Source organism: Pseudomonas sp. 58(2021), assembly GCF_017491585.1.
Taxonomy (GTDB): domain Bacteria; phylum Pseudomonadota; class Gammaproteobacteria; order Pseudomonadales; family Pseudomonadaceae; genus Aquipseudomonas; species Aquipseudomonas fluorescens_BT.
On record NZ_JAFGYZ010000008.1, the window covers coordinates 57,036 to 112,612 of the forward strand.

The 55,577-nt window shown below is 60.3% G+C and carries 58 protein-coding genes (1 of these 58 only partly in view); 23 read left to right on the forward strand and 35 right to left on the reverse strand.

Annotated features, from left to right (window positions below; all coding sequences use genetic code 11):
* Window positions 1-179 carry the 3' end of a crotonase/enoyl-CoA hydratase family protein gene (locus tag J5M72_RS11175; RefSeq protein WP_169431317.1) on the forward strand. It extends 613 nt beyond the left edge of the window, so only the last 179 of its 792 coding nucleotides appear in the window; the start codon falls outside the window, past its left edge; it ends in the stop codon at window positions 177-179.
* 3 nt (window positions 180-182) lie between these two features.
* On the opposite strand, the gene J5M72_RS11180 is transcribed toward J5M72_RS11175, so the two are convergent.
* Window positions 183-938: a spermidine synthase gene (locus tag J5M72_RS11180; protein ID WP_207865477.1), complete on the reverse strand. Its 756-nt coding sequence runs from the start codon at window positions 936-938 to the stop codon at window positions 183-185.
* Window positions 939-1,088: 150 nt separating this feature from the next.
* Here J5M72_RS11180 and J5M72_RS11185 point away from each other — a divergent pair, with 150 nt between their 5' ends.
* Window positions 1,089-2,435 (forward strand): 3-deoxy-7-phosphoheptulonate synthase class II, encoded by a 1,347-nt coding sequence (locus J5M72_RS11185; RefSeq protein ID WP_169431319.1) that lies wholly within the window; start codon window positions 1,089-1,091, stop codon window positions 2,433-2,435.
* Window positions 2,436-2,453: 18 nt separating this feature from the next.
* On the opposite strand, the gene J5M72_RS11190 is transcribed toward J5M72_RS11185, so the two are convergent.
* Window positions 2,454-3,674 carry a winged helix-turn-helix domain-containing protein gene (locus J5M72_RS11190; RefSeq protein ID WP_207865478.1) on the reverse strand — a complete coding sequence of 407 codons (1,221 nt, stop codon included), beginning with the start codon at window positions 3,672-3,674 and terminating at the stop codon, window positions 2,454-2,456.
* A gap of 64 nt (window positions 3,675-3,738) precedes the next feature.
* Window positions 3,739-3,954, reverse strand: a complete 216-nt coding sequence (locus tag J5M72_RS11195) for a DUF1127 domain-containing protein (protein WP_207865479.1) — start codon at window positions 3,952-3,954, stop codon at window positions 3,739-3,741.
* 97 nt (window positions 3,955-4,051) lie between these two features.
* Here J5M72_RS11195 and J5M72_RS11200 point away from each other — a divergent pair, with 97 nt between their 5' ends.
* Window positions 4,052-4,906 (forward strand): LysR substrate-binding domain-containing protein, encoded by an 855-nt coding sequence (locus J5M72_RS11200; RefSeq protein ID WP_007908606.1) that lies wholly within the window; start codon window positions 4,052-4,054, stop codon window positions 4,904-4,906.
* Here the strand turns inward: J5M72_RS11200 and J5M72_RS11205 are convergent.
* Complete coding sequence (locus J5M72_RS11205; protein WP_169431321.1) at window positions 4,896-5,645, reverse strand: sulfite exporter TauE/SafE family protein; 750 nt, start codon at window positions 5,643-5,645, stop codon at window positions 4,896-4,898. The two genes, J5M72_RS11200 and J5M72_RS11205, sit on opposite strands and share 11 nt — an antisense overlap.
* Window positions 5,646-5,757: 112 nt before the next feature.
* On the opposite strand from J5M72_RS11205, the gene J5M72_RS11210 reads away from it, so the two are divergent.
* The 4 genes from J5M72_RS11210 to J5M72_RS11225 all read left to right on the forward strand — a co-directional run bounded on the left by J5M72_RS11210 (window position 5,758) and on the right by J5M72_RS11225 (window position 9,000).
* Entirely contained in the window at window positions 5,758-6,714 is a 957-nt protein-coding gene (locus tag J5M72_RS11210) for a LysR family transcriptional regulator (protein WP_169431322.1), read from the forward strand.
* Window positions 6,715-6,797: 83 nt separating this feature from the next.
* A complete protein-coding gene (locus tag J5M72_RS11215) occupies window positions 6,798-7,262 on the forward strand; it encodes a MarR family transcriptional regulator (protein WP_207865480.1) in 465 nt (154 codons plus the stop codon).
* Window positions 7,263-7,533: 271 nt separating this feature from the next.
* Window positions 7,534-7,953 carry an organic hydroperoxide resistance protein gene (locus J5M72_RS11220; RefSeq protein WP_207865481.1) on the forward strand — a complete coding sequence of 140 codons (420 nt, stop codon included), beginning with the start codon at window positions 7,534-7,536 and terminating at the stop codon, window positions 7,951-7,953.
* 33 nt (window positions 7,954-7,986) lie between these two features.
* The gene (locus J5M72_RS11225; protein WP_207865482.1) at window positions 7,987-9,000 is read left to right on the forward strand and encodes an alpha/beta hydrolase; all 1,014 of its coding nucleotides are present in this window, start codon (window positions 7,987-7,989) and stop codon (window positions 8,998-9,000) included.
* A 65-nt stretch (window positions 9,001-9,065) separates the two neighbouring features.
* On the opposite strand, the gene J5M72_RS11230 is transcribed toward J5M72_RS11225, so the two are convergent.
* Window positions 9,066-9,635 (reverse strand): elongation factor P, encoded by a 570-nt coding sequence (locus tag J5M72_RS11230; protein WP_003226785.1) that lies wholly within the window; start codon window positions 9,633-9,635, stop codon window positions 9,066-9,068.
* Window positions 9,636-9,683: 48 nt separating this feature from the next.
* Window positions 9,684-10,826 (reverse strand): elongation factor P maturation arginine rhamnosyltransferase EarP, encoded by a 1,143-nt coding sequence (gene earP / locus J5M72_RS11235; RefSeq protein ID WP_207865483.1) that lies wholly within the window; start codon window positions 10,824-10,826, stop codon window positions 9,684-9,686.
* A 124-nt stretch (window positions 10,827-10,950) separates the two neighbouring features.
* On the opposite strand from earP, the gene J5M72_RS11240 reads away from it, so the two are divergent.
* A complete protein-coding gene (locus J5M72_RS11240) occupies window positions 10,951-11,358 on the forward strand; it encodes a hypothetical protein (protein WP_207865484.1) in 408 nt (135 codons plus the stop codon).
* A 2-nt stretch (window positions 11,359-11,360) separates the two neighbouring features.
* Window positions 11,361-11,843, forward strand: coding sequence for a GreA/GreB family elongation factor (locus J5M72_RS11245; RefSeq protein ID WP_169431326.1), 483 nt, complete (start codon window positions 11,361-11,363; stop codon window positions 11,841-11,843).
* 8 nt (window positions 11,844-11,851) lie between these two features.
* Here J5M72_RS11245 and cysB read toward each other — a convergent pair whose 3' ends face one another.
* The 5 genes from cysB to J5M72_RS11270 all read right to left on the reverse strand — a co-directional run bounded on the left by cysB (window position 11,852) and on the right by J5M72_RS11270 (window position 15,814).
* Complete coding sequence (cysB, locus tag J5M72_RS11250; protein ID WP_007955684.1) at window positions 11,852-12,826, reverse strand: HTH-type transcriptional regulator CysB; 975 nt, start codon at window positions 12,824-12,826, stop codon at window positions 11,852-11,854.
* A gap of 113 nt (window positions 12,827-12,939) precedes the next feature.
* Window positions 12,940-13,443 carry a universal stress protein gene (locus J5M72_RS11255; protein ID WP_169431327.1) on the reverse strand — a complete coding sequence of 168 codons (504 nt, stop codon included), beginning with the start codon at window positions 13,441-13,443 and terminating at the stop codon, window positions 12,940-12,942.
* Window positions 13,444-13,541: 98 nt separating this feature from the next.
* Entirely contained in the window at window positions 13,542-14,447 is a 906-nt protein-coding gene (locus tag J5M72_RS11260) for a 5'-nucleotidase (protein WP_169431328.1), read from the reverse strand.
* Between the two features lie 24 nt (window positions 14,448-14,471).
* Window positions 14,472-15,428, reverse strand: a complete 957-nt coding sequence (locus tag J5M72_RS11265; protein ID WP_207865485.1) for a putative 2-dehydropantoate 2-reductase — start codon at window positions 15,426-15,428, stop codon at window positions 14,472-14,474.
* Complete coding sequence (locus J5M72_RS11270; protein ID WP_207865486.1) at window positions 15,428-15,814, reverse strand: thioredoxin family protein; 387 nt, start codon at window positions 15,812-15,814, stop codon at window positions 15,428-15,430. Before J5M72_RS11270 ends, J5M72_RS11265 begins: the two co-directional genes overlap by 1 nt.
* On the opposite strand from J5M72_RS11270, the gene J5M72_RS11275 reads away from it, so the two are divergent.
* Window positions 15,813-16,256: a PilZ domain-containing protein gene (locus tag J5M72_RS11275; protein ID WP_169431331.1), complete on the forward strand. Its 444-nt coding sequence runs from the start codon at window positions 15,813-15,815 to the stop codon at window positions 16,254-16,256. The two genes, J5M72_RS11270 and J5M72_RS11275, sit on opposite strands and share 2 nt — an antisense overlap.
* A gap of 129 nt (window positions 16,257-16,385) precedes the next feature.
* Window positions 16,386-17,462, forward strand: coding sequence for a 3-deoxy-7-phosphoheptulonate synthase (locus tag J5M72_RS11280; protein WP_007908583.1), 1,077 nt, complete (start codon window positions 16,386-16,388; stop codon window positions 17,460-17,462).
* A 68-nt stretch (window positions 17,463-17,530) separates the two neighbouring features.
* Here J5M72_RS11280 and J5M72_RS11285 read toward each other — a convergent pair whose 3' ends face one another.
* Window positions 17,531-17,812, reverse strand: a complete 282-nt coding sequence (locus J5M72_RS11285; protein WP_007955658.1) for a GNAT family N-acetyltransferase — start codon at window positions 17,810-17,812, stop codon at window positions 17,531-17,533.
* Between the two features lie 637 nt (window positions 17,813-18,449).
* Here J5M72_RS11285 and oprI point away from each other — a divergent pair.
* Complete coding sequence (oprI, locus tag J5M72_RS11290; protein ID WP_003199355.1) at window positions 18,450-18,701, forward strand: outer membrane lipoprotei OprI; 252 nt, start codon at window positions 18,450-18,452, stop codon at window positions 18,699-18,701.
* A 123-nt stretch (window positions 18,702-18,824) separates the two neighbouring features.
* Here oprI and J5M72_RS11295 read toward each other — a convergent pair whose 3' ends face one another.
* The 3 genes from J5M72_RS11295 to J5M72_RS11305 form a co-directional block, all read right to left on the reverse strand.
* Entirely contained in the window at window positions 18,825-19,796 is a 972-nt protein-coding gene (locus J5M72_RS11295; protein ID WP_169431332.1) for a L,D-transpeptidase family protein, read from the reverse strand.
* A 135-nt stretch (window positions 19,797-19,931) separates the two neighbouring features.
* A complete protein-coding gene (locus tag J5M72_RS11300; protein ID WP_007908575.1) occupies window positions 19,932-20,225 on the reverse strand; it encodes a hypothetical protein in 294 nt (97 codons plus the stop codon).
* A gap of 57 nt (window positions 20,226-20,282) precedes the next feature.
* Window positions 20,283-20,888, reverse strand: a complete 606-nt coding sequence (locus J5M72_RS11305; protein WP_169431333.1) for an arylesterase — start codon at window positions 20,886-20,888, stop codon at window positions 20,283-20,285.
* A 10-nt stretch (window positions 20,889-20,898) separates the two neighbouring features.
* On the opposite strand from J5M72_RS11305, the gene J5M72_RS11310 reads away from it, so the two are divergent.
* The 3 genes from J5M72_RS11310 to greB are packed head-to-tail and all read left to right on the forward strand — an operon-like array spanning window position 20,899 to window position 24,618.
* Window positions 20,899-21,582, forward strand: coding sequence for an ABC transporter ATP-binding protein (locus J5M72_RS11310; protein WP_169431334.1), 684 nt, complete (start codon window positions 20,899-20,901; stop codon window positions 21,580-21,582).
* A complete protein-coding gene (locus tag J5M72_RS11315) occupies window positions 21,582-24,086 on the forward strand; it encodes an ABC transporter permease (RefSeq protein ID WP_207865487.1) in 2,505 nt (834 codons plus the stop codon). The genes J5M72_RS11310 and J5M72_RS11315 overlap by 1 nt, the downstream gene beginning before the upstream one ends.
* Before the next feature lie 34 nt (window positions 24,087-24,120).
* On the forward strand, window positions 24,121-24,618 hold the full coding sequence (gene greB, locus J5M72_RS11320; RefSeq protein WP_003226818.1) for a transcription elongation factor GreB: 498 nt from the start codon (window positions 24,121-24,123) through the stop codon (window positions 24,616-24,618).
* Window positions 24,619-24,621: 3 nt separating this feature from the next.
* Here the strand turns inward: greB and J5M72_RS11325 are convergent, their stop codons facing one another.
* The 3 genes from J5M72_RS11325 to J5M72_RS11335 form a co-directional block, all read right to left on the reverse strand.
* Window positions 24,622-24,930: a class I SAM-dependent methyltransferase gene (locus J5M72_RS11325; RefSeq protein WP_169431336.1), complete on the reverse strand. Its 309-nt coding sequence runs from the start codon at window positions 24,928-24,930 to the stop codon at window positions 24,622-24,624.
* 250 nt (window positions 24,931-25,180) lie between these two features.
* The gene (locus tag J5M72_RS11330; RefSeq protein WP_007950955.1) at window positions 25,181-25,615 is read right to left on the reverse strand and encodes a DoxX family protein; all 435 of its coding nucleotides are present in this window, start codon (window positions 25,613-25,615) and stop codon (window positions 25,181-25,183) included.
* 107 nt (window positions 25,616-25,722) lie between these two features.
* Window positions 25,723-27,144: a transglycosylase SLT domain-containing protein gene (locus J5M72_RS11335; protein ID WP_169431337.1), complete on the reverse strand. Its 1,422-nt coding sequence runs from the start codon at window positions 27,142-27,144 to the stop codon at window positions 25,723-25,725.
* A gap of 236 nt (window positions 27,145-27,380) precedes the next feature.
* Here J5M72_RS11335 and J5M72_RS11340 point away from each other — a divergent pair, with 236 nt between their 5' ends.
* From J5M72_RS11340 to J5M72_RS11350, 3 genes are all read left to right on the forward strand, one after another.
* The gene (locus tag J5M72_RS11340; protein ID WP_207865488.1) at window positions 27,381-28,187 is read left to right on the forward strand and encodes a TatD family hydrolase; all 807 of its coding nucleotides are present in this window, start codon (window positions 27,381-27,383) and stop codon (window positions 28,185-28,187) included.
* A gap of 106 nt (window positions 28,188-28,293) precedes the next feature.
* Entirely contained in the window at window positions 28,294-29,775 is a 1,482-nt protein-coding gene (locus J5M72_RS11345) for a methyl-accepting chemotaxis protein (protein WP_207865489.1), read from the forward strand.
* Window positions 29,776-29,919: 144 nt separating this feature from the next.
* Window positions 29,920-30,285 (forward strand): Mpo1-like protein, encoded by a 366-nt coding sequence (locus tag J5M72_RS11350; protein WP_207865490.1) that lies wholly within the window; start codon window positions 29,920-29,922, stop codon window positions 30,283-30,285.
* A gap of 1 nt (window position 30,286) precedes the next feature.
* Here J5M72_RS11350 and J5M72_RS11355 read toward each other — a convergent pair whose 3' ends face one another.
* The 3 genes from J5M72_RS11355 to J5M72_RS11365 form a co-directional block, all read right to left on the reverse strand.
* Window positions 30,287-31,081 carry a thioesterase family protein gene (locus tag J5M72_RS11355; RefSeq protein WP_207865491.1) on the reverse strand — a complete coding sequence of 265 codons (795 nt, stop codon included), beginning with the start codon at window positions 31,079-31,081 and terminating at the stop codon, window positions 30,287-30,289.
* 171 nt (window positions 31,082-31,252) lie between these two features.
* Window positions 31,253-32,023 (reverse strand): CHAD domain-containing protein, encoded by a 771-nt coding sequence (locus J5M72_RS11360; protein WP_169431342.1) that lies wholly within the window; start codon window positions 32,021-32,023, stop codon window positions 31,253-31,255.
* A 77-nt stretch (window positions 32,024-32,100) separates the two neighbouring features.
* Window positions 32,101-32,379, reverse strand: coding sequence for a hypothetical protein (locus J5M72_RS11365; RefSeq protein WP_041069470.1), 279 nt, complete (start codon window positions 32,377-32,379; stop codon window positions 32,101-32,103).
* A gap of 219 nt (window positions 32,380-32,598) precedes the next feature.
* On the opposite strand from J5M72_RS11365, the gene J5M72_RS11370 reads away from it, so the two are divergent.
* Window positions 32,599-33,636, forward strand: a complete 1,038-nt coding sequence (locus J5M72_RS11370; protein WP_207865492.1) for a patatin-like phospholipase family protein — start codon at window positions 32,599-32,601, stop codon at window positions 33,634-33,636.
* Here the strand turns inward: J5M72_RS11370 and J5M72_RS11375 are convergent.
* The 6 genes from J5M72_RS11375 to kdpF form a co-directional block, all read right to left on the reverse strand.
* Window positions 33,633-34,331 (reverse strand): response regulator, encoded by a 699-nt coding sequence (locus J5M72_RS11375; RefSeq protein WP_207865493.1) that lies wholly within the window; start codon window positions 34,329-34,331, stop codon window positions 33,633-33,635. The two genes, J5M72_RS11370 and J5M72_RS11375, sit on opposite strands and share 4 nt — an antisense overlap.
* A 48-nt stretch (window positions 34,332-34,379) precedes the next feature.
* Entirely contained in the window at window positions 34,380-37,031 is a 2,652-nt protein-coding gene (locus J5M72_RS11380; protein WP_169431345.1) for a sensor histidine kinase KdpD, read from the reverse strand.
* Between the two features lie 28 nt (window positions 37,032-37,059).
* The gene (gene kdpC / locus J5M72_RS11385) at window positions 37,060-37,605 is read right to left on the reverse strand and encodes a potassium-transporting ATPase subunit KdpC (protein ID WP_169431346.1); all 546 of its coding nucleotides are present in this window, start codon (window positions 37,603-37,605) and stop codon (window positions 37,060-37,062) included.
* Window positions 37,606-37,839: 234 nt separating this feature from the next.
* Window positions 37,840-39,897 (reverse strand): potassium-transporting ATPase subunit KdpB, encoded by a 2,058-nt coding sequence (gene kdpB / locus J5M72_RS11390; protein ID WP_207865494.1) that lies wholly within the window; start codon window positions 39,895-39,897, stop codon window positions 37,840-37,842.
* 10 nt (window positions 39,898-39,907) lie between these two features.
* Window positions 39,908-41,602 carry a potassium-transporting ATPase subunit KdpA gene (kdpA, locus tag J5M72_RS11395; RefSeq protein ID WP_169431348.1) on the reverse strand — a complete coding sequence of 565 codons (1,695 nt, stop codon included), beginning with the start codon at window positions 41,600-41,602 and terminating at the stop codon, window positions 39,908-39,910.
* 8 nt (window positions 41,603-41,610) lie between these two features.
* Window positions 41,611-41,700, reverse strand: coding sequence for a K(+)-transporting ATPase subunit F (kdpF, locus tag J5M72_RS11400; RefSeq protein ID WP_007899818.1), 90 nt, complete (start codon window positions 41,698-41,700; stop codon window positions 41,611-41,613).
* A 430-nt stretch (window positions 41,701-42,130) separates the two neighbouring features.
* Here kdpF and eat point away from each other — a divergent pair, with 430 nt between their 5' ends.
* Complete coding sequence (gene eat, locus J5M72_RS11405; RefSeq protein ID WP_085710789.1) at window positions 42,131-43,495, forward strand: ethanolamine permease; 1,365 nt, start codon at window positions 42,131-42,133, stop codon at window positions 43,493-43,495.
* Between the two features lie 118 nt (window positions 43,496-43,613).
* Window positions 43,614-43,781, forward strand: a complete 168-nt coding sequence (locus J5M72_RS11410; protein ID WP_065257130.1) for a DUF2897 family protein — start codon at window positions 43,614-43,616, stop codon at window positions 43,779-43,781.
* Window positions 43,782-43,826: 45 nt separating this feature from the next.
* Here the strand turns inward: J5M72_RS11410 and J5M72_RS11415 are convergent, their stop codons facing one another.
* A complete protein-coding gene (locus tag J5M72_RS11415) occupies window positions 43,827-44,678 on the reverse strand; it encodes a DUF1989 domain-containing protein (RefSeq protein ID WP_207865495.1) in 852 nt (283 codons plus the stop codon).
* A gap of 175 nt (window positions 44,679-44,853) precedes the next feature.
* Here J5M72_RS11415 and J5M72_RS11420 point away from each other — a divergent pair, with 175 nt between their 5' ends.
* Window positions 44,854-45,411 carry a TetR/AcrR family transcriptional regulator gene (locus tag J5M72_RS11420; protein WP_169431351.1) on the forward strand — a complete coding sequence of 186 codons (558 nt, stop codon included), beginning with the start codon at window positions 44,854-44,856 and terminating at the stop codon, window positions 45,409-45,411.
* On the opposite strand, the gene fabF is transcribed toward J5M72_RS11420, so the two are convergent.
* From fabF to J5M72_RS11440, 4 genes are all read right to left on the reverse strand, one after another.
* On the reverse strand, window positions 45,408-46,682 hold the full coding sequence (gene fabF / locus J5M72_RS11425; protein ID WP_207865496.1) for a beta-ketoacyl-ACP synthase II: 1,275 nt from the start codon (window positions 46,680-46,682) through the stop codon (window positions 45,408-45,410). The genes J5M72_RS11420 and fabF overlap by 4 nt on opposite strands.
* Window positions 46,683-46,714: 32 nt before the next feature.
* Window positions 46,715-47,509: an SDR family oxidoreductase gene (locus tag J5M72_RS11430; protein WP_207865497.1), complete on the reverse strand. Its 795-nt coding sequence runs from the start codon at window positions 47,507-47,509 to the stop codon at window positions 46,715-46,717.
* A gap of 217 nt (window positions 47,510-47,726) precedes the next feature.
* Window positions 47,727-48,065 carry a helix-hairpin-helix domain-containing protein gene (locus tag J5M72_RS11435; protein ID WP_169431354.1) on the reverse strand — a complete coding sequence of 113 codons (339 nt, stop codon included), beginning with the start codon at window positions 48,063-48,065 and terminating at the stop codon, window positions 47,727-47,729.
* 112 nt (window positions 48,066-48,177) lie between these two features.
* Window positions 48,178-50,172, reverse strand: coding sequence for a nucleoside-diphosphate sugar epimerase/dehydratase (locus J5M72_RS11440; RefSeq protein ID WP_169431355.1), 1,995 nt, complete (start codon window positions 50,170-50,172; stop codon window positions 48,178-48,180).
* Window positions 50,173-50,565: 393 nt separating this feature from the next.
* Here J5M72_RS11440 and J5M72_RS11445 point away from each other — a divergent pair, with 393 nt between their 5' ends.
* Window positions 50,566-51,330: an SGNH/GDSL hydrolase family protein gene (locus J5M72_RS11445; RefSeq protein ID WP_207865498.1), complete on the forward strand. Its 765-nt coding sequence runs from the start codon at window positions 50,566-50,568 to the stop codon at window positions 51,328-51,330.
* 8 nt (window positions 51,331-51,338) lie between these two features.
* Here the strand turns inward: J5M72_RS11445 and J5M72_RS11450 are convergent, their stop codons facing one another.
* The 3 genes from J5M72_RS11450 to J5M72_RS11460 all read right to left on the reverse strand — a co-directional run bounded on the left by J5M72_RS11450 (window position 51,339) and on the right by J5M72_RS11460 (window position 55,459).
* The gene (locus J5M72_RS11450) at window positions 51,339-53,078 is read right to left on the reverse strand and encodes a glycosyltransferase (protein WP_243433289.1); all 1,740 of its coding nucleotides are present in this window, start codon (window positions 53,076-53,078) and stop codon (window positions 51,339-51,341) included.
* 396 nt (window positions 53,079-53,474) lie between these two features.
* Entirely contained in the window at window positions 53,475-54,491 is a 1,017-nt protein-coding gene (locus J5M72_RS11455) for a glycosyltransferase family 4 protein (RefSeq protein WP_207865499.1), read from the reverse strand.
* Entirely contained in the window at window positions 54,488-55,459 is a 972-nt protein-coding gene (locus J5M72_RS11460) for an SDR family oxidoreductase (RefSeq protein ID WP_207865500.1), read from the reverse strand. The genes J5M72_RS11455 and J5M72_RS11460 overlap by 4 nt, the downstream gene beginning before the upstream one ends.
* Between the last annotated feature and the right edge of the window lie 118 nt (window positions 55,460-55,577).

The window sequence follows — 55,577 nt, forward strand, 5'->3', positions numbered from 1 at the left end:
AGGCGCCGCTAGGCGTGCAGGCGACGCTGATGTCGGCGCGTCAGGCGCGCTATGAAGGCGAAACTGCGGCGGCTAAGAGCTTGCCGCCGTTGGTGAAGAAGTTGCTGGCCACTGAAGATGCCAAGGAAGGTGTGCGCTCGCTGGTGGAGCGCAGGCCCGGCGTTTTCAAAGGCCTGTGAAGATCAGGTCGCCGGACGGATGCAGTTGATCAACGACTGCAACGAGTAACCCAGCTTCGGTGCCAGCGCTTCAGCCCGTGCAGTCAGCGCCTGCATGTCCAGCACCTGATCGAGATCCGCCGGCACGATCAGAATGACGTTGCCCTCCTTCACCGGCAGCTCCCAGTAATGCCGGTGATAGAGCCCACGCAACAGCGCCGCTCCCAACGGCTTGCCGTCATCGGTGGCCCACTGGTTGATCACCAGCCAGCCACCGGGATTCAGACGTTTCTGACAATCACCGAGGAAATTCCACGCGAGGTGCGCGGCGCCCGGGCCGACATCGGTGTAAAGGTCGACGAAGATCAGATCCGCAGGTTCAGCCGTCGGCAGCAGTTCGATTGCATCGCCAACGCGGATGTACAACCGAGGATCGTCGTCCAGCCCGAGATATTCGATGGCCAGGCGCGGCACATCGGGGCGCAGCTCGATGGCTTCAACGTCTTCCAGCGGCAGGAACTTGAGGCAGGCCTGGGTCAACGTCCCCGCACCCAGCCCGAGAAACAACGCACTCTCCGGTTGCTCATGGCACAACGCGCCAATCAGCATCGCCCGGGTGTAGTCGTACTCCAGCCAGCTCGGGTCGGCGGTAAACACGCAGCTTTGCTCGATGGCATCGCCGAACTCCAGAAAGCGGTAGTCGGCCACTTCCAGCACGCGAATCACGCCGAACTCATCCCGTACCTCGGCGAGCAACCGCTCGACGCGCTCCTCAGTCATTTCGTCTCCTGGTGGTCACCGGGCGCGGTGACGCGATGGCACCGCTGTGGTGCCGTGGCAAAACGGCGATTGTCGGCGAAGCAGCGGGAGCAGGTCACGCACTAATTACTGCTAACATGGCCGTCCGTGCGTAGAACCTTAGAGACCGTGATGAGCCAACCCTGGAGCCCTGACAGCTGGCGCGCCTTGCCGATCCAGCAACAACCCCGATACCCCGACGCCGCGCACTTGCGCCAGGTCGAGCAGACGCTGGCCAGCTACCCGCCGCTGGTGTTTGCCGGCGAAGCGCGCGAGCTGCGTCGTCAGTTTGCCGAAGTCACCCAGGGCCGGGCGTTCCTGCTGCAGGGCGGCGACTGCGCGGAAAGCTTCGCCGAGTTCTCCGCCGCGAAGATTCGCGACACCTTCAAAGTGTTGCTGCAAATGGCGATCGTCATGACCTTCGCCGCCGGTTGCCCGGTGGTCAAGGTCGGGCGCATGGCCGGTCAGTTCGCCAAGCCGCGCTCGGCCAACGACGAGACCATCGACGGCGTGACGCTGCCGGCCTACCGTGGCGACATCGTCAACGGCATCGGTTTCGACTCCGCCAGCCGCGTGCCGGATCCGGAGCGTCTGCTGCAGTCGTATCACCAGTCCACCGCCACCCTCAACCTGCTGCGCGCCTTCGCCCAGGGCGGTTTTGCCGACCTGCATCAGGTGCACAAGTGGAACCTGGACTTCATCGCCAACTCGGCGCTGGCCGAAAAGTACAGCCACCTCGCCGATCGCATCGATGAGACCCTGGCCTTCATGCGCGCCTGCGGCATGGACAGCTCGCCGCAACTGCGCGAGACCAGTTTCTTCACCGCCCACGAAGCCCTGCTGCTGAACTACGAAGAAGCCTTCGTGCGCCGCGACAGCCTGACCAACGATTACTACGATTGCTCGGCGCACATGCTGTGGATCGGCGACCGCACCCGTCAGCTCGACGGCGCCCACGTCGAATTCCTGCGCGGGGTGAACAACCCGATCGGGGTGAAAGTCGGCCCGAGCATGAACCCCGACGATCTGATCCGCCTGATTGATGTGCTCAACCCGGACAACGATCCGGGCCGTTTGAACCTGATCGCCCGGATGGGCGCGAACAAGGTCGGCGATCACCTGCCGGCGCTGATCCGTGCGGTGCAGCGCGAAGGCAAGCAGGTGCTGTGGAGTTGCGACCCGATGCACGGCAATACCATCAAGGCCAGCAGCGGCTACAAGACCCGCGACTTCGCGCAGATCCTTGGCGAGGTAAAGCAGTTCTTCCAGGTTCACGAAGCCGAAGGCAGCTACGCCGGTGGCATCCACATCGAAATGACCGGGCAGAACGTCACCGAGTGCATCGGTGGCGCGCGGCCGATCACTGAAGATGGTTTGTCGGATCGCTATCACACCCACTGCGACCCACGGATGAATGCCGATCAGTCGCTGGAACTGGCGTTCCTGATCGCCGAAACCCTGAAACAGGTTCGTCGCTGAATGACGATAGGCGCTGACTCAGTCGACTTGAGCCAGCGCCCTTCGCAACCTTCCTGCACTTTCGCGCTGGCAATTGAGCTGCACCCGCTCAAGTCCCAACCAGTCCGCCATGCGCCGCAGGTTCAGCGCCAGTGCCTGCATCCCCGCGTCATCCAGTCCGGTTGCTTCCTCGTGCACCGCATGCACTGCCAGGCGCCCCGCCGCCCGTTCGGCGCGCAGGTCAACCCGCGCGGCAATCCGCTCGTTGTGCAGGAACGGCAATACGTAATAGCCGTAAACGCGCTTGTCCTGCGGCGTGTAAATCTCCAGCCGGTAGCGGAAATCGAACAGCCGCTCGGTGCGACTGCGCTCCCAGATCAGTGAGTCAAACGGCGACAGCAGCGCACTGGCTTCGACTTTTCGCGGGATTTTCGGCTCGGGCAGGCAGTAGGCAATCTGGCGCCAACCGGCGACTTCGCAGGTCAGCAGCTTCCCGTCTTCCACCAGTTCCGCCAGACGCGGGCGGGCATCGGCAGGGTTCAGGCGGAAGTAATCGCGCAGGTCTTTTTCCGTCGCCGCGCCCAGTGCCTCGGCCGCGTGCAACAGCAAACCGCGCTGCGCCTCGGCCTCATCGGGCAACGGCTGTTGCAACACAGAAGCCGGAATCACCCGCTCCGGCAAGTCATACAACCGCTCGAAGCCACGGCGCCCGGCGACGGTGACTTCGCCCGCGGCGAACAGCCATTCCAGCGCATGCTTTTCCGCACTCCAGTCCCACCACGGCCCGGCCTTTTCCTGGCGGGTCGACAGGCTGCCGGCGCCCAGTGCGCCCTGCTCCTCGACTGACGCCAGCACCCGGCGAATGGTGTCTTGTTGCTCGCGGCCGAAGCGCGCCAATTGCTGATAAATGTCTTCGCCGCGCCTGGCCCGCTGCATGCGCCAGCCCATCAACGGGTACATCGACAGCGGCAGCAAAGAGGCTTCATGGCCCCAGTATTCGAACAGCGAACGGCGTCGCCCCGAACTCCAGGCAGCCTGGTCGAGCAAGTCAGCAGAATAGGAACCGAGACGGGAAAACAGCGGCAAGTAGTGCGAGCGCACCACAGCGTTGACGGAGTCGATCTGCAGCAGGCCAAGACGTTCGATCAGCCGGTTGAGGTGCATGGCCTTGACAGCCGGCGGCTGGCGCCCGTGAAACCCTTGGGCAGCCAGTGCCAGACGTCGAGCCTGTTTAAGGGAGAAGGACAGAGTCGCGGGCATGTGTACCTCCATGTCTGCTCGCAACCTACCTCACTTGAAAGTGGTTTGTGTAGCGATGGCCTCATCATTTATGCATCGGATCGTCCCAGAACGGCCGAATCGCCTCATGTTCGACATCGGCACGGCTGACCCCGATGTCCTTCAACGCTTCGTCGCTCAGACTGGCAAGCAGCTCACGTTCGCGGTGCAATTCGTACCACCGGCTAAACTTGTGCAACAGATCGGAAACGATATGGCCGGAAAATTTTTCTTCGCCTGCAGACTCTCTTTGACCTTTCATCGTGTTGCCTCCTTTTTGGGATGGCTCAAGTCTCGCGCTGGCGCTACGATCAATCCAACGAATGTTTCTGATGGCATGCATCACGGAGATTCATCAATTGTCGGCGTACCCCAGTATCGATACCGATGTCCTGCGTACCTTTGTCGCCATTGCCGATCAGGGCGGGTTCACCCGCGCCGGCGAAATGGTCAACCGCACGCAGTCGGCAGTGAGCATGCAGATGAAGCGTCTGGAAGAGGACGTGTTGCAACGCCAGTTGTTCGAGCGTGACGGGCGTCAGGTGCGCCTGACCGCTGAAGGACAGGTACTGCTCGGCTACGCGCGGCGCATCCTGAAATTGCACAGCGAAGTGTTCAACACCCTGCGCGAGCCGCACATGGTCGGCACGGTACGCATCGGCACGCCGGACGATTACGTGATGCGGTTTCTGCCGGGGATCCTGTCGCGCTTCGCGCAGTTCTATCCGCTGATCCAGATCGAAGTGCATTGCGAATCGACCAAACAACTGCTGCAACGCACCGATCTGGACCTTTCAATCGTCACCCGCGAGCCGGGCAACGAGATTGGCCAGCTGCTGCGCAAGGAGCGTTTTGTCTGGGCCGAAGCGCAGAACTTCAGCGCCCACGAACAGACGCCGTTGCCGCTGGCGATGTTCAACAGTGATTGCTTCTGTCGCCTGTGGGCCTGCAATGCGCTGGACGCCATGGGCCGCGAATACCGGATCGCCTATAACAGCACCAGTCTTTCAGCGTTGATGGCAGTGGTGAGCGCGGGTCTGGCGATTACCGCGCAACTGGAAAGCCTGATCACTCCGGACATGCGCATTCTCGGTGCCGCCGAGGATCTGCCGCTGCTGCCCGAGGCCAGCATCATGCTGATCCGCAACCTCAACAATCCGTCGCCGATCACCGAATGCCTGGCCGAGCACATCGTCGAAGGCTTCAAACTTTAAAGGCGAGCATCACCGCGCACAGCACCAGGAACCCGCAAAACAGCCCGCGCAGGAGTTTTTCCGGCATTGCGTGGGCAACCTTCACGCCCCAACTGATGCTGGCCAGACCGCCGATGGCCAGCGGCAGCCCGATCATCCAGTCCACCTCGTGGTGCACGGCGTACGTCACCAGCGTGACACCGGTGCTCGGCAATGCCAGCGCCAGCGACAGGCCTTGAGCGACCACCTGAGTCGTGCCGAACAGGCTGGTCAGCACCGGCGTCGCCACCACAGCCCCGCCGACACCGAACAACCCGCCCATGGTGCCCGACGCCGCGCCGAGCACGCCCAGCCATGGCCATGAATAACGCATCTCGGAGGTCGCCGCCGGACGCGCGCCAAACATGCGCACGAGGTTGTAGGCCGACAATGCCACGAGGAACGCGACAAAACCGATGCGCATGGTTTGCGCGTCGATGCCCACGGCCCAGATCGAACCGATCCACGCGAAAAAGAACCCCATGACCGCCAGCGGCAACGCATGCCGGAGTTCAATGCGATTGCGCTGGTGATAACGCCACAGCGCCAGCATCACATTCGGCACCACCATCACCAGCGCCGTGCCTTGGGCGATCTGCTGATCGAGCCCGAACCACACGCCCAGCAAGGGGATGGCGATCAAACCGCCGCCGATGCCGAATATTCCCCCCAGTGTGCCGAGGGCAGCGCCAAACAACAGGTACAACAAAAACTCGATCACAGCGTAATTCCTCATACGTCAGGCGGTTCATCCTACGCAGTCGGCGCTGGCACGGAAACGCACAGCAACGCACAATGGCTGTGCCAAATCCGCATAGGCAATGAGCTGATTCATGAACCCCAATCAATTGACCGAACAACTCGGGCTGTTTCTCGATGTGCTGGAGAGTGGCAGTTTTTCTGCTGCCTCGCGCCGACATCCGCTGACACCATCTGCTGTCGCCCGGCGCATCGACAGTCTGGAAAGCGCTGTCGGCAGTCAGTTGTTTATTCGCAGCACTCACGCGGTGCGCGCCACGCCGGCCGGCCTGGCGTTTGCCGAACGGGCGCGGCGCATTGTGGCCGAGTTGCAATTGGCCCGGGCCGAAGCGGTGTCCCTGAGCAGCGCGCCGGAGGGTCTGATCCGGGTGGATGCGCCGGCGGCGTTCGGACGGCGGCATCTGGCACCGGTGATTGCCGATTTTCTGGTGCTGTACCCGGGACTGGATGTGCAATTGCATCTGATCGACAGCTTCGTCGACATGGACGGTTCGAACCTGGGCAAGGTCGATCTGGTGTTGCGCGCCGGGCAAATGGCCGACACCCGGCTGGTCGCCACACCGCTGGCGAGCATGGTGCGCATCGCCTGCGCCAGCCCTGACTATCTCAAGCGCCGGGGCGTGCCGAGCGAGCCCGCGCAATTGAGCGAGCATGACGGCCTCGATTGGGACGGCCTTGCCCCGCCCTTCGCCTGGCGTTTCGAACAGGACGGGCAGATGCAATTGCACCGCCCGGCGCGGGTGCGCATGAGCGCCAACAACGCCGAAGCGCTGGTTTGCGGTGCGCTCGCGGGACTCGGGATCGCACATCTGCCGACCTGGCTGGCCAGCGAATACCTGTTGCGTGGCGAGTTGTTGCCACTGTTCTGCGAAAACGGTCTGCCGCAACCGGAAAGTGCTGGCATCTATGCGCTGCGACTGCAGCAACAGGCCAGTTCCCGCAGCCGCCTGCTGCTGGAATACCTCAAGACCCGCTTCAGCCCCGTGCCACCTTGGGATCTGGCCCTGCAACGGGAGTTGGGCCGACACTGACCGAGTCGCCATCGACCACAATTGTCTGGCGCATTAAAGATTCGAGCGCTAGATTCATCTGCATCACCGTTCAAGGCTCCGACATGACCACCGACCGCAACACCACCGACCACTGCGAAGACCTGCTGCTCGACAATCAGGCCTGCTTCGCCCTGCATTCCACCTCGCTGATGATGACCAAGGTCTACAAGCCACTCCTGCAAGCGCTTGGCCTGACGTATCCGCAGTATCTGGCGATGATGGTGCTGTGGGAGAAGGATGGTTTGACCGTCGGGGAAATCAGCACGCGCCTGCTGACCGATCCGGGCTCGCTGACCCCGCTGCTCAAGCGGCTGGAAGGTGAAGGTTTGCTCAGCCGAACCCGCAGCCGGGAAGATGAGCGTGTGGTGATCGTTGAACTGACTGCCCAGGGACGCGCCTTGAAAGACAAGGCCCGAACCGTGCCGCAATGTATCCTGGGGGCCAGTGGCTTCACGCTGGAGCGTCTGCAAAACCTGCAAGCCGAGTTGCAGGCCTTGCGTGGTCATTTGCAGGACAGCCTCGCTTAAGACGCCTCCCTTTCCTGTGGGCGCAGCCTTGCGCCTGCAGGCGTCCCCCCTTCCCGGCTTATCACCGAAAAAATTTTCCTCTCGATTCACATTCAAAAAAACCTTCCATATCAAAAGCTTGAGATCACGACTCACCCTGATCCCAGTACGGGTTCGAGCTTTCTTCAAAAATTTATCTTGCGCACTAAATATTAGCGAAGTACATTTACTTCGCACCTAGTTAGCGCGCAAACAATTAGCGCAACAAACCACACTTGATGAGGCTCACACCATGCAAACTCTCTACACCGCAATCGCAACTTCCACTGGCGGCCGTGACGGTCGTGCGATCTCCAGCGACAACATCCTCGACGTCAAACTGGCCACCCCGAAGGAACTCGGCGGTGCCGGTGGCGCGGCTACCAACCCTGAGCAACTGTTCGCCGCCGGCTACTCGGCCTGCTTCATCGGCGCCCTGAAATTCGTCGCCAGCCAGACCAAACGCAAAATCCCGGACGACGCGTGGATCACCGCTCACGTCGGCATCGGCCAGATTCCTGGTGGTTTCGGTCTGGACATCGACCTGCACATCAGCCTGCCGGGTCTGGAACAGGCTGACGCACAAAGCCTGGTCGACGCAGCCCACCAGGTCTGCCCGTACTCCAACGCCACCCGTGGCAACGTCGATGTGCGTCTGCACGTCACCGTGTAATCACTGACACTCAGGCCCGTACAGGAAATGAATATGAACACTTTCAGCAAAGTCTTGACCGGTACCCTTCTCGCCCTGTCCATCCACAGCGCATTTGCCGGGGAGGTTGAGCACAACACCCAGGCGTTTCTCGATGTGCTGAATGCCGGCACCGGCAAACCGATGGAACAGCTGACACCCAAGGATGCCCGCGCCGTGCTGACGGGCGCGCAGTCCGGGGTCAAACTGACGCTGCCCAAAGCGGACGTCAGCGAGAAGACCATCCAGGTCGATGGCCAACCGTTGAGCCTGACCATCGTCCGGCCGGCCGGGGTCAAGGGCGAGCTGCCGGTGTTTATGTTCTTCCACGGCGGCGGCTGGGTGCTGGGGGATTTCCCGACCCACGAACGTCTGGTGCGGGATCTGGTGGTCGGCTCGGGTGCGGCGGCAGTGTTCGTCAACTACACCCCGTCGCCGGAGGCGCATTATCCGGTGGCGATCAACCAGGCTTACGCCGCGACCAAATGGGTGGCCGAACACGGCAAAGAGATCAACGTCGACGGCAAGCGTCTGGCGGTGGCGGGCAACAGCGTCGGCGGCAACATGGCGGCAGTTGTCGCCCTGATGGCCAAAGACAAAGGCACCCCGGCGATCAAATTCCAGCTGCTGCTGTGGCCGGTGACCGATGCCAGTTTCGACACCGGTTCGTACAACCAGTATGCCGAGGGGCACTTCCTCACCCGCAACATGATGAAGTGGTTCTGGGACAACTACACCACCGACGCCAACCAGCGGAACGAGATCTACGCCTCGCCGCTGCGGGCAACCACTGCGCAATTGAAGGGTCTGCCGCCCGCACTGGTGCAGACTGCCGGCGCCGATGTGCTGCGTGACGAAGGTGAAGCCTATGCCCGCAAACTCGACGAAGCCGGCGTGCCGGTGACCTCGGTTCGCTACAACGGCATGATCCACGACTACGGTTTGCTCAACGTAGTCAGCCAGGTACCGGCAGTGCGTTCGGCAATGCTGCAGGCCTCGGAAGAACTGAAGCAGCACCTGAAGCAGTAATTTTCATCAGGCACAAAAAAGCCCGACTCAATGGTCGGGCTTTTTCTTTGCGCAAAAACCAGTGCTTATTTGGCACGGCCTTTGTAGGAACCGCCTTCGCGGGTATCGATCTCGATCATGTCGCCGATTTCGATGAAGTCAGCAACCGACAGCTCGGTACCGTTCTTCAGTTTGGCAGGCTTCATCACCTTGCCGGAAGTGTCGCCGCGAGCGGAACCTTCGGTGTAGTCAACCTGACGCACGATGGTGGTCGGCAGCTCTACGGATACCAGACGCTCTTCGAAGAATACGGCTTCGCAAACGTCGGTCATGCCTTCTTCAACGAAAGGCAGAACGCTTTCGATGTCTTCGGCGTTCAGCTCGTACATGGTGTAGTCGGTGGTGTCCATGAACGTGTAGGTGTCGCCGCTGATGAAGGACAGGGTCGCTTCTTTGCGGTCGAGGATCACGTCGTCCAGCTTGTCGTCCGCACCGTAAACGGTTTCGGTCTTGTAACCGGTCAGCAGGTTCTTCAGCTTGGTCTTCATGATCGCGCTGTTACGACCCGATTTGGTGAATTCAGCTTTCTGAACCAGCCAAGGATCGTTGTCGATACGAATCACGGTACCGGGTTTGAGTTCTTTACCAGTTTTCATTGCGAATATCCGAATTTGGATGGGATTTACAAAAATCTAGGCCGCGTATCATATCCAATTTCGGTAAAACTGTACCAGCGCCGTCGCAAGATCGGCCTGCAAGGCCTGTTCCAGACACCATGCTTCGGCATGTTCCTGCAGTTCTGGCCAGTGTTTACGGGCCGCCAGCCAGTGATCGCCGATCGGCTGCCCGGAACTCCAGGCGTGCCAGAGACCGTTCATCGCCTCGGCAGCATCCGGCGAAAGGCCTTTCGTATAGAGCGCAAGGAAGGCATCCAGCTTGTCCAGATGGATATCTTCGTCCTGCTGATAGATGTGCCACAGCATCGGACGACCGGCCCACTGCGCGCGGACAAACGAATCCTCGCCGCGCACCGCGTTGAAATCGCAGCACCAGAGCAATTGATCGTATTGATCCTGCCGGACGAACGGCAACACCTGCACGGTCAGCGCCTGGCGCACATTCACCTCGCCGATCGCCAGCGACTCGACCCCGAGCCAGCGGGCGACGTCGCCAAGGATCCGCCCTTCCGGTACCAGCAGATGAGTGGGCGTCGAGTCCGCGGCCAGTACATCCAGCCAACTGGCAAGGCCGGCATTTTCGTAGGCGAACAGTGAGATCAACCGGGCATCGCCCGCAGGCTCCACACCCAGCCCCTGCAGGAATTGTCGCTGCGCTTCGCGATCCTGCTGAAACAGACGACGACGCTCCAGCAAACCGCTTTCACGCAACAAGCCGCCAGTGCCGGGCTGAAATCCCGGAAAGAAAAAGTACTTCTGCACCGTTTTGTATTTCACCGAAGGCAGGCCGTGGCAGCCAACCACCCAGTCTTCGGCGCTGAGATAGTCGAGGTTCATCCACAACGGTGGCGTTTCCCGTGCCGCCATGACATCCATGCAGGCAGTCGGCAACTGACAGGCGAATGCAGCGATCACCACGTCGGCGGCGTCCGTTTCCAGCCACTCGCCCGACCAGTGCCGGACCTCGACGCCCTCTTGCCACTGAGCTTCGAGGCGGATGTCGAGCGCCGGGCAAATCCGCTCGAACGCACGCAGGTCATCGACCCACAGTCGCACCGCCAGCGCATGCTCGGCCACCAGTTGCCTGGCCAGACGCCAGGTCACCCCGATATCGCCATAGTTGTCGACCACGGTGCAAAAGATGTCCCAGCGGGTTTTCGGTTGCGGCATTCAAGACTCCCGTTGGCAAAAGCGGCGATTGTCCGCATAAATGTCCGCGTGCAGAAGAGCCGACGACGATTAATCTTCGTGCGACAATCGCCACTTGCCCGCAATCATCCGCCAGGAGGCAGTCATGCCCTACCGCCCAACCCCGCGTCGCCCCTTGCCTGTTCAGCTTAGCGCGCTGCAATTGACCGGCAGCATTGCCCTGGGATTGTGGCTGGGTTTCCTGGCCATTGCGCTGACTTGCTGGCTCGCCTCGCTGCTCTTCAGCCGTCAATTGCAACCGGTGACGGAGGCCATTCAGCAACTGAGCAAACCGGCGGTAGCCGCGCAGCCTCAGGAAGATCCGCAGCCGCAGAACCGCCTGTTCGAACAATACGAAGAAAACCTGCGCAAGAACGAGCAGCACAATCGCCTGGATCAGGCCCGCAGCAGCACGCGCAACCAGTCGAACCCTAAATGCCAGTTCTGGCTCCAGCAGGATCAGACCGCTCCCAGCGAAAAGAGCCGCGCCAATGTCCTGCAATTCTGCGATTGATCATGAACAAACACACTGTCCACCAACTGATTCTCGACAAACTGCGCGTCGATCTCGACATCGCCGAACGTGCCGCGCAAACCGCATACGAAACCGCGACTCACGAAGAGAACATCGCTGAAAACAAGTACGACACTCTGGGGCTCGAGGCGTCGTACCTGGCGGCCGGGCAAGCGAAACGGGTCGAGGAAATCCGCCAATCACTGGCGGTTTGCCAGAACCTGACGCTTCGGGCCTACGACGATCAGCGCGGAATCGAAATCGGCGCCCTGCTCGGTCTGGAAGACGAAAAGGGTCGCGAGCAATGGCTGTTTCTGGCGCCCGATGCGGCGGGTCTGAAGGTCGACGTGGTGGGTCAGCCGATCACCGTCATCACCCCACGCTCGCCGCTGGGCAAAAGCCTGCTGGGAAAGTGCGAGGGCGATGAAGTGGAGATTCTGGTGGCAGGCACCCGGCAACAGTTCGCTGTCACCGAGGTGCTGTAGAGAGGGACTCAGTGGACGGGCAGTTCGACGCCTTCGAACAGCTCTTCCAGTTCCTGCTTGTTGTGACACTGGATGGCCTTGGCCATGACTTCGCGAGTCAGGTGCGGTGCGAATTTCTCGATGAAGTCGCACATGAAGCCACGCAGGAAGGTGCCACGACGGAAACCGATCTTGGTCACGCTGGACTCGAACAGCTCGCTGGCATCGAGCACAACCAGGTCATTATCGAGCTTGGTATCGACGGCCATTTTGGCCACGATGCCGACACCCAGCCCCAGACGTACGTAGGTTTTGATGACGTCGGCGTCGGCGGCGGTGAACACCACTTTCGGCGTCAGGCCGCGATGGCTGAAGGCTTCGTCGAGTTTCGAACGGCCGGTGAAACCGAACACGTAAGTCACGATCGGGTATTCGGCCAGTGCCTCGAGGGTCAGCTTCGGCAGCTTGGTCAGCGGGTGGCCCTGAGGCACGACCACGCAGCGGTTCCAGCGGTAGCACGGCATCATCACCAGATCGCCGAACAGTTCCAGCGCTTCGGTGGCGATGGCGAAATCCACAGTGCCGTCAGCGGCCATTTCGGCGATCTGCATCGGCGAACCCTGGTGCATGTGCAGCGCCACGTCCGGGTATTGCTTGATGAAATTGCTGATCACCGGCGGCAGTGCGTAACGTGCCTGGGTGTGAGTGGTGGCGATCGACAGGGTGCCTTTCTTCTCGTTGGAGAACTCTTGAGCGATCTGCTTGATGCTTTCGACCTTGCGCAGAATCTCGCCAGCGGTGGTGATGATGCGCTCGCCGGCCGGGGTGACGCGGGTCAGGTGTTTGCCGCTGCGGGCGAACACTTCGACACCCAGTTCGTCTTCCAGCAGGCGGATCTGTTTACTGATGCCCGGTTGCGAGGTGTAAAGGCTTTGGGCGGTAGCGGAAACGTTGAGGTCGTGGTGCGCCACTTCCCAGATGTAGCGCAATTGTTGAAGCTTCATATGAATCCCTCAAAGCAGGTAGACGCCACGGGCATCAGCGACGGTATATAACTATATTAATGGTTTGGAGAATAAATCTAGAACTTTTTCATCAAAAGGCCATTATTCCTGCTTCAGCGATCCCCCCGACGCCGACGCTCAACCAGCGGCACCATGTAAACCGGCACCTTGGACAACTGCAGCACGCGGGTCGCCGTGCGTCCCAACGGTGTTTCCGCCCCGACCCCGTGGCTGTGACTTCCTACGATCAGCAAATCGACAGAGAGTTTCTGTACCTGATCGAGAATCACCTGTGACGGATCGCCCTGCAGCACCCGTACCGCACGAATCCGCAGCAGGTCCTGCTCACCCTCGTCCCCCAGCTCTTCGCGAAAGCTGTCGAGCACCCGTTGCTCGATATTGGCAATCACGGTTTTCAGACCCTGGCTATGGAACTCGTTCAATGCCTGTTCGTCGAGATAGCTCTGCAATACCGATTCGGCAAACAGCCCCATGGGCTCCACCGCATGCACCACATACAAGTCGGCATTGAACGTTCGAGCCATCGTCAGGGCATGCTGCATCACTAACGGTGCGTACAGACCGAGGTCAGTGGCATACAGCATCGAACGAATCATATGACCTCCTCGCAAGCCAACATGGCGGAGATTTGATTCAGCTTAGCAGTGCCTTGGCGAGTACGACGTGCGACGCAACGTCTTGAACCACGTGGGCTTTAGACCGCCGGTTCGTTGCTGATGCCATGGGGGACATGGCCGGTGGCGACCACCTCGCGGGCCAGCTCGCAGTGACCGGCCTGATCGTCGAAGAACACGTCGGCGGCGAACGCTTCGAGAAATGCCGACTTGGTCAGTCCACCCAGAAACAGCGACTCGTCCAGGCGGATGTCCCATTCGCGCAAGGTGCGGATCACCCGCTCGTGGGCCGGGGCCGAACGTGCCGTGACCAGGGCAGTACGGATCGGGCAGGCATCGTCAGGGAACTCGCGCTGCAACAGATTGAGCGCCGCCAGAAAGCCTTTGAACGGCCCACCGCGCAATGGCTCGCGCGCGGATTCACGCTCCTTGGCCTGGAAGGCTTCGAGGCCGCCGGACTGATAGATCCGCTCCGATTCGTCGGAAAACAGCACCGCGTCACCGTCGAAGGCAATGCGCAATTCATCGCTGGCTGCACGGCTGGCGCCACCGGAAAGAATGGTGGCCGCCGCAAAGCCGTTGTCCAGTGCCGAGCGCACGTCTTCGGCGTGGGTGGAAAGAAACAGGTCGCAACCGAAGGCTTTGAGATAAGGATAAGGGCTGCGCCCGCCGACAAACGCCGCACGGGAAATCGCCAGGCCGTAGTGATCGATCGAGTGAAACACCCGCAGCCCCGTGTCGGCACTGTTGCGCGATACCAGAATCACCTCGACCCGGGCGCGACCGAGGCGAGTGTTGAGGTTGAGCAGTTTTTCCACCAGCGCAAAGGCATCGCCCGGCGCCAGGATTTCGTCTTCATGCTCGATCTGATATTGCCGATAGGCTTCGACGCCGCTCGACAGGTAGACCTTGTGGCTTTCGCTCAGGTCGAACAGGGCACGGGACGAAATCGCCAGCACCAGTTTGTCATCGATGTTCTTGGCCATGCCTTCCCCCCCAGTGCGACCGGTTCAAACGTTGCGCCGGTCGATAAAGCTCAATGTGCGGTACAACGATTCGATTCGCGGCAACTCGCAGCCCGCCGCTTTTGCCGCCGCCAAGGGTCGAGCGTAGATGGCGTCCAGTTCCAGCGGTCGCTTGTGCAGAAAGTCGTGGTACATGCTCGGCCAATAGTCGGGCATTTTCTCGGTCATCATGAACAGGTACTGGGCGTAACCCGGTGGCATGTCATGACCGCAGGCCTTGGCGCCCAGCACCACTTCAGCCATCAGCGCCTGAATCAACGCGCGGCTGTCAGTGTCGGCCATCAATGGCGTGGTGCTGGCACCGAGCAACACCGAGAGCCCGTTGTAGGGAATGTTCCACACCAGTTTCTGCCAGCGCGCCTGATGCAGGTTCGGCATCGCCTGGGAATCGAGACCGGCGGCCCGGAACAGGCCGGCGCCCGCCTCGACGATTGCCATGCGCGCCGCATCATCCGGTGCCGGGCCGCTGTGATAGCCGACGTTCACTGCCCCCAGCGCCTGATGGGTGATCTGCCCCGGCCCTTCGCGGTGGACGCAGATCAGGCACAAGCCGCCGAGCAAATGCAGGGAATCGGGCAGCAACACCCGCAAGCTGTCTTCGACATCGAGGCCGTTTTGCAGTACCAGCACTTTCGCGTCGGGTTTCGCCGCCTGAATGATCGACGGTGCAAGCCCCGCATTGCTGGTGGTCTTGGCGCCGACCAGCAGCCAGTCGCAGGGCGGCATGTCTTCTGCCGACGAATAGGCCTGCACCGGGTTCAGCGTCAGTGCGCCGTGCACCGCGCTGTTCACCTGCAAGCCACGCTCGGCAACCGCAGTAAATTCGCTGCGCAGCAAAAAATGCACATCGAACCCGGCCCGCGCCAGCATCAAGCCGTAAAACCCTCCGATTGCACCGGTACCGATAATCCCTACCATCGGTTTATCGACTACTGCCCCCATCACGGCAACTCCTCTGCAACTCGACCCAGCGCCTGCGCCACGGCTGCGTTCAGCTCAGTGGCATTCAGGCGCGTGTGTACCGCCCCGAAGAACTCGCCGTCGCGCACCACGAACAACGCCGGCAAATGAAAGACCTGATAACGCTCGACCAGACCACCGTTGTCGCCGGCGTCGATCCAGCACACGCGATCGACTGCCAGTTCCAGCCCGGGGAATACCTCGCGGGCATACCTGCAACTGGCGCAGCCGACACTGGTGAAAATCACCAGTGAAACGCCACTCATCGCCAGCAGCCGTTGGTCGGCGTCGAAATCGGTCAGTTCCGATTCGAACACTATACTGGGGGAAACAATGTCAAATGGCCGACACAGGGAGTCTGTGCTCATGGGACGGTTTATTCCTCATCCGGATGATGTGCCCGTCGAACTGACGTTGCTCAAACCTGAGTGCATTTCGCGGCAACAGCTGCACACTATCAGCCTCGGCGGCATCGCTTGCAATTACCACCGTGCCTGGCGTCATGGCACCGCACTGCAAGTGCGCATGCCCACACTCAATGCCGACTTCGCCTGCCCGGGCTATGTAGCCTGGTGCCTGCGCCGTAAAAAGGGTTATCTGGTGGGGATTGCGTTCACCGATGAACAAACTCTTTTCAGCGCGAGAATGGGTGAGCAGGTGTGTCAGATCGAGCGTTATTGCCGAATCAACGATGCCCACGATGACCTGCAGGATATCCAGGCACGAGCGCTGCAATGGGTCGAACAGCACGCCGAAGAGTTTTCCCACGACACCGTTCGCAAGGCATTTGCGCAACCCGTGCTGGACTGAACGGTTACATGCCCATTGTCGACAGGCGCCCGACGCGCTAAGGTTCGGCTCCCCGACGCGCTTAAATCTGCTGTGCTCCGCCGCGCGGGGATCGCTGGCGGCCGGCATCCGTGACCTGACGAGTAAACGATGGCTGATTTACCGATCAACGACCTAAACGTCGCCTCCAACGAGACCCTGATCACTCCCGATCAGCTCAAGCGTGATATCCCTCTGAGCGACGCTGCCCTGCGCACCGTCACCAAGGGTCGCGAAGTCATCCGCAACATTCTCGATGGCACCGACCATCGTCTGTTCGTGGTGATCGGCCCCTGCTCGATTCACGACATCAAGGCTGCCCACGAATACGCCGATCGCCTGAAAGTGCTGGCGGCGGAAGTTTCGGACACCCTGTACCTGGTCATGCGCGTGTATTTCGAAAAACCGCGCACCACCGTCGGCTGGAAGGGCCTGATCAACGACCCGTATCTGGACGACTCGTTCAAGATCCAGGATGGTCTGCACATCGGTCGCCAGTTGTTGCTGGACCTGGCCGAGAAAGGCCTGCCGACGGCGACCGAAGCACTCGATCCGATCTCCCCGCAGTATCTGCAGGATCTGATCAGCTGGTCGGCCATCGGCGCCCGCACCACCGAATCCCAGACCCACCGCGAGATGGCTTCCGGCCTGTCTTCGGCCGTCGGCTTCAAGAACGGCACCGACGGCGGCCTGACCGTGGCGATCAACGCCTTGCAGTCGGTTTCCAGCCCGCACCGTTTCCTGGGGATCAACCAGGAAGGTGGTGTGTCGATCGTCACCACCAAAGGCAACGCCTACGGTCACGTGGTGCTGCGCGGCGGTAATGGCAAGCCGAACTACGACTCGGTCAGCGTCGCCCTGTGCGAACAGGCGCTGAACAAGGCGAAGATCAAGCCGAACATCATGGTCGACTGCAGCCACGCCAACTCCAACAAGGATCCGGCCCTGCAACCGCTGGTGATGGAGAACGTCGCCAACCAGATCCTCGAAGGCAACCAGTCGATCATCGGCCTGATGGTCGAGAGTCACCTGAACTGGGGCTGCCAGGCGATCCCGAAAGACCTCGCCGACCTGCAATACGGCGTGTCGATCACCGATGCCTGCATCGACTGGTCGGCCACCGAGAACACCTTGCGCAGCATGCACGCCAAGCTCAAGGATGTTCTGCCGAAACGTCAGCGCAGCTGATCGCGTTTTCGCAGGCATAAAAAAACGCCGGGCATTGCCCGGCGTTTTTGTGTGTGATGTGAGGCCAATCAGATCTTCGCGGTGCGCCGCTGATGCCGCTCCATGTAGCGCTCCACGTAGGAGCACGAAGGAATGACCGTGTAACCCATCTCGTCGGCGTACTGCAGCGCCCGTTCGGTCAGGGCTGCCGCGATGCCTCGGCCACGCAGTGCGTTGGGCACAAAGGTGCGGTAGATATCCAGGGTCTGTTTCCCCAGATCCATATAGGTCAGGTAGGCACGATGACCGTCCACATTGGTCTCGAACTGATGACCAGCCTGGTCATGGTGGATGGACAACGCCTCGCTCATCACTTCTCCTCGCGGGTCTCGAATTCTGACCCCTACCTTACCGATGTTTTCCCGGCGAAGGAACATCTACGCCACCCCGTGCCTGATGGACACCGAGAAGAACCGCACCGATCTCGCGCAACACGAGCACGTATCAAATAGTAGGCACCAATGGCGAAAATGCTCAAGGCACACTCGTCATCAGGCTGATTGGCGGGGCGGCTCCGGTGGACTCAGGGCCGGCTCGGAAGAGGCTTCTCCCGCACCGTAAGGCTGAACATCGCCGGATGTTGAGACTTAAGACGTGCCGCCTTTTTTAAAGTCACCTGAACATGGACAAAGATATGCGAGCCGCCACGCAAAATCGCAACAAAAGTGTGGACGAATCCATATACACGTCCTTTAGCCAAGATCGGCAAAACAGCAGCCGACAACGGGAACTTTTTCTCAATAACTCGCTCACGGTGGGCCTTACAGCTGAGTATTTTTTATACAGCACCGCTAAAAGTTGCTCGAAAAAGAATCAACGCCTACAATTTTTTTTGCTTCTTGCCTTACGTCAGTTTACTTACTACAAGTAATGGGTAGTATGTACGCCGGCTATTTCCTCAATCGGAGGAGACAGCCACTTAATTGAAAGTCCTTGAAGGGGAACACGATGAACAACGTTCTGAAATTCTCTGCTCTGGCTCTGGCCGCAGTTCTGGCTACCGGTTGCAGCAGCGCATCGAAAGAAACCGAAGCACGTCTGACCGCTACTGAAGACGCAGCTGCTCGCTCCCAGGCTCGTGCAGACGAAGCTTACCGTAAAGCTGATGAAGCTCTGGCTGCTGCTCAAAAAGCACAACAGACTGCTGACGAAGCTAACGAGCGTGCTCTGCGCATGCTGGACAAAGCTAGCCGCAAGTAATAGTCCTTCGGGATTGTTATCAAGCCGACCCGTTTTTCGGGTCGGCTTTTTTTTGCCTGAAATTTTCTTCATGCAATAAAAAACCCGCCGACACGCAAGCGTCGGCGGGTTTTGTCTTTCAGCTTACTGCTGCAGGTCGATCGGTGCGCTCGACACGATCGGCGCCGAGGTATTGGGCGTGCCGATTTCGGTTGGCAGTCCATCTTCGGCTGCGACCACATCACGCACCACGTCCCAGTTCATGCGCAGGTTGTTGGTGATGTCTTCACGCTTGAGCATCGCGTTGATCACGGCAGTGTGCTTGTCGACCACCGACGGGTTGCCTTTGTCGTCGATCGGTGTGTGCGCCTCCAGATAGACCTTGCCGCCGCTGCGACCGAACTTGTACGCATCGTTGATGATCCGTACCGAAGTCCCCACCGGCACCATGCCGGCCATTTCCAGCACGTTATTGTTGAACATGCGGAAGCAGCCGTGACTGGTGCGCATGCCGATGCCGAATTTCTTGTTCGAACCGTGAATCAGGTAGCCCGGTGTGCCCAGGGTGAACTTGAACGGCCCCAGCGGGTTGTCCGGACCGGCCGGCACCACGTTCGGCAACGGATCGCCATCGGCGGCGTGCTCGGCCTTGATCGAGGCTGGCGGCGTCCAGGTCGGATTCGGCGTTTTGGCGGTGATCGTGGTGTGGGCGATCGGTGAGCCCCAGCCTTCACGACCGATACCCAGCGGGAAGGTGTACACCACGTTCTTGCCTTTCGGGAAGTAGTAGAGGCGATACTCGGCCAGGTTGATCACAATGCCTTCGCGCGGGCCCGGCGGCAGGATGAAGCGGGTCGGCAGGACCACTTCAGTGCCGGCGCCCGGCAACCAGGCATCGACGCCCGGGTTGGCCGCGACCATCTCCGAATAGCCCAGATCGTAGGTGGTGCCCAGATCGGCAAAGGTATCTTCGTACTTGGCCTTGATCACCTGCACCTGGCCGATGATGTCTTCGCCAGGCGGTGGCAGGGGAAACTCCAATGCGGCAACGGGACCGGCCACACACAGGGCGGCAAGAGACAGGCAGCGGGTGACGGCAGGAAAACGCGGCAACATCCGGAGAATCCTTCGCAGATCGACAAGGGTATAGGAGCGCGATTGTACACCGCGCCTCGGGAATTCGGGGAGATCCGCCGATGGGCAGACAGAACTCTTCATGTTCGACCTGCCGCCAACTGGAAACGGGTGGACCTACAGTTCGAAACGCAGCTCAGGCCAGATCGGCGACGTCCCACGCTTCTGCGATTCGAGGATCGCCCGGCACAGCGAGCACAGGCGCTGATCCTGGAACACCCGGCGATCCACGCTCGACCAGCGCGGTTGCGCCGGCAGCAGACTGCCGCACAGGGTTCGGTCCGCCGAGCCACCGAGCTCCAGTTGACGGGTCACCAGATGCACCCGCACTTCCTGGCAGGCGAACAGATCCAGCTGTTCGTCAGGCTCGATCAGTTGGTAGGCAAACAGGGACCAGGCAGAACGCGACATCGGGGGCTCCATTTAGGGGGGCGCCACATTAGCCGAAAGCCTGCCGCTAGAAAAGCCTCATAGCAGCGGTTTTAGCGTCGGCCAGACATTTTCCAGCAACTTGCCCTGAGCCCCGGCTGCCGGGTGCAGACCATCGGCCTGCATCAAGTCCGGATGCCCGCCCACGCCTTCGAGGAAAAACGGCACCAGCGGGATTTTCTTCTCCTCGGCGAGCTTGCCGTAAACCCGGGCAAAGGCATCGGTGTAGCGCTTGCCGTAGTTGGGTGGCAACTGCATGCCGAGCAATAGCACCTTGGCCCCCTGTTCGCGGGAGCTGTCGATCATCGACGCAAGATTTTGTTGCAATTGCGTTGGAGGCATTCCGCGCAGGCCGTCATTACCGCCCAGCTCGAGGATCACGAGCTCCGGCTTGTGCTCTGCAAGCAGCGCCGGCAGCCGCGCCTGGCCTCCGGCACTGGTGTCGCCGCTGATGGAGGCGTTGACCACTTTATCGTCAAAACCTTCGGCCTTGAGCCGCTGCTCGAGCAGCGACACCCACCCCAACCGGGTATCCAGCCCGAAACCGGCGCTGATACTATCGCCAACGATCAGGACTGTACCCGCCGCTGCGTTCTGGGCCATGCACATCAAGGCCAGGCCAGCACTCAAAAACCACACACGCATCGGATTCTCCATGGGCGCAAGCATTCTCACCGCGAAGAACCTTAGCAAAGTGGTTCCCAGCGCGGAAGGTGAACTGACCATCCTGCACGAACTCAGCCTGGAACTGAACAAGGGCGACAGCCTGGCCATCGTCGGCGCGTCCGGCTCCGGAAAATCCACCCTGCTCGGCCTGCTTGCCGGCCTCGATCTGCCGAGCGGCGGCGAAGTTGTTCTCGCCGGCCAGTCCCTGAGCAATCTCGACGAAGACCAGCGCGCGCGCATCCGTGCCGAACACGTGGGTTTTGTCTTTCAATCCTTCCAGTTGCTCGACAGCCTCAATGCCCTGGAAAACGTCATGCTGCCGCTGGAGCTCGACGGCCGCAAAGACGCTCGCGGTCGCGCCACCGAATTGCTGCAACGGGTCGGCCTCGGCCAGCGCCTGACCCACTCGCCGCGCCAGCTCTCCGGCGGCGAGCAACAACGGGTGGCGATTGCCCGGGCTTTTGCTGCCGAGCCGGATGTACTGTTCGCCGACGAGCCCACCGGCAACCTTGACAGCCATACCGGCGAGCGCATCAGCGACTTGCTGTTCGAACTGAACAAGGAACGCGGCACCACGCTGGTGCTGGTGACCCACGACGAACGCCTGGCCCATCGGTGCCGGCGCCTGATCCGACTTGAAGCCGGCCTGCTGGTCGCCCCCCTGGAGCCTTGATGGCACGTCTGCCGCTGTTGCGCCTGTTCAGCCTTGCCCTGCGCCAGCTCCTGCGCGATGCCCGCGCCGGGGAGTTGCGGGTGTTGTTCTTCGCCTTGCTGGTGGCCGTGGCGGCAAGTACCGCCATCGGCTACTTCGGCGCCCGCCTGAATGGCGCAATGACGTTGCGCGCCACCGAGTTTCTCGGCGCGGATCTGGTACTCGAAGGCAGCTCACCGGCGCGACCGGAACAAATCAGGAGCGGTACCGATCTGCGCCTCGACCACGCGCAGATCGTCGAATTCTCCAGCGTCATCGCCACCGACAACGGCATTCAGTTATCGAGCATCAAGGCCGTCGACCGTGCCTATCCGCTGCGCGGCGAGCTGAAAAGCGCCCCCACCCCTTTCGCTGCCGAAGAAGCCGGTGGCGAACCGCAGCCGGGCGAAGCCTGGGTCGAATCGCGCCTGCTCACCGCACTGGACCTGAAGATCGGCGACAGCATCGACGTCGGCATGAAAACGTTGAAACTGACGCGAGTGCTGACTTACGAACCGGATCGCGCCGGCAACTTTTACAGCCTGACGCCACGCGTGCTGATCAACCTCGACGACCTCGCCGCGACCGGCGTCGTCCAGCCCGGCAGCCGGGTGAGCTATCGCGAGCTGTGGCGCGGCGAACCCAAAGCGCTGGAAACCTATCGCCAACTGATCAAGCCGGGACTTGCCGCCAACCAGCGGATTCAGGATGCCCGGGACGGCAACCGGCAGATCGGTGGCGCCTTGGGCAAGGCCGAGCGCTATCTGAACATGGCCAGTCTGGTCGCCGTGCTGTTGGCCGGTGTGGCCGTGGCGCTGTCGGCAAACCGCTTCGCCAGCCGTCGTTTCGATGCCAGCGCCCTGCTCCGTTGCCTGGGACTGTCACGCCGGGAAACCATGGTGCTGTTCAGCCTGCAACTGGCGGTACTGGGTCTGCTTGCCAGCCTCGGCGGCGCCCTGCTTGGCTGGCTTGCTCAATTGGGTTTGTTCGCGCTGCTGCATGATCTGTTACCGACCGACGTACCGCCGGGTGGCTTGCTGCCGGCGCTGGCGGGGATCGGCACCGGACTCGTGGCACTGGCCGGTTTCGCCCTGCCACCGCTCGCTGCGCTGGGCCGCGTGCCGCCGCTACGGGTTTTGCGCCGGGACATGCTGCCGATTCCGTCGAGCACCTGGATGGTCTACGGCGCTGCACTCGGTGCACTCGGATTGATCATGTGGCGCCTGAGCCTGGATCTGCTGCTGACCTTTGCTTTGCTCGGCGGTGGTGTGGTCGCCGCCCTGGTGCTCGGTGGTTTGCTGTTGCTACTGCTCAACAGCCTGCGTCGCCTGCTGGCTCGTGCCTCGCTGCCATGGCGCCTCGGCCTGGGTCAGTTGCTGCGTCATCCGCTCGCAGCAGCAGGACAGTCCCTGGCATTCGGTCTGATCCTGCTGTCCATGGCACTGATCGCTTTGCTGCGCGGCGAACTGCTCGACACCTGGCAAAACCAGTTGCCGAAGAATGCTCCGAACTATTTCGCCCTGAACATCCTGCCGGCGGACAAACAGGCCTTCACCGATCACCTGATCAATGTCTCGGCCCAGGCCGCGCCGTTGTATCCGGTGGTGCCGGGACGGCTGATCAGCATCAACGGTGAAGCAGTGCAGCAAATCGTCAGCAAGGATTCGGCCGGCGATCGGGCGATCCAGCGCGACCTGAGCCTGACCTGGGCTGCCGATTTGCCGGCGGGCAACAAGATCACCGCAGGTTCGTGGTGGAGCGGGCAACCCTCGGACGAGGTTCCGGGTGTGTCGGTAGAGGGTAAGGTCGCCGAAAGCCTCAAGCTCAAACTTGGCGATCATCTGGTGTTTACCGTTGGCGGGGTGAACCGCGAAGCGAAAGTCACCAGCCTGCGAGAGATCAACTGGGACAACTTCCAGCCGAACTTCTTCATGATCTTCCAGCCCGGCACCCTGAAGGATCTGCCGGCGACCTACCTGACCAGCTTCTATCTGGCGCCCGGTCACGACCAGCAGATCGTCGAGCTGTCGCGAGCATTCCCGGCGGTGACCATCCTGCAGGTCGAAGCCTTGCTCGAACAGCTGCGCAGCATCCTCGCCCAGGTCACCCTGGCGGTGGAGTACGTATTGTTGTTTGTGTTGGCGGCCGGGATGGCGGTGCTGTTCTCCGGGTTGCAGGCGACGCTGGATGAACGCATCCGTCAGGGCGCGCTGTTGCGTGCGCTGGGGGCGGAACGGCAGTTGCTGGTCAAGGCGCGGAGGATCGAGTTCGGCCTGCTGGGCGCAGTCAGCGGGTTGCTGGCGGCCCTCGGTTCGGAAGTGGTGAGTCTGGTGTTGTATCGCTTTGCGTTCGACCTGCCCTGGCACCCGCACCCTTGGTTGCTGTTGTTGCCGTTGATCGGTGCGGCGCTGATCGGTGGCGCCGGCGTGTTCGGCACCCGTCGGGCACTGAACGCGAGCCCGCTGACAGTGCTGCGCGAGGGTTGATAGACTCCAGCCCTCAATACCACAAGAAGTAGCCATGAGCCGTTATCGCCCTCCCCGCACTGCCGGCACCGCGCTGATCACCCCCGAAGGTGAAGCGCGGATGCGCGCCGAATTCCATGAGTTGTGGCACGTACGCCGTCCGCAGGTGACGCAATCGGTCAGCGAAGCCGCGGCTCAGGGCGATCGGTCGGAAAATGCCGAGTACACCTACGGCAAGAAGATGCTGCGCGAGATCGACAGCCGCGTGCGTTTTCTCACCAAGCGACTGGAGGCGTTGAAAGTCGTCAGCGAAAAACCGAGCGATCCGAACAAAGTCTACTTCGGCGCCTGGGTGACCATCGAGGATGAGGACGGCAAACAGTCGCGCTACCGCATCGTCGGCCCGGACGAACTGGACCTGAAACTGGGCCTGATCAGCATCGACTCACCGCTGGCCCGCGCCCTGATCGGCAAGGCGCTGGACGCCGAAGTACGGGTCCAGACGCCAACCGGCGAGCAATTCGTTTACATCGTGGCAATCGACTATCCCTGACGCTCAACGCCGTGCAATCAGACCCTGGCGAGCAACGCGGGTCAGTTGACGGATCATTTCCGGAGCGTCTTCAGCGCTGGGCGACTGGATCACTGCGAGGTCGAAACTGTCATTGGCAAAACGCGCCAGCGACTCGCCGTCTTCGACAAACTGGATCAGGAATGCGGCAGGACCGCCGCTGCGACGTGGCCAGCCATCGAGATAACGCAACAGCGTCGGCTGATGTTTACCGCCAAGCAGGATTTTTGGGTTGCGCTGAGTGACATGTGCCGTGATTGGCGCGGGGCGTGCTGGAGGGCGAAGTGCATTCATCGTGTCGTGTCTCTGCCTCAAAAGTCTGCATGGCAGGTGAGAGGCAACACCGAACCAGCGCTTTAGCGGTATTTCGAAGCCCTGTTCCGGCTTCTGACGGCAACTGAAGAATAGTCACCTGGCGCCCCGCAAGTAGCTGTTTAAATCGGCGCATGAGCGGCATCCTAGAGAACGTGACCGGCCAGTGTCAAGAATCAGCCGCAACAAAAAAGGCCCGCACAATGCGGGCCTTTTGCTTGAGCCAGAGCGGTCAACCGGCGATGGCGCGATCCACCGAAAGCTTGCCGGCACCTTCGATCAGCACCGCAAGGCTGCCACCGAGCAGGGCCAGGGCGAACTCATAACCGTTGTTGGCCATGAACAGACCGTTGCTGATGTGCACGGTGAAGATGGCCACCAGCGACAGGAAGGTCAGACCCAGTGCCGCCGGCCGTACCAGCAGACCGATGATCAGCGCCAGACCAGCGAAAAACTCAGTGCCGCCTGCCAGGGTCGCCATCAGATAACCAGGCGTCAGACCGATGCTTTCCATGTATTGCGCGGTGCCGGCCAGGCCGTAGCCACCGAACAGACCGAAGAGTTTCTGCGAGCCGTGGGCGGCGAAGATCACGCCGACAGCAATGCGCAGAATGGTCAGACCGTAGCCGGCGCGGGTGAACAGGACTTTGTTGATCAGAGAGCTCATGTTGCGTTTCCTTGTTGTCAGAAGGGCTTGTTGGTTGGTCGCCATATTAATCAGTTAAATTTATGTTAAAAGCGCAAATATTCCGCCATAACAATCAATTTATTAGATCATTTGCGTGAGACAACTTTCTGTCCCCCGGGCTCCAACGACTCCCGCTCCCGGTCGAACGCCAAGTAATACTTGTTCACACTATTAACATAGCTGACGGCGCCCATCCCGACCTGCTCCATGGCAATGCGCTCGACCTGGAAGAACCACTGATTAGGGTTCAGACCACGACGCCGGGCCTCGGCGCGCATGCCCTGCACGCGCTCCGGGCCGATGTTGTAGGCGGCCAGGGTAAACGCCATGCGCTCGCGCTCATTGAGCTTCGGACTGTTGAAGAACTTGCGGCGGATCATCGCCAGATACTTGGCCCCGGCCTGCACATTCGCATCGAGATTCTGGATGTTATTGACGCCGACCCGCTGCGCGGCGGACGGCGTGATCTGCATCAGCCCGGTAGGCCCGCCACCGCTGCGCGCAGCGGGTTGCAGCGCCGATTCCTTGAACGCCAGCGCGGCCAGATTGAGCCAGTCCATGTTCTGCGCTTCGGCATGCTTTTGCAGGGTTGGACGCAGTTTTTCCAGACGCTGGCGGTCAGCCTTGGCCAATGGATAGTGGACTTGATAGAGGCGACGGTAGATCCGCAGAAACGCTGCGTCTTCGTTCGACGGCGTCTTGTAGCCGGTCAGGAAACGGTCGATGCTCGCTCGCAGCATCGAAGCATCTCGCCGCACGAACCAGTACTCCTCGCCCGGCTCGCTGATCATCAACTGCCGGTCAACACGCAACTTCGGCAGGATCTTGCCCCAGCGCTCGGCAATCGGTTGCTCGACGATGGTCAGGTGGAAGATGCCGCCCTGGACCATCTCCAGCACATCCTCGACGGCCAACGTAGGATCGACCCATTCGATCTTGATCGGCGCCAGTTTGTGCAGCGCCAGTTTCTGGTTGAGTTGACTGACCGCCTCCCCCGCCGCACTGCCGGTGGGCAGTGCCAGGGTTTTGCCGGCCAGCTGCTCGACTTTGGTGTAGCGTTTCTCGCCCTTGATGCCGACCAGCACCAGCGGCACATTACTGGCGATCGGTTCGCTGCTGGCGACCGCATGGCCCGGTTGCAGATCGAGCAATTCGCCCGGCGCCACCAGATCGCCCTCGCCACGCTGTAGCGCGCCGAGCAATTGATCCTTGGCTTTGGGAATGATCTTGAGGGTTATTTCCTGACCGTCGCGGGCATGGCCATTGAGGTACTGCTCGAAGGCGCGCAAACGGTGATATTCGACGCCAATGGTCTGGCCCTGGACTTCGCCGGAGCTGTTGCGGCTTTGATTGACGAGCACCCGCAACACACGGCTGCTGCGGATCTCGGTCAGGTCGCGAACCTTGGCAGCCGGCACGGCTTGCAGCGGCCCGGGCAAGCGCGCAACCGCCGTCATCGGCAGCAGCAGCGAACCACACAGCAGGAGCAAAACCGAGGGACGAACCATCCACTCTCCGGAAAGAATACGGGGCGTTTTCACCGCTGAACGGTCGCAAAACACCGACGAAAACAGAGCGCCAGGAGCGCTGATAAAGTGCGAGAGACTGGCACAGTGATGGCAACTCTGCCAACCCGTGTTGCCTCGCGGCCTCAACAGACAGTCATAAGCCGTTGTAGTTCTTGGCTTTTCTGATAAATCTACAGCTCTGATATGCTTTCCGGCCTTCGGCCCGAGGTAGCACCATGCAACTCATCGATATCGGCGTCAACCTGACCAACCCCAGTTTCGCCGACAAACATCAGGTCGTGCTCGATCGCGCCTACGCTGCCGGGGTCTGCCAACTGGTGCTGACCGGCACCAGCATCGAGGGAAGCGAACAGGCGCTGGAGTTGTGCCAGCAACTGGATGCGGACGGCCAGCGACTGTTCGCCACCGCCGGCATTCACCCGCATTCGGCCAGTGACTGGAACGCCGACAGCGCACGGCGTCTGCGCAGTCTGCTGAAGGAATCGAACGTGGTGGCGGTGGGCGAATGCGGGCTGGATTTCAACCGTGATTTCTCGCCACGACCGCAACAGGAAAAAGTCCTCGAAGAACATCTGGCCCTGGCCGTGGAGCTGCAACTGCCGGTGTTCCTCCATGAGCGCGACGCGAGCCCGCGTCTGCTGGAGATTCTCCGTGACTTTCGCGACCAGTTGCCGGCCGCCGTAGTGCATTGTTTCACCGGCGAGCAGAAAGCGTTGTTCAGTTACCTCGACCTGGATCTGCACATCGGCATCACCGGCTGGATCTGCGACGAGCGTCGCGGCACCCATTTGCATCCGTTGGTGAAGGAGATCAAACGCGGGCGTCTGATGCTGGAAAGCGATGCACCGTATCTGCTGCCGCGCACACTACGACCGAAGCCGAAGAACGGACGAAACGAGCCGGCCTATTTAACCGAAGTGTTGCGTGAAGTGGCGCTGCATCGAGGTGAGACCGAGGAAGATCTGGCGAGCCACACCACCGCTTGCGCCCGGGCGTTCTACGGTTTGCCTGCCCTGCCCTGAGCCGGGAACTCATTACTTGTTGATGCACATCAAGACCCGGGCACCTGCGTAGCGGCACAATAATGGCACCTTGCCAAAACTGTTTCCGCTATCAGAGAAGACCTCCATGGGTGCCTGGCTTAGCAATATCTCGCTGAAATACAAATTCTGGGCGGTCAACGCGGTCGCCTTCGTCACCACCTTGCTGTTAGTGCTGTACGCGGTGCAGCTCGAACAGCAGGCACGCAGCCACGCCGCACAGGCGTCGGCACAGGCGCAGGCGCAATTGCTCAAAGCCTGGCCCGCAGGTCAGGCCCTGCCCAAGAGTGATCAGGTGCTGACGTTCAAACGCGGTGAAGCGCCTCGCCTCAACGATCAACCGCTGCTGGAAATCACCGACAGCAACGGCTGGATCGACATCAGTCACTTGCCGTTTTTCGGCGAAAACCCGCTGCTCGGCGCCGAGGTATTCAGCCGTGCCGATGGCCAGCAGGTCGCCGTGATCGCCTACGCCCCCAGCCTCAGTCAAGTGTTCAGCAAACGGTTCGCCAACTACGCGGTAGCGGTGTTCATCCTGATGCTGGCGATGCTCGGTGCCTCGCAGTTGCTGATCCGCTTCTTGCTCAGCCAGCTCAACACGCTCAAGGACGTAATGCTGCACGTCGAAAAAACCGGCGATCTTTCCGCCCGGGTGCCACTGGCCTGCAAAGACGAAGTCGGGCAGATGGCCAATGCCTTCAACGCGATGCAGGCCGGCTACCAGCGCGTGGTCACCACCGTGGCCAACACTGCACGACAACTGGACGTCGGCGCGGCACGGCTGGCGTCGAGCATGAACGAGGTGCGTCACGGCATGCTTGGCCAGCAAAGTGAAACCGATCAGGCCGCCACGGCGATCAACGAAATGACCGCCACCGTCTACCACATCGCCCAGCACGCTGGTGCCACTCGCGATCTGTCGCAGACTGCCGACGGCCTGGCCGGCAGCGGCCAACAAGTGGTCACCCGCGTCCAGCATTCGATCGCCGGCCTGTCCAGCGGCGTACAGCAGACTGCCGAGATGATCCAGCGCCTGGCCGAAGACAGCCAGAAGATCAACGGCGTGGTCAGCGTGATCCACAGCATCGCCGAGCAGACCAATCTGCTGGCCCTCAATGCAGCCATCGAAGCAGCGCGCGCCGGGGAAATGGGCCGCGGGTTCGCGGTGGTCGCCGATGAAGTGCGCAACCTCGCCAAACGCGTGCAGACGTCCACCGACGAAATCACCACCATGGTGTCGGCGCTGCAGGCCGGGACCCGCGATGCGGTGGACTTCATGCAGGAGAGTTCGTACAAGGCTGACGATTGCGTGCAGCAGGCCCAGGAGGCCGGTGAAGCGCTGGCAGAAATCACCGGCGCGGTGGCGCAGATGCGCGAGAGCAACACGCAGATTGCGGTGGCGGCAGAACAGCAGAGTCAGGTTGCCGAAGAGATGAACCGCGCGGTGGTGAGCATTCGCGATGTGACCGAGAACACCGTGCAGCAGACGGTGGACTCAGCGACCACCAGCAATGAGCTGGCGACGCTGGCCGGTGAACTCAACAAGGCAATTGGTCAGCTTAAATTTTGAGGGACTGCTGGCGATGGCGTCAGGCCGGGAACATCGAATCCGGCGATGACGCCTATCGCGGCAATAGCCAACCTTGATTCGCCGCCCTCCCTGCCCGGGCCTATTCTTCAACCATGAACCAAACATGGAATGAGGAGCAGCAACATGGGCAAACGTCACCCCAACCTTCCCGCCTGGCAATGGCGCGCCTACCCGAATAATCACCAGCATCCGACCAATCTGGTGCTGCATCTGATTGCCGTACCACTGTTCATCGTTGCGTTTCTGTTGATCGTCTCGGGGGTGTTCAGCCTGAGCCTGGCGAGCGTGGCCATCGGCGTGATCGGGATTGTCGCAGCGCTGGGTCTGCAGCGTCACGGCCACCGTCTGGAGGCGCAAGCCTCCGAGCCGTTCAGTGATCGCATGGACGCCGTTTCGCGTCTGCTGGTCGAGCAGTTTCTGACCTTCCCGCGCTTTCTGCTCAGCGGCGGCTGGTATCGTGCCTGGCGTGAACGCCACCGCCGTCATTGAGTCAGGCGAAGATCGTCACCGTCTGCCGGCTCATGGCGATCAGTTCGCCCTCGGCGCTCCACAGTTTGGCGGCAACATGACCATAACCGTCGGCGGCGTACTCGATGTCCGCCAGATATTGGCACCAATCCAGCGTGCTCAGCGCCCGTAACGGCTGAACGAATTCGATGGTCCAGGTCAGCGTGCTGCCCGGCGCCGGCTTCTTCAGATACGGCAACAGCGCAGGCGGCCAGGCATCGACCAGCGCCAGTAGATGCGCTTCGTTGACCGGTTCCTCTTTCACATCCCCACGCAAGCGCACCCAGCCGCCCATCAACCGTGATTGAATGCCGGTGAACGGCATGCCGCCGACACTCCAGCGCATCGCCAGATGACGCATGAACTCCGGGGTCACACCTTTGATGTACGGCAGCTCCTGGCAGTCGTCCCAGTGTTTCATCTCTGGCGCCGGGTACGCTTCAACGGCCACTTCCGACGGACGTGAAGCACCGAAGCTGCCTTGCACCATCGTCACCACCTGACCGTTCTGTACGGCGCGCCCCAGCACCTGAATCACCGCTTTGCCTTCGCGCAGGATTTGCACCTCAAAGCTCACCGGCACTTCGGGCTCGACCGGACCGACGAAGGTGATTGCCAGCGAACGCACCGGACGCTCCGACGGCACCCGCGCTCGCATCACTTCGTATTGCAACGCCGCCACCAGCCCGCCGAAGCTGGCGCGCCCCTGGCCCCACTCGGCCGGAATGACGACCTCCGGTTGACGACGGACTGCATCGATCAGATCGCAAAAGCGCATGGGAACCTCGGACACGAAAAAGGGAATGACCGGATCTTAACCAGCGCGGCAGAGCGGCGCAGCGTCCATTCCGGTCAAACAGGCTGACAGATAGGCCTTGCGCCGGTTTAAGACACAATAAAAAACCTGTGGAAGTCAGACTGCTGGCTTCTACAGGTTTTGAAGTGCGTTTCAGGACTTTTTAAAACAAGTCGTGCTGAGTTTTTCCAGCACCCGGTCAGCCTTGATTTCGGCCTCGACCATGGTCGCCTGCCAGGTGGCGACGCAGGGTTGCAGATCCGCTTCCTGTTCGGCCTTCGCCAGCCATTGCCAGCAATCGTGCCAGTCACCCAGTGCGCCTTGTGCGGACTTCAGACGTGGCAACGCGACCTTCGGCAGACGATCGAGCTCGGGGTAGGCTTCGATCCCGTAGCGCACCCGTTTGATCAACAGGCGCAGACGATGACGATCGTGTGCCGGATCGTGCAGCGCCACGTCGAGGTTCTTCCATTGCTTGCCCAGACGCTTTTCGATGCGCTTGTCCAGGTCATCGAGCAAGCCCTGACGCTGGGACGCGCGCAGGAAACGTGGAAACGCATCGAGGATCATCAGCAGCGAGGCCACCTGCGCACTGGCCGCCAATGCCGGATAGGCCTCGGCCATCTGCGCCATGCGCCGCTGCGCGGCCTCAGGCTGGCCATGTTCGGTCAGCCAGGCCGCCAGCACCTCGCGGTCACGCCACGGCGTGGTCAGTTGCCCCACCGCCGCCGCCGCGTCTTCCAGTTGCTCGACGCCAGGCAAGCCACGCAGCGGCCTCAGCAGACTGCGCAAGCGACGCACCGTGGTCCGCAGATCGTGCAGCGCCTCCGGGTCGGTACGTGCGGTCAGACGTGCCTGACAGGCCAGCAGCCTGACCTCCAGGCTCAGGACATGAGCCACCAACCGGTCAACCAACGCAGACATCGCTTGCTCCTGACTTCAATCCCATTGCATGAGTGTGCACCGGTGTGGCTGATCCGCCGTTGCGCTAAGTCAGCAGCTTAGCGTCCGGCGCGGGATTCGCGAATGTAGAAACGCGCTTTCTCGGCTTTTTTGCTGCAACCCTCGAAGCCTTCGAATTGCTGCTGGGTCTTGGCCGCCGTCAGCAACGACAGGGCCTTGGAGTAGCTCACCGTACCGGCAAAACCCTCGGCCTTGGCCAGATCCAGCTCATGCCACGCCGCATCGAGCTGGCTGCCGCAGCTGTCGCGGTAGGCGGTCTTGCCGGCGCAACCGGCCAATGCCAGGGCAATCAAGGGCACACAGATCCAGGCTTTCATCACTTACACCTCAAAGATAGGTCAACAGTCGTGCAATTAAGACGTTGGGGCGGTGAAAAAGTGCCTTGTGCCCCATGAATCCAACGCACGGCAAAAGATAACGCCAGCGGGTCAAGAAGTATCGAAAAAACGACGCCAGTGCCGCCCCGAACGACCCCGGCGATTGTAGCCCGGCCCTCGATGGGTGCATTGTGGAAACCTGTCGGGGGAGGAAGTCTGATGAAAAAGCGTGTCGCACTGGTACTGGGTTCCGGTGGCGCCCGGGGCTATGCCCATATCGGGGTCATCGAAGAGCTCGAACGGCGGGGTTACGACATTGCCTGCATCGCCGGTTGTTCGATGGGCGCAGTGGTCGGCGGAATCTACGCCGCAGGGAAGCTGGACGAGTACCGACGCTGGATCGAAAGCCTGGATTACCTCGATGTGTTGCGACTGGTGGACGTGAGTTTTCGCCTCGGGGCGATCCGTGGCGAAAAGGTCTTTGGCCAGATCCGCAAGATCGTCGGCGAAATCAATATCGAAGAGCTGCGCATCCCTTACACGGCGGTCGCCGCCGACCTTACCAACCAGCAGGAAATCTGGTTTCAGGAAGGCTGCCTGCACCAGGCGATGCGCGCCTCGGCAGCGATTCCCAGCCTGTTCACGCCAGTGATGCAGGGCAACCGGATGCTGGTGGACGGCGGCATTCTCAATCCGTTGCCGATCGTGCCGGTGGTGTCGAGCCACTGCGATCTGATCATCGCGGTCAATCTCAACTCGACCAACCAGCGCCATTACAAATTGCCGGTGATCCAGCGCCCCGCCGCGTTCCGTACACGCTTTGACAGCCTGATCAGTTCACTGGGCTCGAAGATGCCGTTCCGCCGCAAACAGGCCGAGCAACTTCTGTTATTGGAACAGGAAGCGCTGCGCGCCGAAGCCGCAGACATCAATCCGTGGGTCGAAGGCGCCGACCCGGAAACCCAGCAACCGGCCGCCGCCCCTGAACACGATGGCGCGCCGAAATCCGCCACCGGTTCGTTCATCATCGATAATGTCGGGCCGGCGTCATTACTCGACCTGATCAACCAGAGTTTCGAGGTGATGCAGACCTCGCTGGCCCAGTACAAGATCGCCGGGTATCCGCCGGACATCCTGATCAACGTGCCGAAACGCGTCTGCCGGTTCTTCGAGTTCTACAAGGCGCCGGAGCTGATCGCGCTGGGTCGCGAGATTGCCCGGGATACGCTGGATCGCTACGAGAGCGAACAGAACTAAAGGCTGCCCTCGCTCAACAAGCGATAACCGACGCCCGCCTCGGTCACGATAAACCGGGGCCGGGTCGGATCGTCCGCCAGTTTCTGTCGCAGATGGCCGACCACGATCCGCAAATAATGGCTGTCCTCGGTGTGAGTCGGGCCCCAGATGTCCTTGAGCAATTGCTGCTGGGTGATCACCCGCCCCGGATGCCGCGCCAGTTGCGCCAGCACAGCGTATTCCTTGCGGGTCAGGGCCACTTCGACGCCGTCGAGCAGCACTCGGCGATAGGCGAGATCCACCGTCAGCGGGCCGAAGGCCAGCGCCGCTTGTTGCGCCTCTCCGGCCGGGGCCTGGCGCAACAACGCGCGGACCCGGGCGAGAAACTCCTGAATGCCAAACGGTTTGGTCACGTAGTCATTGGCACCGCCATCCAGCGCCTGGACTTTCTGTCCTTCGCTGGCGCGCACCGACAGAACCAGCACCGGCGCCGTGGCCCACTCGCGAAACTCGCGCAGTACCTGCTGGCCATCCATGTCCGGCAGGCCGAGGTCGAGCACCAGCAGATCGGGTTTGTTCAGCGCCGCCTGGGCCAGGCCCTCGGCCCCGGTGCCGGCCTCCAGCACTTTGTAGCCTTGTGAGGCGAGGCTGATACGCAGGAACTTGCGGATCTGCGGTTCATCGTCGATAACCAAAATGGTCGCGGTCTGGCTCATGGGTTCACATCAATACAAAAGATTGGCAAGAGAGTAGCGCAGGCGGATTCAGGCTTCACCGTCCATCCCCGGTTGCGTCTGCAAGGGCAGGTGCAGAGTGATGCAGGTGCCGCGTCCGTCGATGCCGTCACCGACACTGATCCGCCCGCCATGGGCGCCGACCATGCCCTGACAAATTGCCAGCCCCAGGCCCGTGCCCTGTCCGCCCCGATCACCCCGGGCGGCGGTGTAGAACATGTCGAAAATCTTCGCCCGCTCATCGACCGGAATCCCCGGCCCTTCATCGCTCACCGAGAAAAACACTTCGCTGTCATCCGCTCCGGCACGCAATTGCAGACGGCCGTGGGATGGCGAGAATCGGGCGGCGTTTTCCAGCACGTTCACCAGCGCTTGCTCGATCAACGCGGCATGCACGTACAACAGCGGCAACTCGGCCGGCACATCGGTGCTGACTTGCAACGACGACAGCACGGCGCGCAGACGATTGAGCGCACTGCCGACGATGTCCGCCGGCGATACCCAGTCCCGCGCCAGTTTCAGGGCGCCGTGGCCGAGTCGGGTCATGTCCAGCAGGTTCTGGATGTAACGGTCCAGACGCTCGGCCTCATCGCGAGTGCCTTCGAGCAATTCACGACGATCCTCCAGCGGGATCGCTTCGCCGAGTGCCAGCAGGCTGTCGATGCTGCCGCGCATCGAGGTCAGCGGCGTGCGCAGATCGTGAGACACCGAGGCCAGCAAGGCGCTGCGCAGTTGCTCGGTTTCGCCATGCAGACGCGCGGCCTCCAGGTCATCGGCCAGTTGCGCACGGGCCAGTGCCTGCGCCAGCGGCTGGCTCAGCGCGGTCAGCAAGCGACGACGCTGGCCGCTCAATGTCTGACCTTCTTTGGCACACACCCCAAGCAGTGCCAACGGCCCGTCTTCCACCGACAGCGGCCACCACCACCAGCGCCCGAATGGCAACGTGCCGGTCCCCATGCCCGCCGGTTGGTCGTGTTGCCAGGCCCAGTCGGCAGCGGCGCGTTCGGATTCAGTGAACTGCAACGGCCCGCCGGTTTCGACTTTCCAGCCGCCCTGCCCATCACGATTGAGCAGGCACAATTGCAGATCGCTCCAGCCATTGAGGTGCTGCGCGGCGGCACTGACCACGGCCTGACGGTCGGTGGCTGCAGTGAGTTTGCGCGACAGGTCGAGCAACTCGGTGGTCTCTTCCTGGGTATCGCGCAACGCCTGCAATTGCCGCCGCTGACGCGCCGCCAGATTGCCGGTGAGCGCTGCCATCAACAGGAAGAACAGCAAAGTCAGTACGTCTTCTTCACGCTGGATGGCGAAGGAAAAATTTGGCGGGATGAACAGAAAGTCGTAGGTCAGGAACGACAGCGCCGCACAGGCCAGCGCAGGTCCCAGGCTGCTGCGCACCGCCACCAGCAACACCGCCGCGAGGAACACCAGCGAAATGTTCGGCAGCGGCAATACGCTGGACACCGCCCACGCCAGCGCACTGGCCAACACCGTGGCCACCAGCGCCAGTGCATAGTCGAACCACACCAGCGTTGGCGCCGTCCGCAGGCGCGGTGGATGCTGTTCGTGATCGCTGTCCAGCACGTTGATTTCCAGTCCGTGGGACTGACGCAGCAAACGCGCTGCCAGACCACCACCGAACAGGCGCCGTCGCAGACTCGGGCGCGACTGGCCGACCAGCACCAGACTGGCCCGGCGCTCGGTGGCATGCTGGATCAGGGTCTTGGCCACCTCGCCGGCCCGCAACAGCACCACTTCCCCGCCAAGCCGTTCGGCCAGTTGCTGGGCGCTTTGCAGGCGCAGCCGCGATTGCTCATCGCGCACACTGCCGTTGTCGACGTGCACCAGGCTCCACGGCAAATGCCGACGCTGGGCGACACGGCTGGCGTGACGCACCAGACGTTCGGCATCGGCATTGCCATCGACGCCGACCAGCAAGCGTCCGCGTACTGCCGGCGCAGCTTGACCGAGCTTGCGGTAGCCCTGCGCCAGATCGTTGTCGACCTGCGCCGCCGCAGTCTGCATCGCCAGTTCCCGCAACGCGGTGAGATTGGTCTGGGTGAAAAACGCATCGATCGCGGCCCGGGCCTGCTCCGGCACGTAGACCTTGCCTTCGCGCAAGCGCTCGAGCAATTCCCGGGGCGGCAGGTCGATCAGCAGCAGTTCGTAGGCTTCCTGCAGCACCCAGTCCGGCAGGGTTTCGCGCACCTGCACACCGGTGATGCCGCGCACCTGATCGTTGAGACTTTCCAGGTGCTGGACGTTGACCGTGGTGTAGACGTCGATGCCCGCGGCGAGCAGTTCCTGAATATCCTGCCAGCGTTTGGCATGGCGACTTCCGGGGGCGTTGCTGTGGGCGAGTTCGTCGACCAGCACAAGCTTCGGTTTGGCGGCGAGAAGGCCGTCGAGGTCCATTTCTTCGAGCGTCACGCCACGGTATTCCGATCGCACCAGCGGCAGTTGCGGCAAGCCGCCGAGCAGCGCTTCGGTTTCGGCGCGGCCATGGGTTTCGACCACGCCTGCAATGACTTTCACGCCCTGACGCAGTTGGCTGTGAGCTGCCTGCAACATCGCGTAGGTCTTGCCCACGCCCGGCGCCGCGCCAAGAAAAACCTTGAGCCGGCCGCGTCCGTCGCGGGGCAGTTCTGCTAACAGCGCGTCGGCGCGGCCGGAGTCACTCATGCTTGAAGATCTCTTCCTGAAGGATTCATTACAGCTTTTCCAGCGCCATGTTCAACGCCAGCACATTTACCACCGGCGGGCCCACCAGTGGCTGTTCGATATGCGCGTCGAGCAACTGCTGCAAGGTCGCCACCGGCACATTACGCGCTGCCGCGACACGCGCCAGTTGATAGGCAATCGCGGCCGGTGGCAAGTGCGGATCGAGACCGCTGCCGGACGTAGTCAGCAGCGCCAGCGGCACGGGCCCTTGCCCGGGCACCAGCAGCTTGTTGGCGTCATCGATCACTCGAGTGGCCAGCGCCGGATTGCTCGGCGCCAGGTTGCTCGCGCTGCTCGAAACGGTGGCAAAGGCACCGGCTGAAGGACGTGGATGAAACCACGCATCGCCGACAAAATCCTGCGCGATCAGCGACGAGCCGCGCACCTTGCCTTCGGCATCGCGCACCAGGCTGCCGTTGGCCTGCTCGGGGAAGGCGACCTGTGCGACGCCGGTGACGACCAGTGGATAGGCAACGCCGGTGACCAGGGTCATCAACACCAGCAGGCTCAGGGCCGGACGTAACATTGTGGACATTTCAAAATCCTCGAATTCATTGGGCTTACAGACTTGGGGTGTCAGGGACATCTTTCCCCTCACCCCAGCCCTCTCCCGGAGGGAGAGGGAGCCGATCTCTATGCTTTTCAAAACCGGAGTCCGACTCGATATCTCAGGTCGATGTATCTCCAGAAAACACCTCGGTCAGTCCCCTCTCCCTCCGGGCGGTCCGACGTTTCGGGAGGGTTAGGGTGAGGGGCTGCGATATCAGCCTCACACCAGATGCAACGCCGTCAGCAACATGTCGATTGCCTTGATCCCCACAAACGGCACCAGAATCCCGCCCAGGCCATAGATCAGCAGATTGCGACGCAGCAACGCCGCCGCACTCGCGGCCTGCACCCGCACGCCGCGCAGGGCCAGCGGGATCAGCACAACGATGATCAAAGCGTTGAACACGATGGCCGACAGGATCGCGCTCTGCGGACTGCTCAAGTGCATGATGTTCAGCACGCCCAGCTGCGGGTAGATCGCGGCGAACAGTGCCGGCAGGATCGCGAAGTACTTGGCCACGTCGTTGGCGATGGAAAAGGTCGTCAGCGCGCCACGAGTCACCAGCAATTCCTTGCCGATCTGCACCACATCCAGCAGCTTGGTCGGGTCGCTGTCGAGGTCGACCATGTTGGCCGCTTCACGCGCTGCCTGAGTGCCGTCGTTCATTGCCATGCCGACGTCAGCCTGAGCCAGCGCCGGAGCATCGTTGGCACCGTCACCGCACATGGCGACCAGGCGACCGTCGTTCTGCTCGTGACGGATGCGCGCCAGTTTTTTCTCCGGTGTGGCTTCGGCCAGCACATCGTCGACGCCTGCTTCAGCGGCAATCGCGGCAGCGGTCAGCGGGTTGTCGCCGGTGACCATCACGGTGCGAATCCCCAGTTTGCGCAGCTCGGCGAAACGCTCGCGGATGCCCGGCTTGACCACGTCCTTCAGGTGGATCACACCGAGCAGTTTGCCGTCGGCGCAGACCAGCAATGGCGTACCACCGCTCTGGGCGATCTTGTCGATTTCCCGGGAGAGCGCCGGGGCCAGATCCTTGCGTTGTTGACCGAGGAAGGCCAGCAACGAATCCACCGCGCCCTTGCGGAACACACGGCCCTGATAGTCGACACCGGACAAGCGGGTTTCGGCGCTGAACGGTACGGCGGTCAGGGTTTCCGGCGAAGGTTCCGGCTGCGGATTGGAACCGCGCAGGTACTCGACGATGGACTTGCCTTCGGCAGTTTCATCGGCCAGCGAAGCGAACAGCGCGCCTTCTGCCAGCTCACGGGCATTCACACCCGGCGCCGCATACACGGCGCTGCAACGACGGTTGCCGAAAGTGATGGTGCCGGTCTTGTCCAGCAGCAACACATGCACGTCACCCGCCGCTTCCACCGCACGACCGGACTTGGCAATCACGTTCAGGCGCACCAGACGATCCATCCCGGCGATACCGATGGCCGACAGCAGACCGCCGATGGTGGTCGGAATCAGCGTGACCAATAACGCCACCAGGAACACCAGCGGCAGGCTGCCGTTAGCGAAGTGGGCGAACGGCTGCAGCGTCACGACCACCAGCAGGAAGATCAGGGTCAGACCGATCAGCAGAATATCCAGCGCCACTTCGTTCGGGGTCTTCTGGCGTTTGGCGCCTTCGACCAGCGCGATCATGCGGTCAAGAGTCGATTCACCGGGGTTGGCGGTGATTTTCACCAGCAGCCAGTCGGACACCAGTCGCGTATTACCGGTAACGGCGGAACGGTCGCCGCCGGATTCACGGATTACCGGAGCGGACTCACCGGTAATTGCCGCTTCGTTAACGGCCGCGATGCCTTCGATGACTTCGCCGTCGCCAGGGATCATTTCCCCGGCTTCGACCCGCACCACGTCCCCCTTGCGCAGGCTGGCGGCGGGCACCACCTGAAAGCTGCCGTTGGCCAGTTTGCGTCGGGCGCTGAGGCCTTCGCTGCCGGCCTTGAGGCTGTCGGCGCGGGCCTTGCCGCGACCTTCGGCCAGCGCCTCGGCGAAGTTGGCGAACAGCACGGTGAACCACAGCCACAGCGCGATTTGCGCCGCGACGAAGGTCGGCACGATGTTGTCCGGAATGAAGCACAGCACGGTGGTGAATATCGCGGTCAGTTCGACCACCAGCATTACCGGTGAGCGCACCAGCTGACGAGGGTCAAGCTTGACGAACGCTTGCACCAGCGCCGGGCGCCACAGAGCGCTGATCGTGGTTTTCGCGTGTTCCGGCGCCTTGGCGACGACGGGTTTGATTGCGGGCATATTCATCATCAGCTCCTTAGAAACCCATGCTCAAATGTTCGGCGATCGGGCCGAGCGCCAGGGTTGGCAAGAAGGTCAGGCCGCCTACCAGCAAAATGGTCACGGTCAACAGGGTCACGAACAGCGGGCCGTGGGTCGGGAAGCTGTTCTGGCCGATCGGTGCGGTTTTCTTCATCGCCAGGCTGCCGGCCAGGGCCAGTACCGGGAGGATGTAACCGAAGCGACCGATCAACATGCCCAGGCCGAGCATCAGGTTGTGGAACGGGGTGTTGGCACTCAGGCCACCAAACGCCGAACCGTTGTTGGCACTGGCCGAGGTGTAGGCGTACAGCAACTGGCTGAAACCATGGGGACCGGGGTTGCTGATGGTCGCCGCCGGGCCTGGCAGGGCCGCGGCAATCGCGCCCAGCACCAGCACGCCGACCGGCATCACCAGCAGGGTCACGACCAGCAGTTGCACTTCGCGGGCCTGGAGTTTCTTGCCGAGGTATTCCGGGGTACGGCCGATCATCAGGCCGGCAAGGAACACCGCAATCAGCACGTTCAGCAACATGCCGTAGAGCCCGGCACCGACGCCGCCGAAGATCACTTCGCCGACCATCATGTTGACCAGCGCCACCATGCCGCTGAGCGGGTTGAGGCTGTCATGCATGCCGTTGACCGAACCGTTCGACGCCGCGGTGGTAGTCACCGACCACAGCACCGTGGCGGTAGTGCCGAAGCGCGACTCCTTGCCTTCCAGCGGCGCGGTCTGTTCGACGGCCACGTTGTTCAGCGCAGGGTTCGGCTGATACTCCGCCCACATCGACGTAGCGCCGCCGATCAGAAACAGCGCGAGCATGCAGCCGATGATGGCGCGGCTCTGACGCAGGTCCTTCACGTAGTGGCCGAAGGTGAACACCAGCGCCACCGGGATCAGGATGATCGACGACACTTCGAACAGATTGCTCCACGCGGTCGGGTTCTCGAACGGATGCGCCGAGTTGACCCCGAAGAAGCCGCCGCCGTTGGTGCCCAGTTGCTTGATCGCAATCTGGCTGGCCGCAGGACCGAGCGGAATCACCTGGTCGACGCCTTGCAGGGTCACCGCATTCACGTATTGCGCGAAGGTCTGCGGCACGCCCTGCCACACCAGGTACAGCGCCAGCAGCAGGCACAGCGGCAGCAGACCGTAGAGGGTGGCACGGGTCATGTCGGCCCAGAAGTTGCCCAAGGTCTTGGTGGATTTGCGACCGATACCACGGCACAACGCGACCAGCACGGCGAGGCCGGTGGCGGCGCTGACGAAGTTCTGCACGGTCAGGCCGACCATCTGGCTCAGGTAACTGAGGGTCGCTTCACCGCTGTAGGACTGCCAGTTGGTGTTGGTCATGAAACTGACCGCAGTGTTGAACGCTTGCGTCCATTCCTGGCCCGGCAGGTTTTGCGGGTTCAACGGCAGGTGGTCCTGGAACAACAGGATCGCGAACAGCAACAGGAAACCTGCGAGGTTGAACGCCAACAGCGCCAGCGTGTACTTCTGCCAGCTCTGTTCGTCCTGCGGATTGACCCCCGCGAGACGGTAACAGCCGCGCTCGACCGGGCCGAGAATAGGCGTCAGCCAGGTGCGCTGACCTTCCATCACCTTGTAGTAGAAGCGCCCGAGGAACGGCGCGGGCAGCAACACCAACGCGAAAAACGCGAGGATCTGCCAATAGTCATAACTGTGCATAGCCGCTCCTAGTTCCGGTCCGCGCGCAACAGCGCAACCAACAGATAAATGAACAGCCCCACTGCCAGCAGCAGGGACACCCCGTCCAGAACGCTCATGGAAGATCTCCGTGTTACGGCGTATTGCCGCGTGTGGAGGCATTGTCGGAAAAGTGGCTGTAAAGGAACGAGGCCGAGGGTGCGGGCGGGGCATAAAGAAAGCGTAAAGAGTGGGTTTACGCGGGCGTTACAGCAGAGTTTCGCGTTGCCTGGGCGGGCCTCTTCGTCGGATCGCCGCCCGGACCAAGCCCGCTCCCGCAGGGGGATGCGTTGTTTGGACGAGCGCATTTCAAAATGTGGAAGCGGGCTTGCCCGCGAAGACGGCAGCACAGACAACATCGCACCCGACTGGCGCACAACTTTGTGGGCATTGCGTCGCGAACATCCCCGATACGACGCATTTCAGCCTATTACGACTCGCCAATACAAAATGGCACGCCCACTGCACACGACCTCCCCGGGCTTTCCAAACCGTTCAGGGAGCAAACGCATGAACACACAACTCAAACCCACGCTGGGCACGTTGCACCTGTGGGGCATCGCGGTGGGGCTGGTGATTTCCGGGGAGTATTTCGGCTGGAGTTACGGCTGGGGCGTCGCGGGAACCCTGGGCTTTCTGGTGACCTCATTCATGGTCGCGACCATGTACACCTGCTTCATTTTCAGCTTTACCGAACTGACCACGGCGATCCCGCACGCGGGCGGGCCGTTTGCCTACAGTCGTCGGGCGTTCGGTGAAAAAGGCGGATTGATCGCAGGACTGGCAACACTGATCGAGTTTGTCTTTGCCCCGCCGGCGATTGCGCTGGCGATTGGCGCCTATCTGAACGTGCAGTTTCCTGCCCTCGATCCGAAACACGCAGCAGTCGGTGCGTACATCGTCTTCATGGGGCTGAACATCCTCGGCGTGAAACTGGCGGCGACCTTCGAATTGATCGTCTGCGTGCTGGCCGTCGCCGAGCTGTTGGTGTTCATGGGGGTGGTCGCCCCGGCCTTCAGTTTCAGCAACTTCGCGCTCAATGGCTGGGCCGGCGCGGACGTATTTGGCGCACCGGCGATTGCCGGGATGTTCGCGGCGATTCCGTTTGCGATCTGGTTCTTCCTCGCCATCGAAGGCGCGGCCATGGCGGCCGAAGAGGCCAAGGATCCGAAACGCACGATTCCCAAGGCTTACATCAGCGGCATTCTGACCCTGGTGCTGCTGGCGATGGGTGTGATGTTCTTTGCGGGAGGCGTTGGCGACTGGCGTACCCTGTCGAACATCAACGATCCGTTGCCGCAAGCGATGAAAGCGGTGGTCGGCGACAATTCCGGCTGGTTGCACATGCTGGTGTGGATCGGTCTTTTCGGTCTGGTGGCGAGTTTTCACGGGATCATTCTCGGCTACTCGCGCCAATTCTTCGCCCTCGCCCGCGCCGGTTACCTGCCCGCCTCGCTGGCGAAGCTGTCGCGCTTCCAGACCCCGCACCGGGCGATCATCGCCGGCGGAATCATCGGCATTGCTGCCATTTACAGCGACGGACTGATCAATCTCGGCGGCATGACGCTCACGGCCGCAATGATCACCATGGCCGTGTTCGGCGCCATCGTGATGTACATCATGAGCATGCTCAGTCTGTTCAAACTGCGCAAAAGCGAGCCGAATCTGGAGCGGACTTTCCGCGCGCCGTGCTACCCATTGATCCCGTTCATTGCGCTGGTGCTGGCGATCGTCTGCCTGGTGGCGATGGCCTGGTTCAATGCGTTGATCGGCCTGATTTTCCTGGGTTTCATGGCTGTCGGCTTCGGCTACTTTTTGCTCACCGGGCAATTGCGCGCGAATGCTCCGGCGGACGCCATGCTGACCGGGCTTTAACCGCACCGGGCATAAGCGGCCTAGAATGGAACCACTGCGATTTCCCATCGCTCAAACGTGGTAAGCAGCATCGCCGGCGAAATCCTCGCCCGGCGACCTGCCATTAAGGAGAGCCGCTATGCCCTGGTATGCCTGGTTGATTCTGGTCGTTGCAATCGGCTCGATCGTGGGGGGTCTGATGATGCTGCGTGACACCGCCAACAAGGTCGAACTGACCGAAGAACAACGTCAACGCGTTGCCGAGCGCAATGCCGAAGCGGACATCAAGGACGCTCAGGATCGTTGAACGAAAAACCCCGCCTGAATCGGCGGGGTTTGTTTTTGACGGCGGTTATTTTTCCCACTCGGCCTTGGCGATATGCAAACCATGCAGGCCTTTGTACGCGGCGCGTTCCGGCGAACTCCAGCCTTCGAGTAACGATTCGTCCAGCCGATAGATTTCCACCCCCAGCGGACGGCACACACTCAGCGGATCCTGCGCATCCGGCCCCCACATCGCCAACGACAGATCACCGCCGGGGCACGTCGACAACGCACACAGCAAGTCGATTTCCGCAAAGAATTCCAGATAATCGCCCTTCTGCGCCGGGCAGGCCTTCATGAAATACAAGTCATCGTGATTCAGGCCCGTGCACTGAAAGATATTCAGCACGTCGTGCACGTCGAATTCGGTCAGACCATGGGGCAGCACAGCGCGGGTCAGGTTGGAATGGCAATGATGATGAAAGTCTTCGCCGGTGAGCATCTTGTTCACATAGGGATCACAGCGCGTACCGAGCAAATCATGCAGGCGACCGCCGTGCTCGTCGATGCCGTAACCGGCCAGGCTGTCATCAGTGATGGTGATCAGCGGCCGCAGAAAAGGCAAGTTCGACCAGAGGCGATCATGTGTGCTGACATGGGCGCCCTGAAGTTGCCGGGTCCGGGCCGCCCACATCCGCTCGCGTGGATCGTGGGCATTCCACACATTGAAATCGCCCACCTGCGGCCCCACCGGTGTGGTGACACGAAACACATGTCCCGCCGGAACATGCCAGGCGCGACCGGTGCGGATCGGCACTTCGAATTGCTCGATCAGGGTTCGCGCGCCCTTTTCGTCGCGAATCCGCTCGTAGAACGGTGCATTGATCTGCAAGGCCGAGCCTTTACTGACTTGATAGGCGGCCGGATAGTCTTTGTACATGGTTCTCCTGCTCCTTGGGTGATGGCAACTTTGTGAGCTGCAACCACTATCCGTGCCAACCGACATCCGCTGACAGGATCATCTTGGATTCACTCGCAGGTTTTTTAGAAGTAGAAGTACAGTCACCATTCAATTTTCATTGGTTAAGATGGTGGTCACGTTGCGGAGAGTTTAAATGCGTTACTCGCAAGATCATAAAGCCCAGACCCATCAGCGCATCATCAAGGAGGCGTCCGAGCGGTTTCGCAAGGACGGCATTGGTGCGACCGGCCTGCAGCCCTTGATGAAGGCACTGGGACTGACCCACGGCGGCTTTTATTCGCATTTCAAATCCAAGGACGACCTGGTCGAAAAAGCCCTGCAAGCTGCCGGCGATCAGGTGGCAGGCCTGTGCGAAGAACTGTTCGCCCAGGAAAAACCGCTGGAAGCCTTCGTCGATACGTACCTCTCCGAATGGCATCAGACCTCTCCACATGAAGGCTGCCCGCTGTTGACCATCTCTTCGGAACTGGGATTGCGCGGCCAGCCGAGTCCGACCAGCGATCTCGTGCTCAAGGCTCGCCTGGATCAGATCCAGAACACCCTCGAAGGCGAAAACGCGGCCGAGCGCAGTATCGTCATCATGGCGACACTGGCCGGCGCGCTCCTGCTCTCACGCAGCGTCGCGGATGCCGGGTTGGCGCAGCAGATCCTCGACGTCACCCGCGAACACCTCAAGCGTTCCGAAGACTAATCCTGCCAACGCTTGAACAGCACACTGGCATTGACCCCACCGAATCCGAATCCGTTGGACAGCGCGTACTCGATCGGCATCGACCGCGCCGGACCGTGGACAATGTCCACGCCTTCGCTGGCCGGATCGGGATTGTCCAGATTGAGAGTGGGCGGAACGACCTGATCGCGGATCGCCAACAGCGTGAAGATCGCTTCAAGACCGCCGGCAGCGCCCAACAAATGCCCGGTGGCGGATTTGGTCGAAGTCACGGCGATCTTGTTATGCGTCCCGAACACCGACTTGATGGCCGCCAGTTCGCCAAGATCACCTACCGGCGTCGAGGTTGCGTGCGCATTGAGGTGCTGCACCTGATCCGGCGTGATACCCGCCTGAGCCAGCGCCAGCGTCATGGCTCGCCGGGCACCGCTGCCGTCTTCCGGCCCGGCAGTCAGGTGATAAGCGTCGGCGCTGGTGCCGTAGCCGACCAGTTCGACCAACGGTTGTGCACCGCGCGCCAGCGCATGCTCCAAAGATTCGATCACCAGCAGCCCGGCGCCCTCGCCCATCACAAACCCGTCCCTGCCACTGTCAAACGGCCGCGAAGCGCGTTCGGGCGTGTCGTTGTAGCCGCTGGATAAAGCACGCGCTGCCGCAAAACCGGCAAGGCTGACGCGGTCGATGCAGGCTTCCGCACCGCCGCACAACGCGATGTCGGCCTCGCCGGCGCGAATCAGCCGAGCGGCGTCACCGATCGCCTGCACGCCGGCCGCACACGCGGTGACTGGCGCACCAAGCGGTCCCTTGAGCCCGTGCTGGATCGAGACATTACCCGCCGCGAGATTGACCAGAAACGATGGGATGGTGAAGGGCGACAAGCGACGCGGACCACGGTTGTCGGTGGTGCGCACGGCTTCGGCGATTGCACCGAACCCGCCGACACCCGAACCGATAATGGTCGCAGTGCGCTCCTGAGCGTGAGAGTCGGACGGATGCCAACCGGCCTGCTCAAGCGCCTGACGGGCAGCCTCCATGGCGAACAGAATGAAACGATCCATTTTCTTCTGCTCCTTCGGCGGCGTCGCCCGATCCGGATCGAAACCGGCTTCGGCATCCTCTTCCATCGTCGGCACTACACCGCCGACCCGCGTCGGCAGATCGGCAATGACCGCTTCCGGCAGGTTTCGCAATCCCGAACGCCCGGCCAACAAACGCTGCCAGACGACTTCGACAACGCTGCCCAAGGGCGACACCAGGCCCATACCCGTGACAACTATTCGACGCTGATCCATATCGGGTTGACCTCTCACGACTCAGAAGTTTTTTATTTGTATCGGCTGGCCGCCGAACTGTGGGACAGGTTGGGAGCCATCACGTGACGCGCAGCCACGAAGGCTTGCCATTCCCCGGCGTCGGGCAGCGAAGGAATCGTGACGAGCTCGCCCTGATCCAGACCGGACAGCGCTGCATCGACCATCTCACCCGCCTCCATGACCATTTCCGCCGGAATACCGCTGGCGTCAAAGCCTGAACGCTCCCAGATCTCGGTACGGGTCACTCCAGGCAACACCGCTTGCACCTTGACCCCGGTGCCTTCCAGTTCCGTATTGAGCGACTGAGTGAGACTCAAAACATAAGCCTTGCTGGCACTGTAGGTCGCATTGAAACGTTCCGGGAACAAGGCGACGACCGACGCGATATTGATGATCGTGCCGCGCCCGGCCTTGGTGAACGCGGCTGCGGCTGCCGAGGCCAGCCAGGTAAGGGTCGTGACGTTCAGTTGAATCAGTTTTTCCAGTTGGTCCGGGTCGGCATTGGCCAGCAATCCGTTCACTGCAACCCCGGCATTGTTGACCAACAGATTGATGCTGGAGTCGCTGCGCAGGCGTTGCTCGAGTTTGCGCACTTCAGCCTTTTGCGTGAGATCGGCCTTCAGCACGTCGACCCGGACACCATGAGCGTCCCGCAACTTGCTGGCCGCCGATTCCAGGCGCTCCTGATCTCGGGCGACCAGCAACAGATCAAAACCACGCGCAGCCAATCGCTCCGCATACACGGCACCGATGCCGGAGGACGCACCGGTGACAAGCGCGGTGCCCTGGGATTTCGAGGAATTCATGGCAATACTCCTGAAGCAAATGGGAAGGGTCGCATCTGAAGGCGAGCCTGTGCCTCAGTGTCGACGAATATATTATAGGCATAATCTCAAGCTTATATGATAGCCATAATTTTCCACTGCCCGACAGGAGGGCTACGACCATCCACCGCACTTCATCTTTCGGGCGAGAATGAAAAGGGCCGGTCAATGACCGGCCCCTTGGCGTCTAACAATCAGCTTAGTTCACTTCCAGCTTGTCGCGATTGCGATCCAGGATCGCTTTGCCGATGCCCTTCACTTCCAGCAATTCTTCTACCGAGGCAAATGGCCCATTAGCATCACGGTAGGCAACAATCGCCTTGGCTTTCGCTTCCCCTACACCGGATAACTGCTTTTGCAAGGTAGCGGCATCGGCGCCGTTGAGATCGACCTTTTCAGTCGACGCCAACCTGTCGGTCACTTCCGCGACCACTGTCGTCTTCTCCGTTTGAGAGACGGCAAGAGGGGCAGCAACAGTGGCTATTGAGGCGCTGGCAAGCAGTGCAAAAAACAGAGAGTAGAAAAAACCGTTACGCATAAATGACGCTCCATGACATCGATTGAGAGAGCAGCTTTTCCCAAGCTGCCTCCCAAACTTAGGTCATGTCTGGCGAGAGTCAAAAGTGTGTCTATTACAGGATATGAAACAATCAGGGTTCAAGCCTGCGCTGCTGATAAATCCAGTCGACGATCTCGCCGTCAGGTGCGTAGCCGCTCACGGTTTCGCGCAGTAATTGACGAACCCGGGAATAATCATCGCGATCAAGGGCTGCAAGCAATTCAGTCAATCGTGACTTCAATAGGTCCCACGGCAAATGATCTTCATTGGCGGTCATGATCATCGGATGCGGCGTGGCAGCTACGTTGTCGCCTATCAAAAGCTCTTCATAGAGTTTTTCACCAGGGCGCAGTCCAGTGAATTCAATCGAAATGTCACCCTGCGGATTGCGCTCGGAGCGAATGCTCAGACCGGAGAGATGAATCATTTTCTCGGCGAGTTCGACGATTCTGACCGGCTCCCCCATATCGAGTACGAATACATCGCCACCTTGTCCCATCGACCCCGCCTGAATGACGAGTTGTGCGGCCTCAGGGATGGTCATGAAATAGCGGGTTATTTTCGGATGAGTGACAGTCAGCGGACCGCCCGATTTGATCTGGCTGTGAAACAGTGGAATCACTGAGCCGGAGGAGCCCAGCACATTGCCGAAGCGCACCATGGTAAAGCGGGTTTTATTGACCCGGGATACGTTGGCGTTGTCTCCGAACAATACCGGCGCGGTCTCGCGGCTCAAAGCCTGCAGCGTCAGCTCCGCAAGACGCTTTGTACTGCCCATGATGTTGGTGGGGCGCACCGCCTTGTCAGTGGAAATAAGCACAAAATTCGAGACGCCGGACTGAAGTGCAGCCTGTGCCGTGTTGAGTGTGCCGATCACATTGTTGAGCACACCCTCCGCGATATTGTGCTCAACCATTGGCACATGCTTGTAGGCTGCCGCGTGATAGACGGTGTCCACCTTCCAGGTTTTCATCACATCGAGCAGCTTGTCCTCATTACGGATGGAGCCGAGGATCGGCAACAGGCGAACGGGTGTCGACTCCCTGCAACCACGATGTTCGAGTTCCGAGAGAATGCTGTACAGGTTGAACTCGCTGTGTTCGTAGAGCACCAGGGTCGTCGGACCCAGGGTGAAAATCTGCCGGCACAGTTCGGCACCGATAGAGCCACCAGCTCCCGTGACCATCACAACCTTGCCATTGATGCAACGCGCCAGCAGATCCGGCTGAGCCGGTACCGAGTCCCTGCCCAGCAAGTCGGCAATATCGACTTCCTGAATGTCTTCTACCTTGACCCGGCCGCTAGCCAGATCCGTGAAGTTCGGGACACTGCGCACGTGAAGAGGAAAACCTTCAAGCAGATTGAGAATCTCCCGACGCCGGGCTCGGGTCGAAGACGGCAATGCCAGGAGCATTTCCTGAGCGCCGGTCACGTCGATCATCTGTTGAATGTTTCTGGGCTTGTAAACCTGGAGCCCTGAAATCGAGCGATCCGAGATGTCGGGATCATCATCAATGAAGGCCACCGGACGCATGACCCGACCCATTCGAAGGGCAGCGACAAGTTGATTGCCAGCAACACCCGCCCCGTAAACCGCTACCTTGATCAATCCATCATCACGACTGGTGAACGGCACATGTTGAGCGGCGGTGAACCAGTCCCCCATGAAAAACTGACGCATGCAAAGTCGCAAGCCGCCAATGATCATCATGCTTAACCACCAGTAGTTGAAGATGATCGAGCGCGGAACCACGGATTCGTGATTGCTGTACCAGTAAACGACCACCGCCAGAATCAGCGAGGACAGACTGACTGCCTTGACGATGGCAATCAGCGCGTCATTGCCGAAGTAACGCATGACCGCTCGATACATGCCGAAGCGTATGAACAGCGGAATGGCGATAACGGGAGCGCAGGCGAAGAGCCAGATGTGTGCCTTGAACGGGTTATACATATCATCGATACCCAGACGCACGATGAACGACAACCACAGGGCGACCCATACCAGAACAATGTCGGTAGCCACCTGAAGCAAACGTTTCTGTTTGCGAGGCAAACCCAACAGAACAGTACGCACTTTATCCATTCACTCGTTCGAGCACTTGGCTCCCTCCTTCGACAGTCGACGACCCGCATTGTAACCTCAATGCAGGAGGCACTATCTGAATATTGACCGGCTACAGCCCGTGAATTGGTACGGCATTTCCACATCAGCATTTCGAACGGTTCAAGCACTTTACAGTCGACAAAAAGCGGATTTGATCCCCCAAAAGCGAGCCCGTGAATTGTACTGTCGGCATGATTCGACAAGAGTCCCGGATCAATGACTTCAGACAGTCACCTCCAGACATCGACAGCCTGCTCAAGGTGTTCGCTGAGCAGATTTGTGACTCAACTAGGCGCACATGCCCTGACCCTATAGAATTTCGCTCTGGTCAATGCACCACCTCAAATCACTGAATCAGGAAGCTCTCAGACAATGACCCCTGTACTAGTACTCGGCGACTCTCACGCGTCAGTTTTCAGTTCGGATGAAATGAGAACGCTGCTGTCCGAGTATTCGTTCGAGGTCATTTCCGTCGGAGGAGCAACTGTATCGGGATTGAAAAATCCAAATGCCGTCACTCAGGCGATGCCACAATTCACGGCCGCACTGGATGCGACGCACGCCAAGACAGTCATCGTCATGCTCGGCGAGGTCGATACCGGATTTGTGATTTGGTATAGAGCACAGAAACACGATAGCTCAGTTGAGCAAATGCTGCAGTTGGCCCTTGATAACTATCAAAAGCTTCTGAAAGACATTGCTCGGACGCATCAAGTAATCGCCCTCAGTACGCCCTTGCCGACGATTCAGGATGAAATGGAATGGGGTGAAGTTGCAAACCTGCGAAAAGAAGTAAAAGCGTCACTGGCTGACAGAACTCGATTGACCATTGAGTTCAACAACCGCATGGAAGAGTTCTGCCGCCGTGAACGCTTCAGTTACTTGAATCTCGACAGTCACTCGATAGATGCATCCGGACGCCTCAAGGAATCCTTGCGCAACCCTGATCCCAGTGACCATCACTATGACCCATCGGCCCACGCTCTCATGATCGCGCCCTGCTTGGCGCCCGTGCTTGAACACTGCCGGCGCATGGAGCACGAAGGCATTGACAGCCTGGACGCCAATGCCGCCGATAGACCTGACCGTTGTAATCTTCTCAGTAGACTGTGGCGAGCAATGTCGAGTAAAAAGTAAGTCAGCGGCTACCCACACCTGTCCCAAACGCCTCGAGGGCTTCCCGCACGAAGGTAGTCGGCAAAGGGATCGGATCCGGCGACCGCCAGACCGCGTTCGGACACATAGGCGTCAGGCTGAAAACCCGCAACGAGTGGCGGAACACTCATACCCCGCGCCCTTCCCCGTATATTGCTCAAGACATCTTGAACGACGGTTGCTCCATTGCCTCCGACCAACAGGCCCGACTCAACGATGGTATCGACATCCTGCTTTTCCTGTCGGGTTCGTCTGGATGCACTTACACCCAACGCTTCGATTTTTCTGACATAGGAATCCATGTCGAAATAGGTCGCCGCCGCGTTATAACTCAGATTGACTGCTTGCTCATACAACGAACTCGAATCAGCCAGCGCGAATATCTTCTCGGCGGCACTGGTGACATCCAGATAATTGGCAACACACACATCCCGCAATCCGCAGGACGAAAGAAAATCTGAAATCCCGCTCGCCTTGTCGAAACAGACTACCGGCAGCCGCTCCGCAATGGCATCAATGGCGACGTTAGGCAATGGATCCAGCCTTGAGGAAATGAACAGCACATCCGCTTCTTCATATGCGGTGCTGATTGCGGAGGTCTCCCCCAGTATCACAAACCGGTCTCGCAAACCCGATCGTTTGATCTGATCTGCGAGATAGACCGAATACCCATCTTCGGCACCCTGCATGTAGCCCTGACCAATCCAGACGAAACGAAACCGCTCTCCCCCGGGGCTATTCATGGCCTTGATCGCACATTGGATAAAAAGATCTACGCCCTTACGAAAATTGACATACCCGGCGCCAAATACAACAAACTTTCTGTCAGTGTCACTTTTCGGTCGAATTTGTTCCCGAAGCTTATCCGCCTCCATCCGTGCTTGATCTTCACTGCCTTTTTGCTCGGTAAGAACGCACCGCCCTTGTGGAAGGATGTGCGTGGGGAAGTGCTTAAATGCCGGAAATGAATCCTGTGCGTTCTCCTGCGTCAACCCCGCAGAAAACACAACTTCACTACTCCACAATAATGTATCCGACAACAACGCCTGTGAATTGGGGTAGGCAGAGGCAAACTCATGAATCAGATAAACAGATGGAATAAAGTTCCTGGCAAGCGGTTCGAGAACGAGGTTGCACTCCATACTATTGACCAGTGCAAACTGGAAACTGAACTCGACACTCAACTGTTGTATTGCAAGTTGCACATACTCAGCATTATGTCTGAGTGCGGGACTGCTCACGGTTGCAACAGCGGCATCCTTAAACGCCCCCAGGAGCGGGCCATTTCCAAGCAGTAATACAACCACGTTATATCGAACCGACAAGCGCTCGACGAGATTGAGCGCCAGAATGGGGGCTCCCGAACGCGATGCCTCATGACTGACAACCAGGATGGTGTCCAGCTCAGGATTAAAGGCATGCGTCTCGGAACGATGCACTAGCGGCAACGTCACGACCCGCCAGGCATCATGCCGACCGTGGTTCAAGTAATGATGGACAGGGTCAGCGGCGCCCAGGTCAGGGTTCATTCGTAAATAGAATGCCGGATCAAAATTCTCAGGAAGCAGGCTCGCATCGTGAGTTTCTCCGATGCCAGCCGGTGACATCACCCCCGCAGCCAACGGCGAATTATTCTTTTGCAGCTTCGGAGGAAGATTGGGATTCGCCAGCCTTAACCGTGCAGCATTCACAAACCCTAGAAGTTTTGACAGGAAGATACTGCGAGACAAAATCTGCTCCTCTCCGATCGCTTTATTCCAAGAACAAAGCATCATTAGAAATACTGTTATACACCTGATGAGTCAAATCACTTACCGGACAAAGCCAGCCCCAGTGTTGATTCCGACCCGACGTAGACACCAAACGTTCCATCGACGAATTCAGTATTAATTTCGAGGACTTCAGGCCTCGAGGCGGCATTGCGGTTGCCGTTGTACGCGCAGGTATACACACTTTTTACAATTTACGGATCAGTCTTGGCCATAGGCACTCGCTTTTCTGCGGTGACAGAGCGTATTGGCGCTTCAGATCGCAATGAGGATGTTGCGTGCAACTCGTCCCACCTGCCCCGCTCTGGCAGGTGGGACGCACGCCTGCACAGCAAATGCCATGCGCACCAAGGTTGCTCAACTGGTTTCCGGCTGGCCTGCTTGATACTTTACCGCCAGCCAAACAAGAGGCACGTATGCCATCACCAATGCGAGTACGCCATCAACCTTGAAGCAGACGACACAGAGTGCAATCGGCAGCAGCCACAGGAGATTGATCAGTCCGACCACGGAAGTCACCGGCAAATGACTGCCGACCCGACGGGACGCAAACTGATAGGCGTGACTGCGATGCGCCTCGTAGACCTTATCCCCGCGCAACAACCGACGTAACAGGGTAAATGTCGCATCGACAATGAACACGCCTAACAATATCAGCCAGGCCCACAGCAATCCTGGCTCCACCCAGGCAGCCTGGAGTGACAGGACACCCAGGATGATTCCCAGAAATCCGCTGCCCGCATCCCCCATGAAAATTTTTGCCGGCGGGAAGTTCCAGCACAGAAAACCACCTGCGCAAATTGCGAGCAAGATGGGTGGCCACGCCAGTTCGGGCAAGCCGATCACCCAATACAACAACCCCGCACCCAAGCCGATCGTAACGGCTTCGACACCGGCAATACCGTCAATGCCGTCCATGAAGTTGTACAGATTAAGCATCCAGACCAGGTAGATGACGGCCACAAGATGCCCCAACCAGCCCAGTTGAATACTGAAGCCGCCGATCATCACGGGTGACAACCCACCAATCCAGTAAACACCCCATGCTGCTGCAAAAAAATGAGCCAGAAGGCGCCAGCGCGCAGCGATATGACCATGGTCGTCCAAAAAACCTATAACAGCGGTGATACCGCCTGCCCCCATTAATGCAATCAATGCTCCTTGGCCAATAAGCCCGACCTGGAACAGCACCAACAATGCAAGGATGAACACCAGCACGATGGCGACCCCTCCTCCTCGCGGAGTGGGAACCGAATGGGAACTGCGCTGATTGGGTATATCCATCAGACTTCGCGACAGCGCGTAACGGCGCAGACAGGCGGTCAGGACGAAAGATAGCCCGGCCACCGCCGGGATGAGCCACCAATGATTCATGGTTTTCGGTTTTCCAGAAATGGTTTCACGGTGGCGGCCAGCCCCTGCTCAAAGCTGAATGGCGGAACCCAACCCAACAAACGCTGGTTCTTACCGATATCGACCTGGAGCGAACCGAAAACTCGCTGGGCAACCGCACCTCGCCCCACCAGTCTTGCGATGGCACTCACCAGACTGACTGGCAATGGGAGCAGTACAGCGCGCTTTTTCAGGGCGGCGGCGATACTACGCAACAACTCCGTGGTTGATACATCATGCCCGTCACTGGCCAAAAAGACCTGACCAGCCGCAGCGGGGTGTACAAAGCACGTCACGATCAGATCAATCAGGTTATCAAGGCTTACCAGGCTTCGTCGGTTGTGTACCGCGCCCAATGGCAGAGGAATTCCGCGCTGCAACCAGCGGATCATACTCAAGAAATTGGCTTTTACACCCGCCCCATAAACCAGAACGGGCCGGATGATCACAACTTCCATTTCAGTGGTTGTTGAGAGTTGTTTCAATCCAATTTCTGCTTCGAGCTTGGAGATACCGTAAGGATCGACGGGAGCCGGTGTGTCATCGGCAGTAAATACGCTACCCGGCTCGGTGAACTCACCATTTACCTTGATTGAGCTGATGAAGATAAAACGTTTCACACCGGCCTTTGCTGCCTGTCGGGCAAGATTCAGAGTGGCATCGACATTCACCCGCCGAAACTCCGCCAGCGGATCCGTTGCCGCCTCATCCATGACGTGCACTCGCGCACCGCAATGCACTACGACATCAATCCCGGTTAACGCATCTCGCCAATCAGCATTGGCCGTCATGTCTGCAAGCATGAAACGACGAATTTCCCGAGGCAGATCGAGACACTCCCGTCTCAAGGCGGCAACCGGCAGATAACTTTTGGAAGTTGCCAGATGTCGCAGCAAGGCCCCACCCAGAAATCCCGACCCACCCGTCACAAGCACGGATTGAACACTCATTGACAAGGCTCAACCCGAGGACGCCGAACCTTTGAAATCAAACGACAGGTGAACGGGGACGAATAACTCACGACAACGTCATCGAGACCAGACCTGCTAACCGGCACCATTTATTATT

Coding starts and splice junctions, on each gene's coding strand:
- J5M72_RS11345 (WP_207865489.1), top strand. CDS start 28,294: ATGGGTGCCTGGCTTAGCAATATCTCGCTGAAATACAAATTCTGGGCG.
- J5M72_RS11185 (WP_169431319.1), top strand. CDS start 1,089: ATGAGCCAACCCTGGAGCCCTGACAGCTGGCGCGCCTTGCCGATCCAG.
- J5M72_RS11430 (WP_207865497.1), bottom strand. CDS start 47,509: ATGAATTCCTCGAAATCCCAGGGCACCGCGCTTGTCACCGGTGCGTCC.
- J5M72_RS11310 (WP_169431334.1), top strand. CDS start 20,899: ATGGGCGCAAGCATTCTCACCGCGAAGAACCTTAGCAAAGTGGTTCCC.
- J5M72_RS11335 (WP_169431337.1), bottom strand. CDS start 27,144: ATGGTTCGTCCCTCGGTTTTGCTCCTGCTGTGTGGTTCGCTGCTGCTG.
- J5M72_RS11420 (WP_169431351.1), top strand. CDS start 44,854: ATGCGTTACTCGCAAGATCATAAAGCCCAGACCCATCAGCGCATCATC.
- J5M72_RS11300 (WP_007908575.1), bottom strand. CDS start 20,225: ATGTCGCGTTCTGCCTGGTCCCTGTTTGCCTACCAACTGATCGAGCCT.
- earP (WP_207865483.1), bottom strand. CDS start 10,826: ATGCCGCAACCGAAAACCCGCTGGGACATCTTTTGCACCGTGGTCGAC.
- oprI (WP_003199355.1), top strand. CDS start 18,450: ATGAACAACGTTCTGAAATTCTCTGCTCTGGCTCTGGCCGCAGTTCTG.
- J5M72_RS11275 (WP_169431331.1), top strand. CDS start 15,813: ATGGGACGGTTTATTCCTCATCCGGATGATGTGCCCGTCGAACTGACG.
- J5M72_RS11245 (WP_169431326.1), top strand. CDS start 11,361: ATGAACAAACACACTGTCCACCAACTGATTCTCGACAAACTGCGCGTC.
- J5M72_RS11375 (WP_207865493.1), bottom strand. CDS start 34,331: ATGAGCCAGACCGCGACCATTTTGGTTATCGACGATGAACCGCAGATC.
- J5M72_RS11180 (WP_207865477.1), bottom strand. CDS start 938: ATGACTGAGGAGCGCGTCGAGCGGTTGCTCGCCGAGGTACGGGATGAG.
- J5M72_RS11225 (WP_207865482.1), top strand. CDS start 7,987: ATGAACACTTTCAGCAAAGTCTTGACCGGTACCCTTCTCGCCCTGTCC.
- J5M72_RS11220 (WP_207865481.1), top strand. CDS start 7,534: ATGCAAACTCTCTACACCGCAATCGCAACTTCCACTGGCGGCCGTGAC.
- J5M72_RS11210 (WP_169431322.1), top strand. CDS start 5,758: ATGAACCCCAATCAATTGACCGAACAACTCGGGCTGTTTCTCGATGTG.
- eat (WP_085710789.1), top strand. CDS start 42,131: ATGAACACACAACTCAAACCCACGCTGGGCACGTTGCACCTGTGGGGC.
- J5M72_RS11360 (WP_169431342.1), bottom strand. CDS start 32,023: ATGTCTGCGTTGGTTGACCGGTTGGTGGCTCATGTCCTGAGCCTGGAG.
- J5M72_RS11295 (WP_169431332.1), bottom strand. CDS start 19,796: ATGTTGCCGCGTTTTCCTGCCGTCACCCGCTGCCTGTCTCTTGCCGCC.
- J5M72_RS11440 (WP_169431355.1), bottom strand. CDS start 50,172: ATGGATAAAGTGCGTACTGTTCTGTTGGGTTTGCCTCGCAAACAGAAA.
- J5M72_RS11240 (WP_207865484.1), top strand. CDS start 10,951: ATGCCCTACCGCCCAACCCCGCGTCGCCCCTTGCCTGTTCAGCTTAGC.
- J5M72_RS11325 (WP_169431336.1), bottom strand. CDS start 24,930: ATGAATGCACTTCGCCCTCCAGCACGCCCCGCGCCAATCACGGCACAT.
- J5M72_RS11370 (WP_207865492.1), top strand. CDS start 32,599: ATGAAAAAGCGTGTCGCACTGGTACTGGGTTCCGGTGGCGCCCGGGGC.
- J5M72_RS11415 (WP_207865495.1), bottom strand. CDS start 44,678: ATGTACAAAGACTATCCGGCCGCCTATCAAGTCAGTAAAGGCTCGGCC.
- J5M72_RS11355 (WP_207865491.1), bottom strand. CDS start 31,081: ATGCGCTTTTGCGATCTGATCGATGCAGTCCGTCGTCAACCGGAGGTC.
- J5M72_RS11255 (WP_169431327.1), bottom strand. CDS start 13,443: ATGATTCGTTCGATGCTGTATGCCACTGACCTCGGTCTGTACGCACCG.
- cysB (WP_007955684.1), bottom strand. CDS start 12,826: ATGAAGCTTCAACAATTGCGCTACATCTGGGAAGTGGCGCACCACGAC.
- J5M72_RS11460 (WP_207865500.1), bottom strand. CDS start 55,459: ATGAGTGTTCAATCCGTGCTTGTGACGGGTGGGTCGGGATTTCTGGGT.
- kdpC (WP_169431346.1), bottom strand. CDS start 37,605: ATGTCCACAATGTTACGTCCGGCCCTGAGCCTGCTGGTGTTGATGACC.
- J5M72_RS11190 (WP_207865478.1), bottom strand. CDS start 3,674: ATGCCCGCGACTCTGTCCTTCTCCCTTAAACAGGCTCGACGTCTGGCA.
- greB (WP_003226818.1), top strand. CDS start 24,121: ATGAGCCGTTATCGCCCTCCCCGCACTGCCGGCACCGCGCTGATCACC.
- kdpF (WP_007899818.1), bottom strand. CDS start 41,700: ATGAGCGTTCTGGACGGGGTGTCCCTGCTGCTGGCAGTGGGGCTGTTC.
- J5M72_RS11365 (WP_041069470.1), bottom strand. CDS start 32,379: ATGAAAGCCTGGATCTGTGTGCCCTTGATTGCCCTGGCATTGGCCGGT.
- J5M72_RS11305 (WP_169431333.1), bottom strand. CDS start 20,888: ATGCGTGTGTGGTTTTTGAGTGCTGGCCTGGCCTTGATGTGCATGGCC.
- J5M72_RS11230 (WP_003226785.1), bottom strand. CDS start 9,635: ATGAAAACTGGTAAAGAACTCAAACCCGGTACCGTGATTCGTATCGAC.
- J5M72_RS11260 (WP_169431328.1), bottom strand. CDS start 14,447: ATGGCCAAGAACATCGATGACAAACTGGTGCTGGCGATTTCGTCCCGT.
- J5M72_RS11330 (WP_007950955.1), bottom strand. CDS start 25,615: ATGAGCTCTCTGATCAACAAAGTCCTGTTCACCCGCGCCGGCTACGGT.
- J5M72_RS11350 (WP_207865490.1), top strand. CDS start 29,920: ATGGGCAAACGTCACCCCAACCTTCCCGCCTGGCAATGGCGCGCCTAC.
- J5M72_RS11285 (WP_007955658.1), bottom strand. CDS start 17,812: ATGAGCGAGGCGTTGTCCATCCACCATGACCAGGCTGGTCATCAGTTC.
- J5M72_RS11280 (WP_007908583.1), top strand. CDS start 16,386: ATGGCTGATTTACCGATCAACGACCTAAACGTCGCCTCCAACGAGACC.
- J5M72_RS11195 (WP_207865479.1), bottom strand. CDS start 3,954: ATGAAAGGTCAAAGAGAGTCTGCAGGCGAAGAAAAATTTTCCGGCCAT.
- J5M72_RS11215 (WP_207865480.1), top strand. CDS start 6,798: ATGACCACCGACCGCAACACCACCGACCACTGCGAAGACCTGCTGCTC.
- J5M72_RS11340 (WP_207865488.1), top strand. CDS start 27,381: ATGCAACTCATCGATATCGGCGTCAACCTGACCAACCCCAGTTTCGCC.
- kdpA (WP_169431348.1), bottom strand. CDS start 41,602: ATGCACAGTTATGACTATTGGCAGATCCTCGCGTTTTTCGCGTTGGTG.
- kdpB (WP_207865494.1), bottom strand. CDS start 39,897: ATGAATATGCCCGCAATCAAACCCGTCGTCGCCAAGGCGCCGGAACAC.
- J5M72_RS11270 (WP_207865486.1), bottom strand. CDS start 15,814: ATGAGCACAGACTCCCTGTGTCGGCCATTTGACATTGTTTCCCCCAGT.
- J5M72_RS11435 (WP_169431354.1), bottom strand. CDS start 48,065: ATGCGTAACGGTTTTTTCTACTCTCTGTTTTTTGCACTGCTTGCCAGC.
- fabF (WP_207865496.1), bottom strand. CDS start 46,682: ATGGATCAGCGTCGAATAGTTGTCACGGGTATGGGCCTGGTGTCGCCC.
- J5M72_RS11380 (WP_169431345.1), bottom strand. CDS start 37,031: ATGAGTGACTCCGGCCGCGCCGACGCGCTGTTAGCAGAACTGCCCCGC.
- J5M72_RS11445 (WP_207865498.1), top strand. CDS start 50,566: ATGACCCCTGTACTAGTACTCGGCGACTCTCACGCGTCAGTTTTCAGT.
- J5M72_RS11410 (WP_065257130.1), top strand. CDS start 43,614: ATGCCCTGGTATGCCTGGTTGATTCTGGTCGTTGCAATCGGCTCGATC.
- J5M72_RS11265 (WP_207865485.1), bottom strand. CDS start 15,428: ATGGGGGCAGTAGTCGATAAACCGATGGTAGGGATTATCGGTACCGGT.
- J5M72_RS11455 (WP_207865499.1), bottom strand. CDS start 54,491: ATGAATCATTGGTGGCTCATCCCGGCGGTGGCCGGGCTATCTTTCGTC.
- J5M72_RS11315 (WP_207865487.1), top strand. CDS start 21,582: ATGGCACGTCTGCCGCTGTTGCGCCTGTTCAGCCTTGCCCTGCGCCAG.